This window comes from Chloroflexota bacterium, assembly GCA_020850535.1.
Lineage (GTDB): Bacteria > Chloroflexota > UBA6077 > UBA6077 > JACCZL01 > JADZEM01.
Window position 1 is genome coordinate 115,344 of the sequence record JADZEM010000187.1, and the last position, 57,671, is coordinate 173,014.

Below are 57,671 nucleotides of genomic sequence, written 5' to 3' on the forward strand. Positions count from 1 at the left end.
CGTCAGCCGGCCGCTGCCACTGCTGGCCGAGACGATCCTGGTGCTCGCGGGCGCCTCGGCGATGCCGTGGCGCACGGCGATGCTCGCCACGTTTCTCGGCTCGATCCCGCCCTCACTGTTCTACGCCTGGGCGGGAGCGGCCTCCATCGGCTTCGATGGCGGCGCGCTGGTGTCTGGTGGGGTCATCCTGCTGGCGGCGCTGACCGGGCTGACGCTCAAGCAGTTGGAGCGGTCGCGCATCAAGCCGGTCGAGGAGGCCGGACCGGCCACCACCTGAGCGTCGGCAGGCTCGGCGCGACCGCGACCCGAGCGGCGCGCGCGTTCCGCTGACGGGAGGATCAGCGCGCCGTGGCGCGCGCCAGCTAGCGGCCGGGCGCCAGGTGGACCGCGCTTCGGTCCAGGTCCGCGAGCGTTGGCCGGCCGATCAGGGCCAATGTCCGGTCGATCTCGGCCTGGAGGATGGCGATGGCGCGCTCTGCCCCCGGCTGCCCGGCCGCCGAAACGGCGTAGTTGAACGCCTTCCCCATCATGCAGGCCGTCGCGCCGAGCGCCAGAGCCTTGACCACGTCGGTCCCGCGGCGGATGCCGCCGTCCAGGATCACCTCAGCCCGGCCCTGCACGGCGTCCACGATCTCCGGCAACACCGAGATCGGCGACGGGACCGAGTCAAGCTGCCGTCCGCCGTGGTTGGACACGATCACAGCATCCAGTCCATGCTCGACGGCCAGTCGGGCATCCTCCGCGTCGAGCACGCCCTTGATCGCGAGCGGGCCAGACCACACCGAGCGGAACCATGCGAGGTCGCTCCAGGTGATCGACGGGCTGAACTGGCGGGTGGTGTAGCCGGCCAGCGAGACGGCGTCCTGCTCGACGCCGGCCGTCCCCACGAAGTTGCCGAACGTCGGGCGCGGATGGGTGAGCAGCCCCTTGAGCCAGGACAGGCGCGGCAGCGTGTCCAGCACGTTGCCCGGCGTGATGCGCGGCGGCAGCGTCAGCCCGTTGCGAACATCCTTCTCGCGATGGCCGAGCACGGGCGTGTCCACCGTGATCACCAGGGCGGAGTAGCCGGCCGCCTGCGCCCGCTCGATCAGCCCCTGCACGATGGCGCGATCCCGCCAGACATACAACTGGAACCAGCGCGGCCCCGACGAGGCCGCCGCCACTTCCTCCAGCGAGTTGATCGACATCGTGCTGAGCGTGAAGATGACGCCGGCCTTCGCAGCCGCGCGGGCCGCCGCGATCTCGGCGTTCGGCCAGAAGACGCCGGTAAACCCGGTCGGCGCGAGGATCAGCGGCGACGAGATGCGCTGGCCGAGAACGGTCGTCGCCTGGTCCCGCGCGCTCACGTCGATCAGGACGCGCGGGCGAAACGTGTACCGCGCAAAGTCGGCCTGATTCGCACGAAGGGTGCGCTCGTCGTCGGAGCCGCCGTCGATGTAGTCGAAAAGGGCGCGAGGGAGTCGCCGCCGCGCCGCCGCTCGAAAGTCGTCAATATTCACAAACATCGGCAACTACTCCTGACGGCGGCGTTGCGCGGCACGGTGACGCCGCGCGGCAGAGCGCCCCTGGATCACAAAGCGTAGCATCTCGGCCCGCCGCTGGCGCTCGTGGCCGCTCGCCCAACCGCGCCGCGGGCGCGCGCGCCGCGCCTCGCTACAATCCTGGATACATCCACGTTCCGACGGCGAGGTCACGCTATGAGCCTGCCAGCCCAGGTCACGATGCGCGAAGTCGGCACCCGTGACGGTATCCAGAGTCTTGGGGCGTTCGTCCCCACCGAGCACAAGATCGAGATGGCGAACCTGCTCGCCAGAACCGGACTGAGCCGCATCGAGGTCACCTCGTTCGTCAGCCCGAAGGCCGTTCCCCAGATGGCCGACGCCGAGCAGGTGATGGCCGGCCTGGACCGTCCGCCGGGCCTCTCCTGGGAAGTCCTGGTGCCGAACGTGCGCGGCACGGAGCGCGCCCTCCAGACCCGGCCGGACCGGCTGCTGGTGGTGCTCGCGGCCAGCGATGCGTTCAACCTCAAGAACATCCGCATGACCATCGACGACTCGCTGGCCAGCATCCACGAGATCATCCCGCTGGCGCGCGCGGCCGGCGTCCCGGTCATGGCGGCCATCTCGACGGCGTTCGGCTGCCCCTACTCAGGTGACGTGCCCGAGGAGCGCCTGCACGGGGTCGTCGAGCGGCTGCTGGCGGCCGGCGCCGAGGAGATCAGCATCGCCGACACGACCGGCATGGCGAACCCGCTGCAGGTTGAGCGGACGGTCGGGAACGTCCTGCAGCGCTGGCCCGATGCCCTGTTCGGCCTGCACTTTCACAATACCCGGGGGATGGGGCTGGCGAACGTCGTCGCGGGTCTGCGTGCGGGCGTCAGCATCTACGACGCCTCCATCGGCGGCATCGGCGGCTGCCCGTTCGCCCCGAAGGCGACGGGCAACGTCAGCACCGAGGATGTCGTCCACATGCTCCACGAGATGGGCATTCAGACTGGCATCGATCTTGATGGGCTGTTGCGATGCGCCAATCGCATGAGCGAGATCCTCGGAACCGAGCTGCCCGGGCAGGTGATGAAGGCAGGCCCACGCAGCACGCGCTACGCGGCTTGATCGCCATCCGGACGACGCTCCATCCGCCGCGCCGCTCCGTGGCGCTGGCGGCCAGACAGAACACCACGCAGACGGTCGTGCCACCGGAGTCACCTTCCGTCGTTCTGAACATGACGGGCGCAGCCTCCGCGCGGATGCATCTCCGCGCCTTGACGCGCCCTGCCGACAGGGGGTAAACCACGCCGGCCATGCGAATCCTTATCAGCCTCGTGCTCGCGGCGTTCATTCTGACGCTGCCACTGACCGTCACTGCCGCGCCGTCACAGCAGGCGACCGTCGACATCAAGACGATCGCCCTCACCAAGGCCGATCTCCAACGTGGCTTCGAGATGGTGCCCGACCGAACCGTCTCCGAAGAGCGGCCGGATGGGGTCGCTGTCTACGACGTCACCTTCTCCCGCGAGCGCACCCCGGAGAACCTGTCGAGCGGCCCGTTCGAGATTCGGAGCGGCGTCGCCCGCACGGCGCAAACCGAGGACGCCGTCCTGCAGCTTGAGAGTACCAAGGAAGCGTTCCTGGGCGAAGGCTGGGCCGAGGTCGGCGTGCCGGCCCTGGGCGACGAAGCGCTCGGTCTCTCGCAAACCACCGACGGCGAGGGCGGCAAGATCGCCCACTTCGCCTACCTGTTCCGCAAGGGCTCGTACATCATCATGATCGGCGTGCGTGGCCGGCCCGAGGCCGTGAAGCTGAACGACGCCGTCGGGCTGGCCATCGTCGTGTCAGGGCGGCTCGACAAGGCGCTCGGCGCGGCCGGCCCGGCCTCGGCCGGCGCCCCGACCACCGGAAGCACGGGCCGCCCAGGCCCTGGCGAGCGGGCAAAGGTCGTTGGCGCGGACGGCGGCTCCGTCAACATGCGATCCGAGCCATCCACCAGTGCGGCAGTTGTCACGCAGGTGGCCGAGGGCACCGTTCTCGACGTGATCGGGCCGAACCGTGACGCCGAGGGGCGCACCTGGCGCAACGTGCGCACCGGGACGCAGTCTGGCTGGATCGCCTCGAACTTCCTGGAGACGGTGGCCGCGCCGCCGCCGCCAGCAGCACCCTCGCCGACGCCGGTCCCGCCCGTATCAGCACCAGCAGGTCAGCCCGCGGGCGCCGATCCGGCGGCCACGCCGTCCAGCACCGAGCCGGCCGCTCCCGCTGAGGCCGCGCCGACCGCGTCGCCAACGGCCTCGCCGGCGGCCGCGAACCCGCAGAACGACCTGACGTTTAAGGGGTCCGGCGCGGGCCTGAGCATCGAAGCGACGATGCTCAGCAAGAACCTGTCTGGCGGCCAGCAACAGGTCAAGGTCAAGGTGACCCGCAACGGCGGGCCGGTCTCTGGCGCGTTCGTCAACGTCACGGCCCGGCTCGATGCGAGGCGCTACCGCTCGCTCAAGCTGGACCGCACCAACGACGACGGCTTCACCGAGGTCACCTGGGACATGGCCGGCCCGGCCGGCGACTACGAGCTGATCGTCGAGGCCAGCGAGACCGAGGGCGGACCAGCGGCCACCGCGAAGAGCACGTTCCGCTGGAAGTAGCCCCGTAGCGCGGGAGCGCGGCTCCCGCCCCCGACATCAGGCGGCCCTCACCCTGGCCCTCGCGCAGATGGCTGGCGTGGGGGCCGCCGCGTTGGCGCATCACCCGTCGTGCCGAGATGACTTTCCAGGCAGCCACCCGCACAGTTTGGGTTCAACACATCTGTGCGTCTCAGGGGTTGCAATCTGCCGCCCGAATGCGTACTCTACGGGAACCTCGGACCCCCGCAGCGCACGCTTCCTCGGGAGTCAGTCTTTGTCGCCTGTAGAAACGGTCATTCAGATCCTGCTGATCGGCCTCGCGAACGGCTCGATCATCGCCCTGATCGCGCTCGGGTACACCCTCGTCTACGGCATCATCGAGCTGATCAACTTCGCACACGGCGACGTCTACATGATTGGCACGATGCTCGCCCTCACGCTGCTCACCTGGGTGCCGACGATGATGGGCGTGCGGCGGGTCTCGTTGCTGCCGGTCCCAACCATCATTCTGCTGGTCATCGGCGCGCTGCTCTTGGCGATGATCGGCTGCGCGCTGCTGAACATGATCGTCGAGCGGCTGGCCTACCGGCCGTTGCGGCGCGCGCCGCGCCTCGCGCCGCTGATCTCGGCCATCGGCGTGTCGTTCATCCTGGTGAATGTCGGCCTGCTCTGGAAGGGTCCGTCGCCGGTAGACTTCCCCTCGCCGCACCCTATCCTGGAGCTTGACCTCCTGCAACTGGCCGGCCTCAACACGCTGGTCTTCTTCAAGGTCAAGGATCTCGGCGTGATGCTGCTGGCGATCCCGCTGATGGTCGGCCTGAGCCTGTTCGTGAATCGCACGCGGCTCGGCAAGGCGATGCGCGCCACGGCCCAGGACCGCGATGCCGCCGCGATGATGGGCATCAACATCAACCAGACGATTGCCCTGACGTTCCTGCTTGGCGGCGCGCTGGCGGGCGCGGCCGGTCTGATCAACGGTACGTACAACAATACCGCCGTGTATCTCCAGGGCTTTCGCGGCGGTCTGATGGCGTTCACCGCAGCGGTGCTCGGCGGGATCGGCAATCTGTACGGCGCGTTCCTCGGCGGTCTGATGATCGGGATTGTCGCAGCCACCTCAGACTTCATGTTCGACCCGCGCTGGACGCAGGCGATTGTCTTCGGGATGCTGGTGCTGACGCTGGTCTTCAAGCCGAACGGTCTGCTCGGCGAATCGTCCACCGAGCGAGCCTGACGATGGCCGAGCAGGGCACGCAGACCCCGCGCGCCACCGCGCCGGCCACGGCCGTGGCCGGCGCGGTGGCGGTTGAGACCGATGCGCCGCGGGCGCGTGGACTGTTCGGCCTGGACGAGCACATCCGTAACCGCGCGCTGTTCGGCATCTTCGTCGCCTTCATCGTGCTGTACCCGCTGATCGACCGGGGGCTGGGGATCGGGCGCATGGGCAGCATGAACCCGATCCTGATTTTCACGCTGCTGGCCCTCGGCCTCAACATCGTCGTCGGGCTGGCCGGCCTCCTTGACCTGGGCTACGTGGCGTTCTTCGCCATCGGCGGCTACACCGTCGCCTTCCTGACGGCCCCGCAGAGTCCGCTGGTTCAGGCGGGGTACGCCACCAGTTTCTGGGTGGCGTTGCCGCTGTCGTTCATCGTCTCCGCCGTATTCGGATTGATTCTCGGCGCACCGACGCTGCGCCTGCGGGGCGACTATCTCGCCATCGTGACGCTGGCCTTCGGCGAGATCGTGCCGAACGCCTTCCGGAATCTGGAAGGCCTGACCAACGGCAACAAGGGCATGAACCCCATCGGCCGCCCGACGTTCGGCAGCCTCGAGCTGCTGGCCTCGGATCAGGTGCCGTGGTACTACCTGATCCTGGCCGTCTCGGTCGTCTCGATCTTCGTGATCGTGCGGCTGCGGGACTCCCGACTCGGACGGGCCTGGGTCGCCATGCGCGAGGACGAGATCGCGGCCTCGGCCATGGGGATCGACCTCGTCCGCACCAAGCTGCTGGCGTTCGCGCTCGGTGCGTCGTTCTCGGGTTTCGGCGGGGCGCTCTACGCCTCGATGCTCCAGTTCATCGGCCCCGACCAGTTCGACTTCAGCATCTCGATCATCCTGCTGGCGATGGTGATCATGGGCGGCATCGGGAACGTCTGGGGCGTCATGTTCGGCGGCATCGTCCTGGGCATCTTCAACTTCATCCTGGTGGACAGCGTCCGGCCGGCCATGCAGACCTTGAGCCGGGCGCTGAGCATGCCGATCCTCGCGCAGATCGACATCGCCAATGCCAAGCTGATGATCTTCGGGCTGGCCCTGGTGCTGATGATGCTGCTGCGGCCCGAGGGCATCTTCCCGAGCGCCCAGCGCAAGCAGGAGATGCGGCGCGGTCGGGCCCGGCCGGGCCTCGGCACGAACGGCAACGGAGCGTAGGGGGCAGCATGGCGAACACGCTGCTGACCGCGGCGAAGGTCACCAAGCGCTTCGGCGGCCTCGTCGCCGTCAACGAGGTGGACTTCAGCATTGAGGAAGGCGCCATCGTCAGCCTGATCGGCCCGAACGGGGCCGGCAAGACGACCTTCTTCAACATGATCGCCGGCCTCTACGACGTGACCTCCGGCGAGATCCAGTTCCGGGGCAAGCGGCTCGACACCGCCAGCCCGCACCAGATCACCACGCTAGGCATCGCACGGACGTTCCAGAACATCCGCCTGTTCGCCACCATGAGCGCGCTCGACAATGTGCTGGTCGGTATGCACGCGCGCTTGAAGGCCGGCGTCATCGGGAGCGTGCTGCGCCTCCCCAGCGTGGTAGCGGAGGAACGGCACGCCCGCGAACAGGCGCATCACCTGCTCGAGTTTGTCGGTCTGGACGGCACCGCCGACACCTGGGCCAGGAACCTGCCCTACGGCGATCAGCGCCGCCTGGAGATCGCGCGGGCGCTGGCGACCCAGCCGACTTTGCTGCTGCTCGACGAGCCGTCCGCCGGCATGAACCCACAGGAGCGCAATTCGCTGACCGACCTGATCCGCCGCCTGCGCGTCGAGCTGGGCCTGACGGTCTTCCTGATCGAGCACCATATGGGGCTGGTGATGGGCATCTCTGACCGCGTCACGGTGCTGGATCACGGGACGAAAATCGCCGAAGGGACGCCGCACGAGGTTCAGCGCGACCCCCGCGTGATCGAGGCGTACCTCGGTCGTGCGGCGACGGCCTGAGCCGGTGACCTCCCAGACCATCCGCGTGGTGAGCGAGTAGATGGCAACGCTTGAGCTTCAGAACATCCACACGTTCTACGGCAACATCCACGCGCTTCAAGGGATCACCATCGACGTCAAGGATGGCGAGATCGTCACGCTGATCGGGGCGAACGGCGCGGGCAAGAGCACCACGCTCCGCACCATCTCCGGCATCCTCCAGCCCCGCGAAGGCGTGGTCAAGCTTGACGGTCAGTCGATCAATGGCCTGCCGCCGCACGAGATCGTGGAGAAGGGTGTCTGCCAGGTGCCCGAGGGTCGCCGCATCTTCTCCCGGATGACGGTCCGCGAGAACCTGGAGATGGGCGCGTTCATCCGCAAGGACAAGGCCGGCATCAAGAGTGACCTGGACCGCATCCTCCAGCTCTTCCCGCGACTTGCCGAGCGCATCGGGCAGAAGGGCGGCACGCTCTCCGGCGGCGAGCAGCAGATGCTGGCCATCGGGCGGGCCTTGATGTCGCGGCCGAAGATCCTGCTGCTGGATGAGCCGTCGATGGGCCTCGCGCCGATCCTCGTCGAGACGATCTTCGACACGGTCCAGGAGATCAATGCCCAGGGCGTCACGGTGCTGCTGGTGGAGCAGAACGCCGTGATGGCGCTGCAGATCGCGCACCGGGGCTACGTGCTGGAGACGGGGACCATCGTGCTGGCGGACAGCGCCGAGAGCCTGCGCCAGAACGAGACGGTTCAGAAGGCGTACCTCGGCATCGAGTAGCGGCCGACGGTCCTACGGCACCGCAATCGTCAACCCATCACCTACGAATCGGCGAACGTGCCGGTCATTGAACGTGAGGATCTCGGCGACTCCAGCCTGTCGTGCACACGCCACGATGGCCGCGTCGTGGACCTGTCCGCCGAGCGTTCCCTCCTCCACCGAACGGTAGAGCAGTTGCACATACCGTCCGTGACGCATCGCCACGACCACGCCATTGTTCAGGAACGTGTCCTCAATCCCGGAAAGTGCATCATGGGCGGAGAATCGGGACCGATGCACGATCAGTTCTCGGACAGCCTCGTCCTGATACTCAGGAACGATACGTCCGAGCAACGGATAGCTTCGAAGCATCTGCGTCGCATTGCCCACGCGAACTCGCAGCGCGCGGGCAGCACTCGGCGCTCCATCGAGGTATCCGAGGGCCGAGCGGACGTCGCGGTACGCTATGCGTGACCAGCGGACGCGAGCCACTCGTCGACCTCCCTCATGAGATCGCGGTCGTCGACAAGGGCGACTTTCCTGGATCGTACTATGCGTGGTGCGCGGCTCAGCCCTGGAGCCGCCTGCCCGGGCCGTCGTCGAACTCGGCCTTCGCCGCAGAGAGCAGCGACGGGTCCGACAGGATGTCGATGGCCGTCATCGCCAGCCCCTTGGCCGCCGCCAGCACCGCCCCGTGGGCCTTCTCGGACAGCGCAGCCTCGGCGAAGGCCGCCGAGTGGTGCGGCGCATCGGGATCCGAGATCGAGATCCCGGCCTCGATGGCCGGCACCTTGCGGGTCACGTTGCCGAAGTCCGTCGAGCCGAGGCCGGGCACCGGCCGCTCGGGCAGCACGTCGAGGCCCAGAGCTTCGAGGTTGCGCCGGAACGCCCGGGCCAGCGTCAGGTTCGGGACGACGTTCTCATAGGGCGGCATGTACTCGCGCACGTCCAGGCGAGCGCCAGCCATCATCGCACCGCCTTCGGCGCACTGCACCACCCGCTGAAACACCGACTCCAGCTCCTCAGCGGTGGGAGCGCGCACGCGGAACCGGCACGAGGCGATCTCCGGCACGACGTTCGGGACGCCGCCGCCCCGGGTGATGACGCCATGAATGCGGATATCCGGACGCACATGCTGGCGCAGCGCGTTGATCCCAGCGTAGGTGTGCAGGACGCCGTCCAGCGCGTTGATGCCCTCCCAGGGATACAGCGCCGCGTGCGCCGCCTTGCCGTGGTAGATGAAGTCGACCCCGCGCGCCGCCAGCGAGCCCTCGACGCTGATGTTCGTGTACTGGCTCGGGTGAAACATGATGCTGGCATCGACGGCGTCGAATTCGCCCGCGCGGACGAGATGCACCTTGCCGCCGGAGTTGTCCACCGTCGATTCCTCGGCTGGCGTGCCCAGGATGACCACACTGCCGGGCAGGTACTGTGCGACCGTCGCGAGGGCCAGCCCTGCGCCCACCGCCGACGGCCCGATCAGGTTGTGCCCGCAGCCATGCCCGATGCCCGGCAGCGCATCGAACTCGGCCAGGATGGCGACAGTCGGCCGCCGCCGCCCGCCGATCCGCGCCCGCCAGGCCGTCGGCAGATCCGCGATCCCCAGCTCAGCGTCGACGCCGCCCTCGGAGAGCAGGCCAGTCAGCGTCGCCACCGACTTGTGCTCCTGGTGCCCCAGCTCCGGGTTGCGCCCGATGCTCTGCGCCGCCTCCCAGAGACGCGGCGCCAGCCGGTCGACCTCGCCGATAACCTGTCGTTTCAGCTCGTCAATCTCGCGCATCGGTGCCCGCCCTCACTGTGCCCGCGTCAGACTTCAGATGTTCCACAGGCCGCGTCGGCGCCTCGTCCGCCGTGCGCGGCGCGAAGAGTGTAGCCGGTCGCGTCACGAGAACGGCTCCAAATGCCGGCGCCGACGCTACTGCGTCAGCGACGGGCTCGGCACGCTGTCGATTGCGACGTTGACGCAGGCTGGCCTGCCGCTCGCGAAGGCGCGTTCGAGAGCCGGCCGCAGCTCCTGGGGCTGCTCGACGAACTCACCGTGACAGCCCAGCCCTTCGGCCACCCGGTCGTAGCGGGTCAGCAGCAGATCGCCGGCGACGACCCGATCCGGCCCGTAGACGGCGCGCTGCCGATGCCGTTCGGCCGCCCAGCCGGCGTCGTTCCCGACCACGACGACCAGCGGCAGGTTGAACCGGACCGCCGTGTCCAGCTCCAGCCCGTGGAACCCGAAGGTACCGTCTCCCAGGAAGGCCACACACCGGCGAGCCGGTCGGGCGACCTTCGCCGCGATGGCGAACGGAATCGCCGGGCCGATGCCGCCGAACTTCCCGTTCAGGATCGTCATGTACTCACCGCCGCCAACGGCCCAGCGCGCCCACTGCCCCATCTCGCCGCCGTCAAGCGCGACGCTGTCGCCCGGATCGAGAAAGCCGCGGACGGCCGCTGCCAGCCGCAGCGGATGGATCGGGCTGGCATCCGATTGCTCGTGTTCCGCCAGCCGCGCCCGCCCCGCCTGTGGCGCCGCCGCAAGCTCGCCGGCCCAGCCGGACCGCTGCCACGTCCGGCCGCCGGCCGCTGCTGCCAGTTGCCCGAGGACCGTCTCGGCGTCGCCGACCAGCGCCACGTCGGCCGGTCGGCTCGCACCGATCTCGCTGGAGCTAGATGCGACCTGGATCAACCGGGCCGTGCCGAGCGCCCCCGGACCGGCGAAACCAACGGCGAAATCCTGTGGTCCCACGAGCAGCACCGCATCCGCGTCCCTGAAACGCGCCCCGACGCCGTGAAGCGCCGGGTCGGTCAGGCCGCGCGGGCTCTCGACGGTGAAGCCGGGCAGACCGCTCAGGTCGAGCAGGCCGCGCAACCGCGTGCCGGCCGCGCCGCGCCAGGCCGAGGGACTCCCGAGCACCAGCGGTCGGGATGCCGAGGCCAGCAGCGCCACCGCCTGTTCGACGGCATCCTCGTCGGCCCGCACGGGCGTCGGAAGCAGGTCAGCATCGTCGGGCATCGCCACCGATGCCTCGTCTACCGTTGCTTGCAGTACATCAAACGGCAGGGTGATGTGGACCGGTCCGGGCGTGCCTTCGAGCGCCGTGCGCCATGCGCGGGCCACCAGCGCCGGCAGCTCGTCCGCCGAACGGGCCTGCCAGGCTGCCTTGCAGAGCGGGCGCGCCGCACCGACTTGGTCCAGCTCCTGGAAGCCCCCTCGGCCCTCCTGCGAGATCAGGCTGCCACCGCTCAGCAGGAGCATCGGCGATTCGGCGAAGTGCGCCGTCGCCAGACCCGTCAGGGCATTAGTGTGGCCCGGGCCGGCCGTCACCAGGCACACGCCGGGACGCCCGGTCAGGCGGCCCCAGGCGTCAGCCATGTGCGCCACCGCCGACTCGTGGCGGCCGTCAATGAACCGCAGACCGGCGTCGAGACCCGCTTCGTACACGGGCAGAATCTGGTTTCCGGAGAGCGTGAAAACGGGACCGACGCGCGCCTGACTCAGCGTCCGAACCAGCAACCCTGCACCATTGACGCTGCCCATCGACCTCCACCTCAGCCGGAAAGAGTACCATCAAGCGTCAGGCTACCAGCCGCGACGCGAAGCTGCAACGGGGGCGCGTGCCATCTGCGTGCCACGATCATTGACCGAGGACTGCCCACCGTGGCTCCACGACGCCGGCGCTGGACCGAAGCCGACATCGCCTCCATCGAGGAGGGCGACGACATCGACGGCGCGATCTTCGACGGGCTGCCGTTTCGTGGGCACAGCCTCAAGGAGTGTACGTTCACCGAGTGCTCGTTCGAGAACGCCGATCTCCGCAACGTTCGGCTGAGTTCAGCGGCGTTCGCCGACTGCAATCTCGCCAACGCCCTGGTGGCCGGCGCGATCCTGTTCGGGGCGACCTTCGAGCGAACGAAGCTGCTCGGCGTCGATTTCCACGAGGTCGAGCGCACCGAGGCGCTGACCTTCCGAAGCTGCAACCTCGATCTCGCCAGCTTTCGCGGGCTTGACCTGTCGGGCGTGGTTTTCGACCGGTCCTCGTTGGTGGAAGCCGACCTGTCGTTCACAAACCTCAGGAGGACGTCGCTGGTCGAGGCTGACCTGTCGCGGGCGGCCCTGCAAGAGACGGCGTTTCAGCAGACCGACCTTCGCGGTTCCACGCTGACGGGCTGGAGCCTGCGGACCCTGGATCTGCGCGGCACGATTATGGACCGCCGTCAGCTCGAAGCGCTGGCCCTGGAGCTGGGCATCCAGATCGTCTAGCCCCAGTTCGCTCGTCTCGTGCCGCGCGGCCGCCAGGGTGATCGTGCAACTGCCTTGCGTTGGATAGCAACGGTCAGTGAGACGGACCGATGGGCGTGGTAGGGCTTGTCAGCCAGATGACTGGTCACTATGATGCGCCAGACATAGCGCGGTATCAGAGGGATCGACCCGAGCGTCAGCGCTGTCGACGGGCCAGGGCCTCGCGAGACGCATGGCTCGACTGATGCTCTCGTGAAGCAATGCGCCCCAGCGGCCGGCACATCGACGTGCGGATGGGGTCATTCGTCGGGGGCAGCCGTGCTGAGCTTTAGGGCGCCATCTGGGCAGCAACTTGCCCATCGTACTGATCGAGCACGGGACTCGCGTAGGACCGGCGGCGACCGCGTCTGGGCACTATCGAGGCGGCTGCCAGCATTCGGCTGGCGGCGCCTGGGTCTGGCTCGGTTGGCCATGCTGCTCGTGGCCGCACTGCTGCTGCCACTCCAGGCCCCGGCCGCCCGAGCTGGGACGCTCGGGTACGCAAAGAGCTTCGGTGGCCAGTTCACCGACGAGGGGTTCAGCATCGCCGTGACCAGCACGGGCACCGTCTACGTGGCCGGCCGCTACTTCGACACTGTGGACTTCGATCCTGGTCTGGGAACAGCCAACTCCACCGCCACGGGAGCGAACACCACGGATGGGTTCGTCTCCGGGTTCAATGTGAGCGGCGACTACGTCAGTCCGGGCCTGAACCTCAGCTCGTGGATTCATCGGTCTGGATCAGGGTGGCGGCCAAATGGTGTATTCCAGTCTTGGCGGCGACGATGTGTTCGTGGTGAAGCTCGATTCAAGCGGCGCCACGATCTGGGGCACGGCGTTCCGTGGCCCTCAGTCAGATTCGGGCAATGGCATTGCCGCAGACGGCACCGGCAATGTCTATGCGACGGGCCATTTCTCGGGAACAGACAACTTCAATGCGCTCGGGAGCCCTGTCAACCTTGTCAGCCTGGGTCAGGAGGACGTGTACCTCGTCAAGCTGAATACCAACGGTGCGCTCGTCTGGGCAAAGCGCTTTGGCGCCGGCTCGTTCGATGCTGGTTCCGGAGTCGCGGTGGATGCGGCCAGCTCAGCGTATCGGCCGCGAACGGCGTAGTCGCCAACGACAGCGGCGCCGACACGAACAAGGCCCTCTGGACGGTTACGGTCACCGCTCAGCCGGCGAAGGGAACGATGAACTTCAGCGCCGACGGCTCATTCACCTACACGCCCAACGCGAACGCAAGCGGCGGCGACGCGTTCACCTACCGGGTGACCGACCCGGACGGGCTATCTGCCACGGCCACCGCCTCTATCACCATCAATGCCATCGCCTGCGGTCCACGCCCGAGCGTCGTGACGGCCAAGAGCGTCGCCAATGGGGCGCTCCAGGTCACGGTCAGCGTCTCGGACGCCAACGGCCCAAGCCAGAATCGGCTTCAATCAGTCACGTTTGGGTCGCTCCAGAACGCCGCCGTGACCGTGAATGGCCAGCCGATCTCAAGCGAGCAGGCGGTGCAGGCGCCGGCCAATAGCGTGTCGATGAGCTTCGCGGTTCAGCGGGTCACGCCTGGGCAAGCCACGACGGTGACGTACACGGTGACCGACAGTTGCGGCTCCTGGCAGAGCTTCGTGGGAGGCGGGACAAGCGCCGGGTTCTGACCCGGCGCTCGTCCCAGGAGCGTTTCGTTCGGCGGGCGCCGTTGCGCCGCGTGCACGAGTGCGTCGCCGGCGTGCTGGCACTGGAGAGCGAGCCAATCGACCCACGCCTGTAGCGATGGCTCCGTCCGTGGGCTCGCCTCCAGCGAACCCACGGACGACCCGATCAGGTCGGCGTCAACATCCCTGACTCGCCGGCCCCGCTGGCACGATGCTTCCCGTCGCCGCTCCGTGCACCGTTGCTCGTGCCGTTCTTTTCGAGCAGGGCCGAGTTCTGGTCTTCGAACAGCTTGCGATAGAGCCCGCCGTCCGCCAGCAACTCGTCGTGGGTGCCCGACTCCACGACGCGACCGCCGTCCAGCACGTAGATCCTGTCCGAGCGCATCGCCAGCGCCAGCCGATGGGTGATGCTGATGACCGTCTTGCCGCGCGTCGCCTCGGCCAGCTCTTCGAGGATCTCGTGCTCGGTTTCGGCGTCGAGGGCGCTGGTCGCCTCGTCCAGGATCAAGATCGGGGCGTCTCGCAGCAGCGCCCGCGCGATGGCAAGCCGCTGCCGCTGACCGCCCGAGAACCGGCTGCCGCGCTCGCCGATGATCGTGTCGTACCCCGCCGGCAGCGTCATGATGAATTCGTGAATGCAGGCCGCCTTCGCCGCCGCCACGATCTCGTCGTCGGTCGCCCCGAGCCGGCCCATCACGATGTTGTCGCGCACCGTGCCGTTGAACAGCGCCGTCTCCTGGGACACCAGTGACAGGCTGCTCCGCAGGGACGGCAGCGCGATCTCCTGGATGTCCCGGCCGTCGATCTTCACCGAGCCGGCGGCCGGGTCGTAGAAGCGCGGCAGCATGTTGACGAGGGTCGTCTTGCCAGCGCCCGTCGGGCCGACGAACGCCGCGCTGGTGCCGGCGGGGATCTCCACCGACACATCGGTGAGCGTCGGCGCGAGGCCGTATGCGAAATGCACGTTCTCGTACCGGATGCCCTGCGCGACAGCCGGCGGCTGATCGGTCCCGCCGATGGGCGTTCCCAGATCCTCGGGCTGCTGCTGGAGGACGTTCTCGATGCGCCGGAGCGCCGCCGCCGCCACCGCAACGCCCGCGTACAGGTTGCCGATGCTGTGGATCGGACGGACGAAGCGACCCATCAGGTTGCTGAAAGCGATCATGGTGCCAACCGTGATCGCGCCGATGATGCCGCTGACGGCTTGATCGTTCTGCGCCAGCACCAGGATCGAGCCGACGAACAGCACCACGCGGATATCCAGCAGGTCGGCCACGTCCGATGCCTGCTCGAAGACGCTGCGAAGGAAGTCGCCGCGAATCTCGACCCGCCGGAACTCGTGCACCTCGGGGTTCATCCGCGCCCGCATGAAGCGCTGAAGGTTGAAGATCTGGATCACCGGGTGTGCGATGACCATCTCTTCCAGGTGGGTGTTGATCTGGGCCAGCCGCTCCTGCCGGCCCCGGGTCACGCGCTGCAGCGGCGGCCCGATGATCTTCGCGATCAGCACGTAGACGGGCAGGATGCTCAAGAGCGCCAGGGTCAGCTGCCAGCTCAGCACGACGAGACTGACGAACGTGATGACCAGCAGGATGACGTAGTAGATGGTGTAGGTCATCGTGCGGGCGAGCGGGTCCGCGAGGCGTGACATATCGCTCGTGAAGCGGGCCATCAGGTCGCCGGTCCGCATCCCGCTGAAGTAGCCCGTGTTCATGCCGTTCACACGGTCGATGTAGGCCAGCCGCAAGTCACGTAAGACGTTCTGGCCCAGCACGTTCACGACGTAGACCAGCCTGACGATGGCCGTGATGTTGAACAGGGCGGCGATGGACATCACCATCAGCAGCCACGCCGCCTGCGGCAGCCCGTACTCCCACGGATCGATCTTGGCGGCGTCGCTTCCGAGCATGTCGATCAGCGTGCGGAGCTGGAACGGCGTCACCTGGGTGCTGATGCTGCTGATGAACATCAGCGCCAGGCACTCCACCTGCCGCCACGGGTACGGCTTCAAGTACGGCCAGACCAGCCGCAGGAACTCCCACAACGAGATCAGCCGCCGGCCCTTGTCTCCCCGCAGCGAGGCGATCCACTCGACCTGCAGCAACTCCAACGACTTGCCGAAGATGATCTCCGCGCTGTGGTTCGGGTCGCGGTGCGCGCCCGCCACAAACCGCAAGAACTCGTGCAGACCGTCACGGTCCACCAGATAGGCGCTGAACGCCTCCTGGATGGCGGCGAACAGCTCCGGATCGTCGATGCAGTCTTCGCCGCGCACGACGGCCTGGTAGACCGGCAGCCGCCACTTGTTCCGCGACGCCGTCTCGACGCAGTGCTGCTCGGCCGCCAACAGCTCCGGCGGCGCGTGGCGTGGGCCGTGCGCCGCCTGGTGTGCGATGAATCGCGCCGCCCCCTCGATGAAGAAGCGCTGCGACTCCGACGTGCCAGACTGCGCTTCGCTGCCGCGTTCCTCATCGGGGATGGCGGCGGTCAGGCGGTGCAGCACCGCCCGCGCCAGATGCTCGCCAAGGCTCGGCGCGAGGCCGTCCGGGCCGTAGCGCGTTGTGACCGCGTCGCGAGCCAGGTCGCTGCCCGCATCGCCACCGTCAGAGGCCGTCACCGTGATGCGGTTCGGCCGCAGCATCACCTCGCTGGGCACCTTCAGGATCTTGAGGATGCGGCCGAAGATTCGCTCGACCTCGCTCCCGAACCGCGCGGCGTTGCGCGCGGCGTAGGAGCCCGGCGGGCAGACGATGGCGAGATGCGCCGTCGTGTCGGTGACCGGGGTAGCCATACCAGGGCCACCAGCATTCATGGGCGCGCATTCCTTCCTGGCGTGGGCTCATCGATCCCGGTCGGAGAGTATGCCGGAGCGCCGTCCATCACGTCCCCCGTGCTCCTGGATACGCCACACCGCGTCCCGCCACGAATGGCGTGCCCAATCCCGACGCAGCTACCCTGACGTCCCGGTCTCATAGTAGGCGATCCATACAGCTACGGGAAGAGAATGCCCACGCCAGCCCACTGACCGCACTCCAGACTGAGAATACTGACGGCCATGAACTGGCTGTGCAGGCTACCATCGGCATACTCTGCGTCCCGACCGGGACGTTACGGCCCCGTTCAGGAGGATTCCCGTGATCGATCAGGCTGACGTCGTCGTCATCGGCGCCGGATCGTTCGGCTCCAGCACGGCGTACCACCTCGCGCAGCTTGGCATGCGAAACGTCGTCCTGCTGGACCGCTTCGAACCGGGCTCCCAGACCTCGCCACGCGCCGCCGGCCTGACCAGTCAGGTCCGCTCCACCGACACCCTGACGAAGCTAGCCCGACGCTCGGTACAGAAGCTGGAGCGCTTCGAGACTGAGACCGGCCAGCCGCTCAGGTTCGCCCAGAGCGGCGCGCTCAAGATCGCCCGCAGGCCCGAGCACGTCGAACAGCTCGAGCGTGAGGTGGCTCGCGCCAGGAGCCTGGGCGTCCCGCTCGACTTCATCAGCCCGAACGCCGCGCGCGACCTCTGCCCCGTGCTGGAAGATCGCGGCATCCTGGCGATGACCTTCAACCCGACCGACTGCAACGTCGAGCCGTCGCAGCTGCCCATCGGCTACGCCCGCGCCGCGCAGGAGCTGGGCGTCACGGTCCTGGGCAACACCCCAGCGACCGGGCTGGTGCTCGGGCCGGGTGGCGTCGAGAAGGTCGTGACGCCGCGGGGCGAGATCCGCACGCCGCTGGTGGTGGACGCGGCCGGCGCCTGGGTCCGCGTCGTGGCCGACCTCCTGGGCGTCCGCCTGCCGGTGGTCCCCACGCGCCACCAGTTGTTCATCACGGAGCCGCTTGACGGCGTCACTCCAGCCATGCCCATCGCCCGGGTCATCGACGCCAACGTCTACATCCGCCACGAGCGCGGCGGCCTGATGCTCGGCGGCTACGAGCCGAACCCGAAGCAGTACGACCTCGCGGCTCTCGGACCGAATTTCCAGATCGCCGACCTCGACCTGGACATCGGCGTCTTGCGCGGGCTGGCGAAGGCCGTCGAAGAGCAGTTCCCGGTATTCCAGCGGCCGGACCTCAAGATCGCGGAGCACCGAGGCGGCCTGCCGACCATGACCGTGGACGACCGCTACATCCTCGGCCCGGTGCCCGGCGTGCGCGGGTTCTGGCTGCTGACCGGCTGCTGTGTGGGCGGCCTGAGCATCTCGCCGGGGCTGGGCGAAGCGCTGGCCCAGTGGATCGTCGGCGGCGAACCGCCGATGGACCTTTCGGAGATCGGCATCCAGCGCTTCGCCGACCGCGAGCTGCCGGAAGACGAGCTGCGGCAACTCTGCCTCGAAGCGTACGCCAACCACTACGCCGCGAACGGCGGCGGTGGCTGGACCGCTCCGAGCGGCCGACGGTAGCTGTTGCGGAGCGGGAGTCTCAGGTCAGGCGGACGCCTCCGACCGCTCCCGCTCACGCTGTGCTGACGGCCCACCGTTCATCAGCCGCCGCACGACGAACCAGCCGATCCCCAGCGCCATCAAACCCACGAACACCTTCGAGAACAGGCCCTGGTACTGCTCCACCAGCTGCCAGTTCGCGCCGAGCGCCCAGCCGCCCACGATCAACGCCGCGTTCCAGAGGCCGCTGCCCAGCGTCGTGTACAGAACAAACGACCACAACGGCATCTTGGCGACGCCGGCCGGAATCGAGATCACGCTGCGGACCAGCGGCGCCAGCCGCGCGAGGAACACCGCCTCACGCCCGTGGTTGTCGAACCAGCTCTTGGCCCGGTCGAGGTCGTCCTCGCTCAGCATCGCCCAGCGTCCGTACCGTCTGACGAGCGCGCGGGTTCGGTCCTCCCCCAGCACGTACCCGATCCAGTACAGCACCAGCGCCCCGACCAGCGATCCCACCGTCGAGGCGACGATCGCGCCGACAAACGTCATCTGCCCCTGGCCCACCAGGAAGCCGGCCAGCGGCAGGATCACCTCGGATGGGATCGGCGGGAAGACGTTCTCCAGGGCGACGACGATCGCCAGCCCTGCGTACCCCATCGTATCGACCAGTCCGACGATCCACCCCAGCACGTCACCAACTATGGTCGGCATGCTCGGCCATCCTTCCCTCACGCGAGCGCGTCTGCCAGCAGCGGCAGCGGTCACCTCGCCACGAAGCAGGATTGATGCCCGCTGAAGCCCGTCCTGACAACCATTTCACGGTGGCTTCATGTGCGGCGTCTACGGCGTGGCTGTCGCCGGCCTGATGGTCAGCACACCCCTGGCTTCTCGCAACTCGTACACGTCACGCCCTGGGAACGCCGCGCGCAAGCGCTGGCGGGCCGCCTCGTCCGGCGCGAACGCGAAGATGGCCGGGCAGTCCAGGCGCGGACAGCTCATCCGGGCGAAGAAGGCCGTGTAGTACCACCACTCGTCGGTGACCACGAGCGCTCGCTCCAGGTTCACGGTCGGGCCGGCCAGCGTCAGCCGCATCGAGTCGTCAAGGGTCGCGTTGCCGGGCGGCAGGACGGTGTAGCCCGCGTACAGCTCGGCCTGCCGGGGCAGGAAGTAGAGGGTGTTGCAGGCCAGCAGCGCCGCGAACCAGAGGCCAGCCGCCTGCCGCCCGCGCCACCACGGCTCGCGGTACCCGAACGCGTCGAGCCAGGACGCGGCCCGCTCCGCCAGCGCGTCGAAGCCGCGCACGGTCAGGATGATGAGCGACGGCACGGCCTCAAAGTAGTAGCGCGGTCCGAACGCGATGCCGTGGTAGTAGTACGCGGCGTACGCGACGACGTACAGCCCGACCAGGCCGATGTGGGCAACATCCCAGCCACGCACCCGACGGAGCACGATGGGCAGCAGCACCATCGCCAGCGAGAACCCATACGGCCAGCCGTTGAGATAGAAGCCGAGCGAGACGAGCTGCTCCTCGGTGTTGACGAGGCCGGCGGCCACGCTGTGCTCGTTGTAGAAGCCGACGCCCTGCCCGAAGCCCCAACGGTCCCGCCCATCCACCAGCAGGCGAGGCAGCAGGAGCGGCTCGCCGGTCACGGCGGCGTTGTAGCCGAAGTACGCCACCACGCAGAGCAGGAAGATCAGCCCGAGCGTGGCCGCGTCCACCAGCAGCCCGCGCCAGGGACGCAGAGACGCGGCCCGGGCCGCGCCCGCCGATACGATGCTCGCACCGAACAGGAGCGGCGCGATCTCACGGGTCAGGAACGCCAGCCCGAGGCCGAGGCCCGTGAGCGCTGCCCAACTCACGCGGGGCCGCTCGGCGTAGCGGGTCACCGCGTACAGCGCCACGCTGGTGAAGAAGAGGGCCGGCACGTGGCTCAGGAACGATCCGGCCGTCAGCAGGACGAACGGCGACGACGCCAGCAGCACCAGGACGAGCAGGGCCGTGCCCTCGCCGTACTGGCGCCGGACGGCGAGCGTGACCAGCACCAGGGCGGCCGCCGCCAGCACCGGTTGGGCCAGCCAGGGCACGCCAGCCAGCACCCCGAGCAGCAACACCAGGGCCGTACCCGGCGGATATTGCACGAACCAGCGGTCCTCATAGATCACCGAGAACGGCATCGGGAACGCCTCTGGGACCGGCGGGGGAGCGGCCCACAGCGCCCCGGATGCAAAGGTCCGGGCCTGAAACAGGTAGGCCAGCGCGTCGAGGATGTGCGGCGAGCGCGCGAACAGGGCCGTGCCGACGTACCAACTCGCCGCCAGGAAGAAGGCCACGCCGGCCGCCATCGCTGCCAACACGGCCCGTCGGCCGGGCTGCCAGCGGACCGGCGCGGGCAGCCCAGCCGCTGCGATGCTGGCGACAACCGTCAGCCCCAGCCCCAGCGCGACCGCCCGGCTCACAAGGTCCAGCAAGGTTGCCAGGGGCGGCAGCGGATCGCGCGGGAAGTACCAGAACAGCAGGTCCGATCGGTCCGGCACCTGATTCCGCCCAAGCCGCACGTACTTGTCGTTGCGATTCAGTTCGAGCAGCAGCAGGCGCTCGTCGGCGTCGATCAGCTCCAGGATGCGCGGGATCTCCGGCCGTTCCAGGTGGATCATCAGCCGAAAGGTCGGCGGCACCGGGATGTTGACCTCGTCGGGCGGCTCGTCCTGGCGGAGCAGCGTTCGGCCACTGGCGTCACGCACCTCCAGGGCCGCCCACCGGCTGTATCGCCACTCTTCGCGCAGCCACGCCTGTACCTGGTAGTACGGCGACGACGAAAACTCTGCAAAGTAGCGCGGCGAGAAGGTGAACATGTTGGTCGAGTCGGACCCGTCGATCTGGTGCTCGCGACGGTGGGCCACGGGGGCGGCCGGCCGCACCGCCACCAGGGGCGCGGCCAGCTCCACACGGCGGGTGACGCCATCCACCGTCACGTCGAGGAACCGGCCATCGCCGATCAGCTCGACGGGGACGGTCCACTGCGTCACCAGCACTCGACCAACCGCCAGGACGACGACGAGGCCGACGAGGCAGCCCGCAACCTGCAGCGCGGCAGCACGGCGCGAGCGTCGTCGCGGCGACACCCCACTCACAGACGGCGGATCGGACGCGATGACGAGGCCCCCTGCGCCGGTTTGGGATGGGTCATCTTGGCATACCTGTGCAATGCTGTGACACTTGAGACGCCTGAGAGCGTTGACAGGTAGTGGGGCGAGCGCCACAATTCCCCTGGCCTCGACGCGCAGATCGCAGGTCGAGTCCCGCGCGGAGCCATCAATGAGCTTTATTCCAGGCGCAAATGTCGGCCCCTATCGCATCGTCGAGCAAGCTGAGCGGAACGGTGTCGCCACGACCTACACTGCCTACCAGCCCACGAAGGGACGGTACGTCTCAGTCATCGTCGTATCGACCATCGACCAGGACGATGTACCGCTGCAGCGGCAGTATCAGCGCCAGATCGAGCTCGTCCTCAGCCTTCGCCACCCGAACATCCTGACTGTCATCGACCGTGGCGAGCACATGGGTGTGTCGTTCATCGTCACGGAGCTGGTCGAGTCCGAGCCGCTCGCGGATCGGCTCGGAGCGCCCTGGCCGCTCGCCGAGGTCGTGCGCATCCTGAAGCCTATCGCCACGGCGCTCGACTTCGCACACGGCTACGGCGTCGTGCACGGCGATCTGCAGCCGGCGATGGTCATGCTCACGCCAGACGGTACGCCCATCCTCTCGGGCTTTGGCCTCTCAACCCGCCGCTTCTCGGAGGCCGACGGCGAGCCGACCGCGCTGCAACCCGGGCAACGCACGCCCTCGATCTCGGCCGAGACCGTCCGGGCGCAGGCAGCCGACCGGCGCGGGTTGGCGCTGATCGCCTTCGAGATGTTGACGGGCCGCGCCATGCAGGTTGAGAGCGCTGATTTCGGGCGACCACTGCCGCCAGCTCAGTTGGGGAGTCCGCTCCTGACGCCGCCCGTCGAACGCGTCCTCCTCCGCGAGCTGACCCGCGAGCGCGCCGAGCGCTACCCCGACTCGACCTCCTTCATCGACGATCTCGCCGCGGCGGCAAGCTCGGTCCCCGCCGTGCCGATGCCGGCCCCGGTTCCGGAGCCGCCGCTCGCCGCCGTGGCCGGCGGCGCAACTGGCGGCTCGCGCCGCCGCTTGCTGACCGTCGCAGCCATCTTTCTGGTGCTGGGGGTGCTCGGCGCGCTGGCCTTGCTGCTGCGTGGCGGCGACACATCCGGCCCGGTGGCCGCGACTCGCCCGGGCGAGGGCGGCGCGACAGCCGTCGTGCCGTCGGCGGCATCCACCAGCGCTGCCGGCGTTCAGCCAGGAGCCGGCGCAACGGGCAGCGCCGGGGCAACCGGGGCCAGCGGCGGGGCCAGCGCGCCTTCGGCCGGCCCGAACGGCAAGCCGGCCGCCTCGGCAGTCGGCTCGGGTGCATCCGGTGGCCCCGCCGGCGGAGCGACGGCCGGCACGGCCCCAGGAGCGACCGGCTCGTCGCCAGGCGCCGGCGGCTCGGAGCCGGTGGCGACGCGGCCCTCGCAGATGCAGGTCGTGGTGCCGACCCCTGACGTGGTCCCGACCCCTCCGCCGCTCTCGTCGACACGGCCCGGTCAGCCCGGTGCGTCGTCAGCACTGCCCGGCCCGGGGGCGGGAACGCCGGTCCCAGGTGCACCCTCGGGCGGCGCGGCTGCCGCTGGCCCCGCCAGCAAGCCGGCCGCCGCCACCCCGGCGCCCACCCGCATCCCCGCCAACTGGAGAATCCTCGGCGACGCCTCTGGCCGCTGGGCCTTTGACGACCAGGGACGCATCGTCGGGCGCACCGACGAGGGCGCGAGCCTGTTGCTCTTCCCGGAGACGGTTGAGGACGTCAGCTTCTCGGCGCAGGTCAACACGACCAGCTGTCAGGCGACGCTCGTCTTCCGCGTCCAGGACGACGAAAACCTGCTGATGGCGATCTACATCCCGGACGGCATCCCTGCGCCGGGCAGCACCGGCGGCGGCATCTGGCTCTACCAGCGCGTCGAAGGACTGGACGTGCCCATCCGGGCCGTTCGCCCCTCCACCATGAAGCAGGCCGGCGAGTCGGTCCGCCTCAAGGTCGCGACCAACGGCCCGCAGATCACGGTCTCGCTTGACGACGAGCCGGCCGTCCAGGCGATGGACACGGCCGCCCGCCCCGGCAAACTCGGCCTGATGATCTACTCGGCCTCCGGTCGGCAGTGTGACGCGACCTTTGGCGATATCCGGCGCTGAGCGCCACGTCAGCGTCGGCGCGCGTTCCGACGCTCCGCACCGATCTGCGTGATCGCCTCGGCGACCCGTGCGCCGGCCTGCCCGTCAACGCGGTGGCAGAGCGTTCGCAGGAGGTTCGCTCGCTCGGCCCGCTCGTGGGACGGATCGGCCAGGTAGCGGCGAACCTCGTCGACGAGTTGCTCGGGCGAGTCGGCCAGCCGCACCGCGCCCGTCTTGAGCACCTGCTTGTAGTGGTCGGTGTCGTACTGCCGACGGACCGACTTCAGGTACGGTCTGCCCGGCTCGGCGTCGAAGCGCAGATTCACAATCGGCGTGTCGAAGATCGCCGCGTCGATGCTGATCGACGAGGCCACGTTGATGGTGACCGCCGAGGCATCCAGTAGCTGCGCGATATGCGCGATGCCGTCTGGCGTGTAGTCGGCGGCGAGGCCGGTCTGGCCGTGCGGCATATCCAGGTACACGCGGCCGCGAAAGCGCTCCCAGGCGCCCAGGTCGTCGGCATCCTGGCCCTGGATCACCTGGGGATGCAGGCGAATCACCAGCTGCACATCGGGGCCGAAGCGGCCGGCCTCGTTGGCCTGGATCAGCATGTCGGTCACGGCGATGCTGTCTGTGAAGTACCGTTGCGGGCTGGTTGCGTACAGCACGATCCGCTTGGTCGGGTCCAGGCCCAGGCGACGCAAGAACGCCTCACGGTCGGTCCAGCCGGTCCGGCGAAAGTAGGGATCGAAGTGCGGCGGGCCGGTCACGGCGATCTGGTCGCGCTGAAAGCCGTGCAGCTCGACGGCCTCTTCGCGCATCGCGTCGTTCCAGACGATCAGCCGATCTGGCCGCGCCCCGATGATCGTCTTCGAGGTCAGGTTATCCCAGCCCTGGGTGAATGTGACGGACGGCACGCCCGCCGCCCGCGCCCGGCGGATCAGACGGATGTCGCTGACCACCACCCCGGCCGTCGCCGTGACGACCACGTCCGGATCGAGGCGGCGGAACGCCAGCTCGTGGAACGGGTCGGGGACGAGCCGGTTCTCGGCCGCGTACCAGCCGCGCCGCAGCAGCGCTGACCGTCCGACCACCTTGTGGGCCGGCCAGAGCGCCCGCCGGACGCGATTCTTCGCCCACTCCTCGCGCTCGCGGATGCGGCGGGTCGGGGTCAGGGCCCAGTCCGCGAAGAACAGTCGGAGGAAGCCGGCCGCCGTGTCGAGCGTGCGCTCGCGGTCGTGCAGAGGATGGAAGGAGAAGCGCTCGCCGCTCAAGTCCTGCTGAAACTGCGGGATCGCGGCCGGCGGCGCGAAGACGCCGACGTGCCGACAGCGGGACAGCAGCTCCGGCAGCAGCGTCGAGCGCAGGAACATGCGGGCGGTGAAGCCGTGGGGGACCACCAGCGCCGGCGTGATGTCGCGCGGGTCGCTGTCCGGCGTCGGTTGCGTCTGGGTCATCGGGGGGCTGCGCTCCTCGGGGCGCCCGTCGATGCGCTGACCGCGGCGGGCCGCCCGAAGGATACATCCTGGCTGCCCGAGCGGCTGGCGTGTCGGCGGCGTCGCTTGAGGGCGTCCCAGATGAGCCGGGCCAGCACCGCCACGCCGAACAGGGCCGGCCGCGCCAGTCTGGCCCAGAGCGGCGTGCGGTCGGGAGCGGTCTTCATCCGCCCGAGCCCTTCGAGCGCATCCGCCAGAATCGGTGTGGACGGTCGATCCAGCCCCCGCGGACGCACGAATGCCGCCAGGAACGCCCGCGCCCGCTCCGCGTGCCCCCTGTCAGACAACGCGGCGGCAAGCTGCTCGACGTGCGCGGGCAGCCCGTCCGCCACCTGCAACAGCCCGCCGCTCTCCTCGACCAGGTAGCGGAAGTGCAGGGTGCCCTCCTGCGAGTTGCGATGCTCTGGATCGAGGATGCTGAAGACCGGACGGCCGACGATGCCTGCCTCGATCATCGCGCTCGTGTTGATGCCGACGATGGCGACGCTGTGAAAGAGCGAGTCGTAGAAGCCGGCCTTCGTCTCCGAGTCCACCCGCGCGGACGGGTCGCGCGGCCAGACCGTCGCTGGCCCGAACGCCGAGAGGTCGGCGTGCTGCCACTGGGCGGCGTTCTGCGGGTGGGGCCGCACCAGGACGGCCGCCGAGGCCAGCGGCTCCGGCCCGGAACGGATCGCCCGGAGCCACCGTTCGACGAAGGGGGCCTCGTGCGGCGCGATCCACTGCGAGGAGCAGGCGTAGAGCAGCAGCGGTCGATCAGCCGGCAGCCCAAGCTGCTCGCAGAACTCGATGCGGGAGGTCGTGGGCTGGCGCACAAACCACTCGTCGAAGATCTGCGCGCCGGTCACGGCGACGCGCTCGGCGGGGATGTCGTGCAGCTCGACGGCCTCGCGGCGCTGGCGCTCGTTCCAGACCGTCAGCAGGTCGGGCCGCACCTGGATCAGCCCTTTGTTTGTCAGGTTGTCCCAACTGGCGACGCACACCCCGGTTGGCAGCCCCAGTGCGCGCGCACTCTTGAGCTGGTCCGTCTGCGGCGTGTTGAAGTCCACCACCGGCGTCAGGAGCACGGCGTCGGGCGCGTGCTCGCGGATAAACCGCTCGATCTCGCGGCTGCTCGGCACGATCCGCTCGACGCCGCGCAGCGCCAGGTCGAGCAGGTGGATCGCGACCTGCCCGCCGACCGGCAACGCCGCCACCGCTGCCAGGACCGGCCCGAGCGGCCAGACGACGGCCCGTTCGCGGAGGCGCGTCGCCGCCCGGTAGCGAGGATGCAGGTAGCGCAGGGCGTTTCGGAGCGCGCGCGAGGCCCCCACCAACGGCGACCAGACATCGTCGCGGTCGGGCGCGGCGCCGTGCGTGACGGAGGGGAAGCGCGCCTCCAACCCGTCGACGGCGCTCGGCTTGCCGACCTGGGGCGGGCCGTCAAATGCGAGGTGGATGCGGTGCCCACGCTCGGCCAGTAGCGCCAGCGTCGACTCGTAGTTGCGGGTGAAGCCCGGGTGGGTCATGAAGAACAGGATCTTCAGGGCCGGGCTCCTCGGTAGAGTGTCCTCCAGGCCAGACCGCTGACCCGTGGCAGCCAAGAGTATCAGGCCCGGAAGCGACCCGCCTCAAGCCGCCCGCACCGCCACATCGGGCCGCTGCCCTTCGCGCTGGCGGCGGCGTCCAATCGGGGATAGGCCCCACGGCTTGTAGATCGAAAGGACCGTGGCCGCCGTCAGCATCACGACGTGCGCCCCGACCAGCCACACGAGCAGGCTCGGCGCGGAGAGCCAGCCGCCCACGGCCTGCAGGTCCACGGACGCCCCGCCGACCTGTGTCTGGGCGCCGACCAGGAGACGGTCGGCCAGGCGGACGGCGGTCACCGGCACGGCCACCGTCAGCCCCAGCTTCGCCAGCACCCAGGAATACTGGACGATGCCCCACTTCGTGACCAGTCCAAGCGTCACGCCGGTCAGCAGCGTGAGGATGGCAGCGGGCGGAAACGCCCGGTCGATGACGCCTGTGGCCAGCAGCAGCGCCTGCGCCTGGGCAGCGTCCGCCGCTCGCGCCGCCACCACGCCAAGTACGATCTTCGCCACGGCGATCCCCAGCCAGCCAACCGACGCCACAATATGCGCCGTGAGCAGCAGCTTGTGGGCCGGCGGGGTCAGCCGCCAGCCGCCGCGCGCTGTCTGTACCAGCATCATCTGTCTGCCTCCGGAGCGGATTCCGCGGGCGCACCAGCGCCTGTCTCTGGAGCGTACTGCTGACCTTCCACCGATCCATGTCGATCCGGTCACGATCCGGTGAACACACCCTGCCCGTCGACCGGAGTTTCTGGCCGGCCACCCCGGATACGACGGTACAATCCGTCCTGGCACAGCGCAGGGCCAGGGCGTTGCCCGTCTCTCGCGGAAAGGATGCGACCGATGCCCCTCGATCTCTCGACACGACGTGTGATGGTGACCGGAGGGTCGGGATTCGTCGGTCAACGGCTTGTCGCCAGACTCAAGCAGCGTGGCGTGGGCGAGATCTTCGTGCCGCGCTCGGCTCAGTACGATCTGGTGGATCGCGCGGCCTGCCGGCAGGCGGTCGCCGACGGCCGACCGGATGTCATCATCCATCTCGCGGCTTCAGCCGGCGGCATCGGGATCAACATGAAGGTCCCCGGCCGCTTCTTCTTCGACAACCTGATGATGGGCACCCAGCTGATGGAAGAGGCCCGGCTGGCAGGCGTCGAGAAGTTCGTGGCGGTCGGCACGATCTGCGAGTATCCGAAGACCCCGCCGATGCCGTTCAACGAGACGAACCTCTGGGACGGCTACCCCGAGGAGACGAACGCCGGCTACGGCCTCGCCAAGAAGATGCTGCTGGTGCAGGCCCAGGCCTACCGTCAGCAGTACGGCTTCAACGCCATCCACCCGATGCCCACGAACCTGTACGGCCCCGGCGACAACTTCGATCCGCGCTCATCCCACGTGATCCCGGCGCTGATCAAGAAGTTCATCGACGCCCGCGAGAACGGTGATCCAGCCGTCCCCGTCTGGGGAGACGGCACCCAGAGCCGCGAATTCCTGTACGTCGACGACGCCGCCGAGGGGCTGATCCTCGCCGCCGAGCGCTACGACAGCTCCGAACCGGTCAACCTCGGCTCCGGCCAGGAGATCATGATCCGCGATCTCGCGTACCTGATCGCCGAGTTGACCGGCTACGAGGGCCGCGTCGAGCTGGACCCGTCCAAGCCGAACGGCCAGCCTCGCCGCTGCCTCGACGTCACCCGCGCCGAGCAGGAGTTCGGCTTCCGCGCGCAGACGGACTTCCGTACCGGCCTGACCGAGACCATCGCCTGGTATCGGGAGCAGCGGCGGCTGGGGATGGCAGTCGGGGCGGCCGAGGGTTCGCGCCGGGGCTAAGTGGTCTGTCAGTCGTGAACGACCGGGTTGGACCTCTGGCGATGCTTCACCGTCATCCCGAGCGACGTGAGCTTGCGAACGCAGTCGAGGGATCTTCCCCTTCGTGGCTATGCAAGGAAGATCCCTTCACTCCGCTCGTTCCTCGCCGCGGTCGGGGACTGAAGTCCCCGCCTACAGTCATTCAGTCGCTGCGCGACGGCCGTCGGGAACGGCCGGCACTGGTGCGACTGGCGCGTCGCGCAGCGACTGCAGGATCGTAGGCGGGGCTTTCAAGCCCCGACGCCGCCGCACGACGACATCAACATGCAATCGCCCTGGGGTCAGGATGACGAGAGGGTGTGTTCGTGCCTCGCGTAGCTTGCCCTGAACTTGCCGAATCGGGTCGGGATGACGACCGGTACTGAGCGACCCTGTGATTGACGCCTGACGAGCCACCAGGCCAGGATCAGGACCGCGGCGGGGGCGCGGCGGCTACGGGTTCAACTGGTAGACGCTGAGCCAGTTCGGCGCAGTTGGCCGCGCGATCCGCAAGACCTCGCGCGCATCGGGCAGATCCTGCTCGATGCGCCGCTCCAGTTGCCGGGTGTAGCTGGGGATCTCGTCGGGCATGCCGGGCGCTGGCGTGTGGCTGCCGTTGACGACCAGGAAGGTTTGGCCGTCCCGCGTCAGGCGGCGCAACTCGCGGAGATCCTGTGCCCGGAAGATCGGCGGCGCATCCACGACCCGAATGTGTGGGTCGCGGCGGAGGTAGAAGCGCAGGGCGCTGTGCGGCAGCAACACCCGGTTCTCACGGGACGCGGGGGCTGCCAGCACGACGACCGGGCCACTCGCCGCCCGCGCCCGCAGATCGGCCACGACCTGGCCCAGTCCGTACCCTGCAAACCACTGCTCGACGTACCGAAAGTGCTCGGTATCCGGCAGCGCCGCGCGAGCCGGATCGTAGACAAGGTCGCGGGCCAGCCCGGCCCGGGGGGCCAGCACCAGCACGACCCCGACGCCCATCACGACCACCATCGTGAGGTCTGGCAGCAGCCGCGCGACCCAGTCAATCGGCCGAAGTCGCGGCATGAACCTGTCGATCGTCCACCCAGCCAACCACGCCAGGCGCTCGACGGCGAACCCGGCCAGCAGATAGGCCGGGAACATCCCGAACAGCAGGTACCGACTGAACAGCGGCGACGTGATCGCCAGGATGGTCCCCAGCAACACGACGCCCACTACCAGCACGGCGACCAGCGCCCAACGGCGGAGGAGCAGCGCCGCCAGCATCCCCAGGCCGGCCAGTGCCAGGAACGGCCACCCGAGTATCAGGTCGAGCCAGTGCAGGCTCAGATCGAGATTCGCGGCGAACAGCCCCGCCTCCGACCCCTTCGAGCCGCCGGTATGGAGCGCGGCCTGCTGGATCATCGGGGCGAGCCCCAGGAGCAGCGGCCCGCTCGTCACGAGTCCGGCCACGAAGGCCGCCAGGAGCGGACGCAGGTAGCGCCGCCAGCAGCGCGGTGTCCCGAGCAGCAGCAATGCGACCGGCGGCGCGATGGCCAGCAGGACGCCGGTCGTCTTGGCAAGCACCGTCAGCGCGAGCAGCACACCGCACCACACGCCCGCGCCCACCGTTGGTCGCCGCGCCAGTCGGATGCTGGCCCAGGTCGCCAGGATCGCCAGGCAGGTCAGCAGCGCATCGTCGGCGGCGATCCGGGCGAACAGGAAGCTGAACGGACTGAGCGCCCACAACAGTGCGGCCGCGATGCCTGTGCGGCGTGACGCCGTCTCCCGACCCAGCCCGTAGAGCGCGACGGTCGAGACGGTGCCCGCCAGCGCCGATACGAGCCGCCCGGCCAGGAAACCGTTGTCCACCAGGACGGCCATCGGCGCGGTCAGCCAGACGAAGAGCGGCGGCCGGCCGTCCGTCAGCAGGGGGATCAGCCAGGAGCGTGGCGCGGACCACTCAAACTGGCGGACCGCCCAGTCCACCCAGGCGACCTCGTCGATGAACGGATCGAGGCCCAGCAGATTCACGGTCCGAGGGAGCGCCGCCAGTGCCGCCAGCACGACTGCGATGGCCACGTCGAAACGGTTCCAGCCACACGCGACATCGGCGTGCGCCACGGGCGTTCGCCCGTGTTCGACGCGCTGCGATGAGGCCGGCTGACTCACGACTGAACGGCGACGGCGGCCACCGGCGATTCGTCGGCGGCCGCCCCTTCCCAGCGCGCCGCCCACCGCGCGACGGCAACGCCGCTGTAGACGGCGAGGAGAGTGGCCGGCCCGGCCATGAAGCGCGGCGCAAGGTAGAAGTAGAATAGATGCAGACCCAGCGTGATGCCGGTCAGCCAGAGGACGTAGCTGGCCGCCGGCTCGCGTCGCCGACGCCAGACCTCCACCAGCCCCGGGATGGTCGTCAGGGGCGGCGTAAAGATCCAGAACAGCCCGAGCAGCACCAGCGGGTACATCGTGACCGGCCGGAACGCGATCAGTGGATCGTCCTCCGGGCAGGGACAGGTCCACCGCAGCAGTGCGCCGTCCAGCGAGTCGGCCACGACCCCGGAGCCGTCCCGCTGCGAGGCGAGCGCCAGCGGAAAGTCGAGGCCGAACGTGCGTAGATCTGGCAGCCAGTAGGCGTAGCCCGTCATCAGCGGGCTGCCGAACGAGTTCCACTGCTGAAATCCGAGCGCCGCCACACCCAGCGCTGCACCTGTGCCGGCCACCACCAGGCCTCGCCACCGGCGCCGCGTGAAAAGCGTCGCCACGATCGCGGCCAGCGTCACGACACCGCTCAGGCGCACCAGGATCAGGCTGCCGGCCAGCAGGCCCGCGCCGCCCAGGCGAGCGGTGGTCGGCCGGTGAAGCAGGGGCAGCACCAGCACTGTCAGCCCGGCGGCGAACGCGTCGGACATCACCAGCGAGGCGTAGCGCACGGCGAACGGCGATGCACCAACCAGCGCCACTGCGACGGCGGCCGCCAGTGGCCCGCCCACCGCCCAGGCCACTCCCAGCGTCGCTACCAGGTACAGGACGGCGTAGACTCTGGACCCAAGCTGGACGTTGGCCGGGTAGCGGCCGGCCAGCCCGAACGGCGCGAGCGCCAGTGAGAACCCGGGCGGATACCGTGGCGGCCGGACCTCGTTGCGATAGATTGTGGTGACGTAGCCCTCGCCTGCGGCGAGGTGACGCGCGGCGTCGGCATACTCCTGGGCGTCGGGCGACGGCTGGCGGTTGAGCGGTCGCGGTCCGATGGAGACCAGCGGCCAGATGGCCAGCGCCAGCGCCAGCAGCGGCGCGCCGAAGCGGATGCCGCTCGCCAGCGGGTACAGTTGGAGCCGCCGAGCTATGATGACGCCGACGATTCCCGCAAGCGCTGCCGCCGGCGGCAGGAACCGCTCTACCCGAACGTCCTCGTCGCGGTCTCGCTGCGCGACGGTCTCGCCAGGCGCGGCCTGGGCCACCTGGGTCAGCGAGAGCGCACCGACCACTGCGCCGCACAGGGCGAGGATGCCGACGAGCAGCAGCGACAGCCAGCGGCGGCGAACTGCCGAGCCGGCCGCGCTCACCGTCCGTTGCCGATGCCAGACCGTCACGATGCCTGATGGTGACAGAACCGGATCGGCCGGGCAAGCGTCTCCGCGCGGCGCGGCACGTGCCGCGCTCGGAGCGACTTCCTCGCTGTCCCGCTCGGCGCGGCTGGTTCGGGCGCTCGTATCCTGGATCGGCGTACTGTGACCGCGCCACGGTCCCACTCTCGTAGTCGCCCGACGCTCCTCGAAGCGGTTCTCGTGGTGCTGCTGTTCCTGGTGCTGCTGGCGCAGCTCCTGAGCTACCCCCCGACCGACGACCCAGACCCAGACGGCTACGTGACCTACGCCGAGCACCTCCGCACGACGCGCACCCTGCCAGAATCCCGCCGGCTGCCCGGCTACCCGGCGTTTCTGGCCGTGGTCTCGACGCTGAGTCCACGTCCCATCGCGCGGAACGTCTACTGGGTGCAGCTTGCGCTGATGATGCTCTGCTCCGGCGTCGCCTGGGCGCTGCTGCGACGCTGGGCCGGACCGCTCGTCGCCGCCACCGCCCTGGGGATCGTCGCGGCCCCGAGCTACCTCACCCGCATGTCGGTGGTGATGCTGCCAGACGCCGTCTACACGTTCATCTTTCTGCCGGTCTTCTCGGCGATTGGCTGGTGGGTGCTGAGTCGCCAACCGCGCGGGGGCTGGCTCTGGCTGCTGCCGTTCGCCATCGGCCTGTTCGTGCTGCAGGCGCTCAGACCGACGACTGCTGCGCTGACCCTGCTGCTGATACCCGCCCTGTTGGTGGGCGCCTGGGCGCAGCGCCGCGATACCCTCTCTCCGCTCCCCTGGAAGGTGGCCTTCCCACGGCTGGGCGCGCTCCTGGCCGTGGCGCTCACGATGTTCATCCTGGTGGATCACTTCCTCGATACGGGCGCACGGGCATACAACGCCGACGTGCCACTCTACCGCGTGGTGATCTACCTGCCACCGGCCAGCGACGCGCCGGCCGAGCAGCGCATCGAGGCAGCCAAGGCCCGCTTCCGCGAGCAGGAAGGTCAGCCCATCGAGCGGGCCAGGTTCCTGACCTACCTCGTCTTCCAGTTTTCTGTCGAGCTGCCCCTCGAGGACGTTCGTGCGGTCTGGCTGGCGCGGCTGATGGCGCACCCAACAGCGTATCTCGGGTCGGTCGTCGAGGATCTGCGCCTCGGCCACTATCAGTTGACCCGGACGATGGTCCCGTTCTTCATCGATCTGGACCGCATCCCGCTGTTCCGCATCCTCTACCCACGCGACGACGGCAGCCCGGCCGCCCGCGTCTTCTACCAGAGCGGCCTCGAAATCCTTGAGCGCGAGCCATACCCTGCCACGTTCCCGGTCGAGACCGCCGTGCTGCAGGCCGTCTTACGCGTGATCGCCTTCTGGGGACTGCTTGTCCTCGGCGCGTGGCAGCTTGCGAAGCCTGCGCCCGGTCAGGTGGCCCTGTGGCTCACGCTGGCAGCCCTGTTCACCCTGATGACTGCCGCGACAAACACGGTCGACGCGCGGTACCTGCTGCCGTTCATGCCGCCGGTCGTGCTGGCGCAGGCCGTCGGGCTGGTCTGGATCGCGCGGACGCTGGCCGGATGGACGGGTACTGGCCCGCAACGCTTCTGACCGGCGAGTCGGTCCCCGCCCGACTCAACCTGGCCGGATCCGTTTTAGCCTGCCGACGCCTGCGCTCGTTCGGCTTCCACAACGAGCGCCTTCAGTTGCTTCTTCAGCACGCAGAACTCAACGTCAAGCCGATTCATCACCGGGTCCAACCCCTCAAGGTGGTTCGCCCGGGCATGCTGCTCCAGCGCGGCGCAGAGGGCGCGCAGCCGTGCCGCGCCGAAGTTGCCGCTGCTCCCCTTCAGGCTGTGCGCCGCCCGCATCACCGAGGGCGCATCGCCAATCGGGAACGCGGCCCGGAGCATGCCCACATGCTCGGGAGCATCCTCGAGGAACGCCTCGACCACCTCTGCCAGGAAGGCAGCATCACCCCCGAGTTCCGGATCCCGCAGCGCCGCGATAGCATCGGTGTCGTAGACGCCCAGAGCATCGAGGCTTTCCAGCAGATCGTCATATGAAGACATCAGTCTTCAGCCTCCCGACTCATCCGCGCCACCCTCCCTTGCGAGCGAAGCGAACTCCTGCCCTTGCGAGCGAAGCAAGCTCCTGATTGATCATTGTCGAGCGACGCGATTCCCCGGGCGCGCCGCATGTGTATGTACAGAGATTACGAGAGGGTTGTCCAGCCCATCTGAGTCGCACAATCGTACCGGCCAGTTGGCTGGAGGGCCGCCGGATGTTTCCCTGCGATGTGACTCCACGCTGGAGACACGCTCGGAGCATACACGTCCTTCATGTACGTCGTTGAGGGAACGCCGGCCGCTCGCGGCCGGGGACGGCTCGCCTTCCGAACGTGGTACCCTGTCGATCGAGGACGGCGTGACGGGTCGCGGACTCGCGTACGACGTCAGCACCGGTCGGGAATGGCGAACGGCAAGACATCCCTGGGAGCGTTCCCGCGCCTGTCCCGTGAGGCAGCACTGACATGCAGTTGGGCATCAGGCGGTGACCGTGGGCGCCGCCAGGGGAGACTCGGCGACAGAGCAGGAGCATCTGCCGTCGCTGCGGCAGGCTGTCGAGGGCATCCGTCGGGCCGCCCTCGCGCTCGACCGCTACCACGCCCGCTGGGGCGCGCACGGATCGATTGACGGGGCCGTGCTGCGCGAGGCCACAGCCACAGCACCGGAACCGTTCGAGCTACGCCGCCCCGCGCACCCTCAGCGGTCCGCTCCGACTGCTGCCAGCACCCACTGGTCGCCTCAGCGCCGCGCCGGCGAGCCGCTGAGCCGATCCGACGATCTCTACGCGCTGGGCGTCGCGGTCGTCAACCTCGTGAATACGACGCTGCCGAGCACGAACCCCGCGAACGCCGTCTCGACCGAGGTCACCCGCCACCTCGCCGAGCTGTGGGATGCGGCGACCGCCTGGTCGCCGTCCCGAAGGCCGACGTCTGGCACTGAGTTGCTGGCACTGGTCGAGCGCGTTGCAGCGGCGGTTCGCGAGTCCAGCTACGCCGAGGGTGGGCCGCACGCGAGCGCAGCCGCCTCAAGCGCCGACGCCGCGCGTCGGGTGGCCCAGGCCCGACGGGCACATCGCCTTGCCCAGACGCTGCCGCCACACGTGCACTTGCGCCGCCCACGCGACCCGATGCGGGTTCGGGCGCCGCTGGGAAAGGGCCACTACCCGGACATGCCGCTGCCCACGTTGTGGGTCGCCGTCCTCGTCACCATGCTGTGCAGCGTCTACCTGCTGCCGCTCTATTTCATGCTGTTCCCGGCCAGTTGACGGCCCCGCCTGCCCTGCGACGCCTACGAGGAGAAGGACCGATGCGCATCGTTGATAGCCACTGCCACGCGGCCCTGGGCTGGTACGAGCCGATTGAGGTGCTCCTGGCGCAAATGGACCGCTACGGCGTGGAGCAGGCCGCGCTGATCCAGATCAACGGTCAGTCAGACAACAGCTACCAGGCCGCCTGCGTCCAACGATATCCCGACCGGCTGCGGTCGGTCGTCATCGTGGACGTGACGCAGGATGATGCGCCGCGGGAGCTTGAGCGGCTGGTAGCCGAAGGCGCGACCGGCGTGCGCCTCCCGCCCGGCGCACGCTCGCCGGGGGACGATCCGCTCACGATCTGGCGCAAGGCCGCCGAGCTTGGCATCACGGTCAGCTGTGGCGGCAGCCGTGAGGCGTTCGCCGACACCGCCTTTGCCGACGTGTTCGCGGCCTGTCCAACCCTCCCCATCGTGATCGAGCATCTCGGGTCGCTCAAGTGGACGGATCTGCCAGCAGACGGCTCGCGGCCCCCGATGTTTGACCTTGCGCGGTTCCCCAACGCCTACGTCAAAATTCACGGTCTGGGGGAGTTTTCGCAGCGCGCCATGCCGGTGCGCGAGCCGTTCGCGTTTGTCGAGCCGCTCGCGCCATTCCTGGAGATGGCCTACGACGCCTTCGGGCCTGCTCGCATCATGTGGGGAAGCGATTATCCGCCGGTCAGCTCACGCGAGGGGTACGGCAACGCGCTGCGGCTGACGATGGCGCGATTCGTGGACAGGCCCGAGGCGGAACGCGCGCAGATGTTCGGAGGGGTGGCCGGGCGGTTGTTCGGGTTCGACCGGTAGCGGCCGGCGGCGCGGCGACAGCGGGGCGGGGCGCATGGCGGTGCGCGGCCTGCGCCCAGGGGGAGCAGGAGGTCGAGAGGCATGGACGACGTCGAAGGAATGACCCGGTGCATCGAGCTGGCGCGCGAGGCGCTCGAACGCGGCGACCATCCGTTCGGCTCAATCCTCGTGCGCGAGGGCGCGATCTTCGCCGAGGGGCGCAATCAGGTCAATACCAAGCTCGACCCGACGGCACACGCCGAGTCTGAGGCCATCCGTGAGGCGTGCAAGGCACTGGAGACGCTGGACCTGACCGGGGCGACCCTCTACGCCAGCGGCGAGCCCTGCTGGATGTGTGCGACGGTCATCCGACAGACGCGGATCTCACGGGTGGTGATCGGCAGCCTCTCGCGCTGGCCGACCGGCGGCTACTCGTCGCAGCACCCACTGCTGCTGATCGAGGTGCCCGGCCGGTATGCGCCGCCGCCGGACGTTGTCGCCGGGATTCTCGACGACGAATGCTCGCGGCTGCTCGACGAGGCCGGCTGGAGCATCGCTCCGTCAGACCACTGAGGCCTGCTGCCCGCCGGCAGGCCTCACCCCTACGCCTCCGGAGGCTCCCAGAGATCGGACACGGCCAGGCCGAACTCCGGCAGAAGCGGTGACGTGAGCATGTCGCCGTCCCAGAGTGTCGCGACGAGGGCCAGAGCCAGACTCGCACGACGGTAGACCTGGACCATTCGCTGCTGCCAGTCGACGATCCAGTACTCGCGAACGCCCTGACGCGAGTACAGCTTCAGCTTGAACTCGCGATCTCGGCGTTCGTTGGCCGCGCCCGGCGACACGACCTCGACGGCCAGCTCCGGCCCGACGCGCAGGTGCCCAGCCGCGTCCCGCCCAGTCCGAAGTCGCTGGTGGCTGATCCACACGACGTCTGGCGCTACATCGTCATCGCCATCGAACACCAGCCCGGGGGCCGTATAGGGACGACCCTGGCCGGTGGCCCGGCTCCAGGTGAAGAGGGCGGTACCGATCACGAGACAGACGTACTGATGTTCGAGACTTGGTTGTTTTGACACGAAGAGATCCCCATCGATGATCTCGTAGCGCGTGCCCTCGACATCGGGCAGCAGTTCGAGATCGCGTGAGGTGTAGCGGGGATAGGTGGTCATGCTGGCCTCACCGACGCGTCGCGCCTCTCGCTCCAGTATACGCGCGGATGTGCAGCCCAGGAACGCCTTACGCCGACTCGGCGAGGCGCGCCAGGGCGCTCAGTGGGATCTCGACCCAGTCCGGCCGGTTGCTCAGCTCGTAGCCCAGCTCGTAGATCGCCTTTTCGGCCTCCAGCGCCAGGAGCGCCGCCGCCAGCTCATCGGGGTGAGACGGCAGGATCGGCGGCCTGGACCCCCGCACGGCGGCGACGTAGCTCGCCAGGAACCGCGCGCGAAGGCGGTCCATCAGCGACGGATCGGGCAGTACGACTCCCTCGCGGACGACGGTGGCCTCGGCATAGTCCAGCGAACGCAGCAGGCCTGCTACATCACGGAGGGGTGTCTGCTTCGCGCGGCGCTCGTCCAGCGAGCGGGCCGGCTCCCCCTCGAAGTCGATGATGTACCAGCCGTCTTCGCCGACCAGCGTCTGTCCCAGGTGAAAGTCGCCGTGGTGGCGGGTCTTGGCCACCCGTCCATCGGCCAGCACGCCGACGCCATCGACGGCAGCACGCAGCCGCCGCTCACCATACAGGGTCGCCGTGCCCAGGTTCCGCGCCGTCGCCGTCCAGCCTGCTGTCGGGTCGTCGCGCGCCAGCTCGCGTCGAATCGCCGTCAATGCCCCGTCGAGGCTGGCATGGGTGCGTGCGCGCCACCGGTCGAGGTCGGCCGCCGAGATGACCTCCGGCGCGAACGCGGGGTCGTCGGAGGCCGACGCGAGCGCGAGATGCAGTCCGCCCAGTGTCGCACCCAGCGCGTCGAGGCTGGCCACGAGCGGCGCCTCGCCGTCCGGCGCGTCCGCCAGCGCCCGGAGCCGAGCCAGCACATTGCTCCAGCCGTCTCCCTGGTTCGGCACGAAGCGCTGGAGCACGGCCACCGGCGCAATCGAGCCATCTGGCGCATGGTAGTCAGCCCAGCCGAGCATCGCGGGCGTCCGGTCAAACGTGGTGCGCTCGCTCAGGAAGCGCGTGATCTCGACCTCGGGATGGACCCCGACGACAAGCCGCCGCAGCGCTTTCAGGATCAGCGCGTCCCCGAAGATCACCGAGCTGTTGCTCTGCTCGACGTTGACGTTCCGCACCGCCAGCTGCGCCGGATCGGCCAGCGCGCGAAACGCCGCGTCGGCTTGCTGCCCGCCCGCCCGCTCGAACACGAGCCGGCCGCCGTTCGCGGTCGGCAGCGAGCGCCCCTCCAGGATACCCGCCAGCAATGCGCGGCAGGTGTCTGGATCGTAGATGGCATCGCGGACGGCCAGGTCGCCCACCGAGACGATCATTTCGCCAGGGGCGTCGGCCTCGTCGGCCGGCCACTGCCCGAGCGGCAGAAAGTAGCTCGCCGGCTGCTCGCCGTCGCCGTACACGTCGATCACCGTGAGCAGAGCGCGGGGATCATCGCCCAAGTCGGCAACGTCCCGGATCGCCACGCGCGAGATGCGACGCCCCTTTGCGCCGTACCAGCGCTGGGCCGGCAAGAACCGTGGCAGCGCCGCGCAGACGGCCGCCAGGACCGACGCGCGTGCTGACCCGGCCCGCGCGTCGCGCCCGGCGGCCTCACTCACGCCCGGCCGCCCTGCTCTTCAACGCCTGGCGGCGCGAGCCGAAACCACATGAAGCCGTGCGGCCCGAACGACAGCATGTACGGCAGCTCGCCAACCTTCGGGAACGGCGTCTCCCCGAACAGCTCGACCGGCGTCCAACCGTCGAACTCGCGCAGGTCGAGCTCGACTGGCTGCACGAACCGCGAAAGGTTGTTGACGCACAGCAGCGTCTCGCCGTTGTACTCACGCAAATACGCGAGGATCTTCTGGTTCGCCGGCGTCAGGAATCGGATGGTCCCCCGTCCGAACGCATGGAACCGCCTGCGAATGTGGATGATGCGGCGCATCCACTGCAGCAGCGAGGTGGGCGTCCGAAGCTGGGCCTCGACGTTCACCGACTGGTAGCCGAAGACGGGGTCGACGATCACCGGGCTGTACAGGCGAGCGGCGTCGGCCCGCGAGAACCCAGCGTTGCGGTCGATGCTCCACTGCATCGGCGTTCGGACGCCGTTGCGGTCGCCGAGATAGACGTTGTCGCCCATCCCGATCTCGTCGCCGTAGTAGATGACCGGTGTGCCGGGCATCGACAGCAGCAGCGCATTCAGCAGCTCCAACTGGCGACGCCCTCCCTCCATGAGCGGCGCGAGCCGCCGCCGAATCCCGATGTTGACCCGCATCAGCGGATCGCGGGCGTACTCGCGGTACATGTAGTCCCGCTCGTCGTCGGTCACCATCTCCAGCGTCAGCTCGTCGTGGTTCCGCAGGAAGATGGCCCACTGGCTGAGAGGCGGCAGGTCCGGCGTCTGCCCCATGATCTCGACGATGGGCCTGCTCTCCTCCCGGCGGATCGCCATGAAGATGCGCGGCATCAGCGGGAAGTGAAACGCCATGTGGCACTCGTCGTCGTTGCCGAAGTACGGGCGGACGTCGGCCGGCCACTGGTTCGCCTCAGCCAGCACGATGCGGCCCTGATAGTTGGCGTCGATGGCCCCACGCACCTCGCGCAGGTAGGCGTGCGTCTCGGGCAGATTCTCGCAGATGGTGCCTTCGCGCTCGTACAGGTACGGCACGGCATCCAGGCGGATCCCGTCCACGCCCCGATCCAGCCAGAACCGCAGGCTGTCGATCATCGCGCGGCGGACCTCTGGATTGTCAAAGTTCAGATCTGGCTGCTGGCTGAAGAAGCGGTGCCAGAAGTACTGCCCGGCCTCGGCATCCCAGGTCCAGTTCGAGCGTTCGGTGTCCGTGAAGATGATGCGCGCGTCCGGATAGTCCTGGTCCGTGTCGGACCACACGTAGTAGTCGCGGTACGGCGAATCCACCGAGGCGCGCGCCGACTGGAACCAGGCGTGCTGATCCGAGGTGTGGTTCATCACCATCTCGGTCATCACGCGCAGACCACGCCGATGCGCCTCGACCACGAACGTCTCGAAGTCCACCAGCGTGCCCAGGGACGGGTGAACATCGTGATAGTCCGCGATATCGTAGCCGTCATCCTTGAGCGGCGACGGGAAGAACGGCAGCAGCCAGATACAGGTGATGCCGAGCGCTTTCAGGTAGTCGAGCTTCTCGATCAGCCCCCGGAAGTCGCCGATGCCGTCGCCATCGCTGTCATAAAACGTCCGGACGTGCAGCTCGTAGATGATCGCGTCCTTGTACCAGAGCGGATCGTCGTCGAGTGGCCGGTCATCCGGTGCCCTTCCTGATTCGTTGATCGCCACGCTCGCCTCACAGCAGATCGGAACTGAAGCTCGTACAGCCACGAGAGCGCCCGACACGTCCACACGGCGCGGCTGGCCGCGCTCCGACCGCCGGCCGCGTTGGTCTTACGGGGCGGCGGCAGAGGAGGAGGCAGCTTCTGACTGTCCCAGCCGCCGCACTCGCAAGATGTGCGCCGGCTGGACCCGTGGGTCGAGGCGCACCCAGTTGTGGCGGCCGTACCAGCTGTACGTCGCGCCGTTCAACAGGTCGTCGACCTCGTACACCTCGTCGTCGCGGATGCCGAACTCACCCGGTGGCAGGAAGACCCCGCCGTAGTGGGTCTCGAACGGATCGAGGTTGAGCGCCACCAGGATGATGTTCGACCGGTCCGGCATGGCCTTGCCGTAAAAGATGATGTTCGGGTCTTCGGAGCCGTAGAAGCGCAGGTTCGAGTATATCTGCAAGGCCGGGTTCGCGTGGCGAATCCGGTTGATCGCCGTCACGATGTCGATGATGTTCCCCGGCCGGTCCCAATCCCAGACTTTGTGCTCGTACATCTCGGAGTCGAGATAGTACTCGCTGCCGGGGTAGCGCGGGGTGTTCTCACACAGCTCGTATCCGTTGTAGATGCCGTAGGTCGACCCGACCGTCGCGCCAAGCACCAGCCGCATGATGAACGCCGGCCGCCCGCCATGCTGAAGGATGTCTGGCAGGATGTCCGGCGTGTTGATGAAGAGGTTGCCCCGGAAATACTCCGCGACGGGCGGCTGGGTGATCTCGGTCAGGTACTCCTCGATCTCGGTGCGCTCGTTGCGCCACGTGAAGTAGGTGTACGACTGCGTGAACCCAGCCTTCGCCAACGCCCGCATCACCTTCGGGCGCGTGAACGCCTCGGCCAGGAAGATCGTGTCCGGGTACTCCCGCTGCACCTCGCGGATCATCCACAGCCAGAAGTCGAGCGGCTTGGTGTGGGGGTTGTCCACCCGGAAAATCCGCACGCCGCGCTGCGCCCAGAACAGGATGATGTCTCGCAGCGCCGCCCACAACTCCCGCCACGCCTCGCAGTTGAAGTTGATCGGATAGATGTCCTCGTACTTCTTGGGCGGGTTCTCGGCGAACTTGATGGTGCCGTCCGGGCGGTGATAGAACCACTCCGGATGCTCCGTGACCCACGGATGGTCCGGCGAGACCTGGATGGCGAAGTCCATCGCCAGCTCCATACCGTGGGCCTTCGCCGTCTGCTCGAAGTGCGCGAAGTCGTCGAGCGTGCCCAGCTCCGGCGCGATGGCCGTGTGGCCGCCGTCCGCCGAACCGATAGCGTACGGGCTGCCCGGGTCGCCCGGCTCCGCGACGAGCGTATTGTTCTGGCCCTTGCGATTCGTCGTCCCGATGGGGTGGATCGGCGTCATGTACAGCACGTCGAAGCCCATCGCAGCGATGGCCGGGATGCGGGCCTCGGCCTCGCGGAACGTCGCGCCGCGGGTCGGGTCCGTCCCCTGTGACCGTGGGAAGATCTCGTACCACGTCCCGAAGCGCGCGCGCACGCGGTCAACCTTGACCTGGAGCTCGCGGTCGTAGCGGGTCACAATGGCCGGGTCGACATGGCTGCTGACGAGCGCCACCAGGTTGGGGCTGAGGGCGACGTTCAGGGCGGCTGCCGTGGCGCGCGTATCGCCGATCTTCTCGGCGGCCGCCAGCATCGTGGCGCGGTCGGCCTTGCTCCCGAGCGCCGCCAGACGCGTCAGCAGGCGCGCGCCCTCGAGGAGGTCACTGCTGACATCCTGGCCGGCGTCGGCCTTCTTGCGCGTATCCGAGGCCCACGAGCGGTACAGGTCAGGGTACGCCTCGACGGTGTACGTGTACAGCCCGAGGTCTGTCAGCTCGAACGAGGCGCGCCAGCGGTCATTGTCCACGAAGGTCAACGGGGCGGACTGCCAGGCGTCCCCGGTGGGCGGCCGGAACAGGATGCGCCCGGTGATGATGTCGTGCCCCTCCCTGAAGAGGTCGGCCTCAACGACAAAGGTCGCGCCGACTTCTCGCTTGACGGGATAGCGCCCCCCGTCAAGCTCAGGGCTGACCTGCTCGATGACGACCGTTCGGAACGTGTGCGGGAAGGTGTTGCCGGCCGTGGACTCTGCAGGCATCCTGACGGCACTGCTCCCGTTCTCTGGCGTTCGTGACGAAGACGAGGGTGCCGTGGCTCGCGGATTCTTTCGTGTCGAAGAGGATGCGGGCTGCGGTGCTGGAGTGGTCATGCCATTCAGGCTACCACCACCGCATCCTTTCTGTCCGAATTGCCGGGATGCGGCTCACACCGGTGCCGGTACAACTGACCACGGGAGAATGTACCACCCGGCGCGTGCGCAATCGCCTCGGCCAGCAGATCGACCCCCGTTCGGCCGCTCTCGGTGCTGCGCGCCGCCCGCAGGTCGGCGGCGTAGGCGGTCAGCAGATCGAGCTTGTGGACGCGCTCGGCGTCGCGGAGGGCGCGCAGGCCGTAGCGAATGGCATTGCGCGGCTCGATCCGGTCGAGATCCTCGAAGAACCAGGCGCAGCTTGCGAACATGATGTGACGGTAGTACTGAGCGTCCAGGAGCCGTAGCGCCCGCTGCTGACCCACCTTCGGGTTGCGCGCGTGCTGCATCCAGAACGCGTCAGCCGTCGTCGCGCCCAGCCGTACCCCGATGTACGCCGCCTCGGCAGCCCACGGGTCGCGGAAAAGGCGGCTGGCCGCTGGCTCGTAGAGGGTGTCGATCTTCACCGCCAGACGCGTCAGCGCCTGCCGCAGATACCACTTCCACTCGCCATCCTCGACGATACAATCGCAGTCACCGCGCCAGCGGTCCACGCCGTGGTGGCAACTCCAGGAGGTCGCCTCGGCCAGCGTCACTTCCTCCAGCGGCGGGTGGAACTCCAGGTACCGGCCCAGGCTGGTCACCTCGAACCCGCGCGAGACGGCGCTCACGCCCAGCAGGTGCGCCAGGAACTTGTCGCGGTACGGCAGGTGGTGGCCATACAGCTCACCATCGGTGGCGATCAGCACCAGTTGGGGATCGCCGTCCGCCACGCGGGTCCGCTCGATGTGGCGCGGCAAGTCCTGCAGTCCGAACACATCGGCGTTCGTCGTCAGCGTGGAGTCGAACGAGACACGGCCAGACAGGTCGCCGTTGTAGAAGAAGGCGGCGATCTTGCGGCCATCGGCAAGGCGCACCCAGTACGGCTGCGACGTGTCGACAGGTGCACCAGCCTGCCAGGGCGCCAGGATGGTGTAGGTGATGCCCTGATCCAGCAGCGCCCCCAGGCTGGCCGAGTCGGCGGCCGTCTCCGCCAGCCACATCCCCTCCGGCGCGTACCCGAACCGGTGCTGGTAGTCGGCGATGCCCCAGGCCACCTGGATCCGACGCTCGTGCTCGCTCGCCAGCGGCATGATCGCGTGGCTGTACACCTGGGCCAGCGCGTTCGGATGGCCGTACGCGAGGAAGTGCGTCCGGGCCTGTGCGATGATGGCGTCGTAGGTGGGACGGTCGTGCGCCTCGAGCCAGGATGCCAGCGTCGGGCCGAGATCGAAGCTGATCCGCGAGAAGTTGCCAAGCTCGGCGTTCGGCCGGTAGCACTCGGCGGCGATCTTCTCGTTGAAGTTGCGGAACGGGTCAGCGCCCTTTTCGCGCGGCAGCACGCCGGTGAATGGATCTTCCCGGGGCGGCTGGTAAAAGTGCCCGTGTATTGTCAGATGGGGCTTCATCCCGCCGGCCATGCCAGATCCCTCACTCCGTCGCGTGCATCGCGCTCAGCTGGGTCTGGGCCGGCGCAACGCCGATGGACGGGCAACGCTGCCTCCATCAACATTATCGGCACGTCTTCCAAAAAGCTGAGGCTGAACATCCCTGTCCTCGGCGCTTCGGGGCCGTCCTGGGAGTGTGCATCCACTCCACGGGGCCGCGCATGCCAGCGCCTGCTGTTCGTCTGGCGTAGGCTAACACGGCCGGGGTGCGAACACAACGCGGTTGGCACACACCCCGAGCGTACGCGTGGCAACAGTATCCGGCGCATCGCAATGACACACTGATATGCAGTCGTCACGGTCTCTTTACATTCTGTTCACAAGAAACGCGGATACTCCCCACAGGCCTGCGGCCCCGGCCAGGGTTGGTCCGGTGGACATGCCTGCGTAGGACGGTAGATGCGTTCAGCCCGATGGATTGTCGCGGCATCCTCGGTGGCCCTCAGCCTGGTACTCGCGGAGCTGCTGGTGCGAGTGGTCGCGCCGGTCAGCGAATCGCGGTTGCTCCCCTTTACATATAACGACGAGCGGGTACACCAGATCATCCGTGGTGACACGTACCTGACCTACGATGCTGACCTCGGCTGGAACCTGACGCCGAGCCGCACCCGCCGCTCGGAAGGCAACGTCTACCGCATCAACAGCCAGAGCATCCGCGCCGACCACGACTACCAGCTTGACGAAGCGCCGGGCGTCCAGCGGATCACCGCCTTCGGCGACTCGTTCACCCACTGCAGCGAGTCCACCCAGCAAGACTGCTGGACCGTGCTGCTGGAAGACGCCCTGCCACGGGCCGAGGTGCTCAACTTCGGCGTACCGGGCTACGGCCCCGACCAGGCGCTGCTGCGCTACGGCCGCGACGGACAGAAGTTCGGCGGCTGCGCCGTGATCATCGGGTACTTCGTGGGCGACATCGAGCGCGTCGTCAATCGCTTCAGGCCGTTCATTCACCCTGACGACAGCGTCGTCTTGAGCAAGCCGCGCTACGTGCTGAACGGTTCTGATCTGGTGCTGATGCCCAACCCGGTGACCGACCTCGATCAGCTCCTGGATGTCCACTGGGTCGAATCGACACTCGGACAGCACGACTCCTGGTACTTCCCGAACACCTTCACGGCCGGCCCGTTGGACTCCTCCCACCTGGTACGACTGGGGCGGACGGCCGCCTACACCTGGCATCGACAGCCGCTCCTGCGGACCGAGCGCGGATTCCCGCTCTACGACCAGCAGGGGGAGGCCTATCAGCTGACGCAGCGCATCCTCCTGAAATTCGTGGACGATGTCCGCGCGAACGGCGCGACCCCGGTGGTCGTCGTGATGCCGGGCATGCTCGACCTGGCGCAGAACGCCACAGGCGTGAAGACGTATGCTCCGCTCCTGGAACTGCTCAGCGAGGCCGGCGCGCCGGTCGTCGACGTGACCTCCGAGCTGCTGGTCGAGGTCGAGCGCCACGGCCTCGACGATGTCTTCGAGGATACGCACTATTCCCGGCTGGGGAACGCTGCCGTCGCGCAGAAACTCGCGGAGACGTTGCCGCGTCTCACACAGCCGACCTGTGGCCCGGCACGGTAGCCACCAACGCCCTCTGGTCCCTGCTGCCGCCCCCTGCTGTGACTCAGGTTGATCTTCGAGGCCCGGCGGTTGATACTCCCGACGCGCGCCATGACGGCGCCACCAGGGAGGAACCCGATGCCGGCTCGAACCTTTGACTGGCGCGACGATCCGACCGGAACCGTGATCGCCGTGCCAGACGTGCGCGCACGCTTCCTCAAGCGCAACCCGGACGACGCACTCGGCGGCTTCCACAGCCACGAGGAGTCGAATGGCATCGAGACGTGGGTGGTCCTCGAAGGCAAGGTTCGCTTCGAGTTCGACGACGGCGAGGTCATCGCCACGCCGGGCCAGTCTGTGGTGGCCTACCCACACGAGAAGCACCGTGTCTCCTGCGCCGGCGATGAGCCCTGCGTCTACTTCCTGACGCTGACGCCGCACCGCGAGCCGACGCACACCTTCTACGACGACAACGGCAACCGTCTCCCGTCACGCGTCGGGACGGTCAACACGACGTGGTGCGGCGAGCCGTCGCTGGGCGAGCTGCCCACGAAGGTCTAGTGCTCGGCCATGCTGGGCATGATGGGTGCACAGCAACCTTGTCATCCCGACCGCGGCGAGGAACGGGCGCAGTGGAGAGATCTTCTTCGCATAACCACGAAGGGGAAGATCCCTCGACTGCGTTCGCAAGGCTTGCCCTGAGCTTGCCGAATGGGTCACGTCGCTCGGGATGACAGGGGGTGTTGACAGCCATCGCTTTCAGCGTGGTGATGTACCAGCCCCAGCGCGCATTCGCTCGGCGCAGTCGGCGGGCCGCCTCCGGGCGGCCCCGAGGAGAGGTATGGCGAAGATCAAGATCGGCGTACAGATCCGTCCGCAGCACACCACCTGGGAGGCGTACCGCGATGCCTGGCTCTGGGCGGACCAGGCAGGCGTGGACGTCATCTACAACTGGGACCACTTCTTCCCGCTCTTCGGCACCTGGGATGGCAACCCTCACCAGGGCGACCATCTGGAGCCGTGGACGCTGCTCGCGGCGCTCGGAGCGCAGACGAAGCAGGCCGCCGTCAGCTGCCTCGTGCTCTGCATGGGCTACCGCAACCCGGCCCTGCTGTCGAACATGGCCAAGACCATGGATCTCATCACGGACGGACGGTTCGTGCTGGGCATCGGCGCCGGCTGGGCACAACGGGACTACGACGAGTTCGGCTTCGAGTTCGGGACGCCCGGCAGCCGGCTCAAGCACCTCGAAGAGGGGCTCGCCATCATCAAGGATCGGTGGAGCAAGGACGAGCCGAAACCCGTCAACGGCAGTATTCCGATCCTGATCGGTGGGGCCGGCGAGAAGGTGACGCTGCGAATCACCGCCCAGTACGCCGACCAGTGGCACACCCACGGCACGCCTGAGGTGTTCGCCGCCAAGAGCGCCGTCCTCGACGAGTGGTGCGCCAAACTCGGGCGAGACCCGTCGACGATCGAGCGGGTCTGCGCGGCGCGCCCCGAGCAGTTCGACATCCTCGACCAGTACGTGAAGGTCGGCGCGACCCAGCTCATCTACGGCTGGGACGACCCGTGGAAGACGGACCAGATCGAGTGGCTGCTCAAGTGGCGCGACGAGGCCAACGCCTGAACGTGGGTTCTGGGTTCTGGGTTCTGGGTTCTGGGCACACTCTCCCAGAACCCAGAAAGTCCTAGCGCACGACCTTGTGCGCCGTCAGGTCCAGCCCGGAGATGCTGACTGACCACGCCGCGAACGTCGCCACGCCGGCGCTCGCCACGGCCTCGTAGGCTGCCGCCGTCAGCAGGATCTCGCCACGCTCCGCCAGGTCCTCCCCCAGCTTGCACGCGATGTTCATCTCGTCGCCCCACGCGTCATCCTCGCCAACCAGCAGCATCCGCCCGTAGCCGATGCCGATGGCCACGTAGATCTCGCTGGCGGCCGGCAGTGGCTCGTTCGCGATCTCGACGTGCTGCTGGATCTCCAGTGCGCAGCGCGTCGCATCCTCCGGCCCCGTGAACAGCGCGAAGATGTTGTCCGCCTCGACGCGCAGCACGCGCCCATGATGAGCTTCGATGATCGGCCGGACCATCCGCCCGAGTCGCTCCAGCCGAGCCAGGTAGTTGACGATGCCGTGCTGGCGCACCGACCGCGAGAAGCCGCAGCTGTCCAGCACCATGATCGAGACCGGCTTGCAGAACTCGGCGTGGATCTGCGTGTCGATCTGCTCCTGCCGCTCCGGATACTCGTTGTACTGCCTCAAGAGCTCCTGCAGCCGCGACCGGCCCGGTCCAAACAGTGCGTCCATCAGGTCCCCCCCGCATCACCGCTTGCGTCTCCGCGTCTGGTATCCAGGCCTGAGGCGCCTCGGCGCCTTCCTCACCTATCGCCGTGACGTTCTCACCTCGGACAGGTCGTGGCTGGCCACGAACCAGTTGACGACGGTGACCGTCATCAGCACGTAGCCCAGGTACTACAGGATACGGCTGACGCGCGGCAGGGCCGTCGAGCCTGAGCTGGCCCGCCTACCGATGGTCAGCGCGTCCCAGACGATGCCGAACGCCAGGAGCCCCGTGCCACCACCGGTGCCCAGCGGGCCAGCCGCTCTTCCGCGATCCCCGTGACCCAGTAACCCGCCTGCGACCGTCGGCGGCCAGTCCATGCTATCGCCCGCATGGTAGACCACGGCTGGCGAAGGCCGGCAGCCAGCTGCGTTACACGATCCTGTCGAATCGGAAACAGGTCAGACGTGTCGGTCACGCTGGCGCGAACGCCGCTCCGTGACGCAGCCGCGCGCCGGCGGCCACGTCGAGACCGCCCCCTATGCCGGCGAATCACCCCGGGCACCCAGGATATCGGCGGCCTGCAGCGCGGCTCGGTAGACATCTGCCAGCGGGACACCGTGCTGGCGGGCCAGCGCCGAGCAATCCTCGTACTCGGGCGAGGCGGTGGCTCGCTCGTCGAGCAGCTTGAGCTTGACGCGCACCTCACCGTACGGTGTGAGGACGGTCTCGACGCGCCGCCGAACGATGAGCCGCTCGGCGCGCGTCATGCGGACCCCGAACGTCGAGGTCTCGCGGAGGATCAGGCCGGCCAGCTCTCGGGCCTGCTCGGGCCGCGCGATCGCCGCCAGCAGCACGCCCGGGCGGTGCTTCTTCATCTGGAGGGCCGTGAAGGAGACGTCGAGCGCCCCGGCCGCGAGCAGCAACTCCATGGCGTAGCCGAGCTGTTCAGGCGTGCTGTCGTCCAGGTTGGCCTCGATGACGGTGACCTCGTCGGCGACCAGGGAGTCACCTCCCACCCCCCGACCCCCTCCCCCGCACGCGGGAGAGGGGGGGTCCGCGCACGACATCTGGCCCTCCCAACTCTCCGCGCCAGATAGCCGAGCTGGGGGGGTGAGGTTACGCGATGGTCCTGAGGCGGCGAGGTTCCCCTGCGAAGTTGGCGGGGCCACCTCCTCCGGGTGGGCGAGGGCTGTGCGTTCGGCCGCCCGAACTGGCGGCGAGAGGCGCGGCGGTCCCGGCGTCCAACGCTCGCCCAGCCAGATCCGCACACAGTTCGGCCACGGCAATTCCTTCGTGCCGTAGCCGTACCCGACCCGTCGCACCCGCATCATTGGCTGCTCGAAGGTCGCAAGCTCGGCCAGCAGCGCCGCGCCGGTCGGCGTGACCAGTTCTCCCAGGACGGGCGCCGGGCGCGTCGGCGCGGCCACCCCGGCCAGGATCTCCAACGTGGCTGGCGGCGGGGCTGGCAACAGCCCGTGCTCCATCCGGACCGTCCCGCCGGGCAGCGGCAGGCTCGACGCGTAGACCTCGCGGATACCCAGCGTGTGCAGCCCGATCAGGTTGCCGACGATGTCCACGAGAGAATCGACCGCCCCGACCTCGTGAAAGTGGATCTGCTCGGGCGTGGTGTTGTGGATCCTGGCCTCGGCGCGGGCCAGCCGCCAGAACACGGCCACCGCCTTTGTGCGGACCCACGCCGGCAGGGCGCTCCGTTCGAGCATCGCCAGGATATCGCCGAGGCCGCGCGAGGGCTGCACCCGCTCGTCGATGAGCACATCGAACTTGGTGCCGGAGACGCCGAACGACTGCTTCGTCGCTACGCTCAGCTCGTAGCCGGACAGGTCGAGCGCCGCCAATCCCTCTCGCAGCACGTCGAGCGACAGTCCGGCATCGAGCTGCGCGCCCAGCAGCATGTCGCCGGCCACGCCGCTGAAGCAGTCCACGTACAGAAGCGGGGTCCGGAGCTCACTCGGGGCGCGCGGCGTCCAGGACGAAAGGATCGAGCGACCCGCACTGGCCGGCGCAGACGGCGCAGCGTCTGCTGGTGGCTGCTGCTCGTGCGGGTGCGGCTCTGCATGCCCGGGCACCTGCGGCGCCTGATTCTCGCGCGGGTGCGGATGGTCGTGCGGCTGCCGCCGCGGCTCCGGGTGCGGATGACCGTGGCCGTGCTCGTCCATCTCGCTCATGCTCCCCCCTCCACCACCTCGGTTGCCGCCTCGGTCGTAGGCGACCCGCGTACCGGCGCCCGGCCGCGTTCGTCCTCCTCCAGCGCCTCCCCCACGACGAACAGCGAGCCGGTCACCAGCACGAGGTCGCGCGGGCCGGCCTCGGCCAGCGTCTCGCCGATGGCGTCGCGGACCTCAGGGATGATGCGCGCCTCGACGCCGCGCGCCGCCACGATCCGCGCCAGCTCGTCCAGCGGCACCGAGCGCTCGTGGTGCGAGCGGGTCAGCGTCACGCCGTCCATGATGGGCAGCAGCGCGTCGAGCATCCGTGTCACGTCCTTCCCGACCGACGTGCCAAAGACCAGCCGCCGGCGCTCGCTGGGGAAGCACTCGGACACGGCCTCCGCCAGCCGCCGCGCCGAGTCGCCGTTGTGCGCGCCGTCCAGCACGAGCCAGGGCGACGACCGCAGCACCTGGAGTCGGCCCGGCCAGCGGACCGACGCCAGCCCGCTCCGGACGGCGCTCGCCAGGGCCGGCAACCCGGGCGATGCCGCCCGCGGCCCGGCGCTCGCCCCTGCGCCGAGGGGACGGGGAGCATCGGGCTGCCGCGGGATGTCGGTCACCAGGGCCACAGCCAGGGCGGCGTTCTCGCGCTGGTGCCGCCCGAGCAGCGGCGTCTGCAAGCGCCGAAACGTCCCGCGCGGCCCCGCCACCACAAACGTCCCGCAGCCGGCCCCACCGTCCTCGGGATGCCACTGCCACTCCTGCCCGACCATCTCCAGGCGCGCGCCGCTCGCCTCGGCGGCCCGGTCGATCACTGCCTGGGCCTCAGCGGGCTGCCGCGCCGAGGCGGCGAGGCGGCCCGCTCGAAACACGCCCGTCTTCTCCCTCGTGATGTGGGTGAGGGTCGGCCCAAGGGTCGCCATGTGGTCGTAGCTGACGGGCGTAAGCGCCACGGCGAGCGGATCGAGCACATTCGTGGCGTCATGGAGGCCGCCCACCCCCGCCTCGACCACGGCGATCTGCACGCCGGCCGCGACGAATGCCAGCAGCGCGAAGGCGAAGCCGGCCTCGAACGTGGTGGCCTGCCCGAGGTCTGGCCGCTCGTGCCCGAGCCGATCCACCGCCTCGCGGATCGCCGGCATCAGCCGCGCCACGGTGGACGGCTCGACATCCTGCCCGTCGATGCGGGTCCGCTCGCACCAGCTGGTCAGGTGCGGCGACGAGACCATCCCGACCGCGTAGCCGGCCGCGCGCAGCATCGACTCGGTATACGCCGCCACCGAGCCCTTCCCCTTGGTCCCGGCGACCAGGACGCTGGCAAGCTGCCGGTCGGGGCCGCCCAGCAGGTCGAGCAGCGCGCGCGTCCTGGCGAGCTTGCGCGGATGGTCGGCCACGATCTGCGCGGCGGTGCGGATGTTCGGCGAGAGGCCGTACAGCCAGTGCAGCGCATCCTGGTAGGCTGGGTCAGGGATCGCGGAGTCGGCTCGCATCTACCGTGCGAGTATACCGGGGCATCGCGGTGGCCGCGCCGGACTCGCAGCGGGGCGGGGGGTGAGGGGCCATCCCGGCGGTGAGGGGTTTCCGAACGGCCAACCGGCTACCATAGCCCCACCGGCGCGCCGCCGCGCCCGACCGTCTGCCGCAGGAGGCTCCATGAGCGCCACCGTCGTCCTCGATCCCAGGCTCGCAGACCTGGTTGACCCATCGGCCACACCCGAGCAGATCGCCAGCGGCTGTGTCTTCACCGAGGGACCGCTCTGGAGCCACCGCGACCAGTGGCTGACCTTCAGCGACGTACGCGGCAACACGATGTACCGCTGGACCGAGTCGGGCGGCCAACAGGTCTTCCGGAAGCCGAGTCAGGTCGCGAACGGGAACACCTACGATCTCGGGCACAACATCGTCACCTGCGAGCACCAGGGCCGGCGCGTGTCGCGGACGTCCCCCGATGGCCGCATCGAGACGGTCGTGGACCGCTACGACGGCAAGCGGCTGAACAGCCCCAACGACGTGATCTGCCTCGCGAACGGCGACCTGATCTTCACCGATCCGCCGTACGGCCTGCGTCAGCCGGACGGGACGTTCGCACCCGGCGAGACGCCATTCAACGGCGTCTATCGGGTGTCGGCGTCGGACGGCAGCATCCGGCTGCTGGTGGACGACTTCGAGCGCCCGAACGGCCTCGTCCTCAGGGACGACGGCCGCACGCTGTTGATCGACGACACGGACCGCCACCACGTCCGCGCGTTCGACGTGAACGACGACGGCAGCCTGAGCAACGATCGGGTCTTCGCGGAAGTCACCTACGGCAGCACGGTCGGCCGGCCGGACGGCATGAAGCTGGACGTGCTCGGCAACCTCTACGTGACGGCGAACACGGAGGACGGCCTGTGGGTCTACGCGCCAGACGGCGCTCCGCTCGGGTTCATCGGCACGCCCGAGCCGCCGGCTAACTGCGCCTGGGGCGGCCCTGGGAATCGGATGCTGTTCATCACGGCGAACACCGGCGTCTACCGTCTGACCATGAAGGTGTCAGGTCAGGCGATCCACGCCAACCAGCCGGCGTAGACGGTCCTCACGGCTTCCCAGTCCGCCACACAGAGCAGAACTTCGCCACGCTCCCCCGTACTCTGCTCGTCATTTCGGCCGCGACGCGCAATGAACATCCCCGCCCTGACAACCGCAGTGCAGCGCGAAACAACCATCCCAAGGTTGTCCCGACCGAAACGAGGGATGAACTTCCCTCCGTCATCCCGACCGTAGCGAGGAACGAGCGAAGCGGAGGGATCTTCTCCCTCTGTCCGGCACATTTCAGGCAGGGAAGATCCCTCGACTTCGTTCGCAGGCTCACTTCGCTCGGGCTGACCCGGTTCAGCGCACGTGCGTGTCGACGCCTCGCTACGACACGCCGTATCGTGAACGCATGGACTCGCTGCCCTCGCGCATCACCATCGATTCGAACATCTGCCACGGCAAGCCGGTGATTCGCGGTCTGCGCTATCCCGTGCAGTCGATGCTGGAGTGCCTAGCTGGCGGCGACTCCATCGAGGACATTGTGGCCGCGTTCCCTGACCTGAAGCGCGGCGATCTCCTCACCTGCCTGGAGTTCGCGGCGCGCTCGCTTGAGGTCAAGCGCTCGCACCTGACGGCGGCGTGAAGTTCATGATCGATGCCCGGCATCCCCAAGAAGGAAATACCCAGAGCGATTTCGGATTGACGGCCCGCCGCCACGCCCGTATACTCCCCCACTAGACACAACCGCATACTCAAAGACTGCGAACGGGACGAGTACCCGTCAGCGAGCGCCTCAGAGAGCCGGGGTTGGTGTGAACCGGTGGCGCAGACGGCGGCGAATGGACCCGGGAGTCGCGATCCGAACGCGCAGGACGGTCACCCGCTGACCGACAGGCACCAAGTAGGCATCGCCGGAGTTGCCACCGTTATCAGGGTGTAGGGCATCGCCGTGAGGCCGGCAGCAGCACGCTGCAAGGTTCAGGGCCGCGCCCGCGAAGGGCTTGTCACGCAGTCCCCTGCACGACGGCCGAAACAGGGTGGCACCACGAGACGCCCCTCGTCCCTGGCTGGACGAGGGGCGTTTGCCGTTCACACAGGATCTCGCTCTGCCTCCCTCTCCGCCCCGGAGATCGGAACACGGCGAGGTCAGCGGAGGGGTGCTACCAGATGACCGCAGGTTCTCAGGCCAAGAAGGGCCGCATTCTCACTGGCGACCGGCCCACCGGCAAGCTCCACCTGGGGCACTACGTCGGCTCGCTCGCCAACCGCGTCAAGCTCCAGGACACCTACGACTGCTACTTCATCGTCGCCGACTACCACGCGCTGACCACCCGCTTCGACAACCCCCGCGACATCGGCGAGAACGTCCATGAGCTGGTGCTCGACTACCTGAGCGTCGGCATGGACCCCGACAAGAGCGTCATCTACCTGCAGTCGCTCGTCCCCGAGACCTGCGAGCTCCACTTGCTGTTCAGCATGCTCGTCTCGGTGCCGAGGCTGGAGCGCCTTCCCACGCTCAAGGACGTCGTGCGCGATCTCAAGCTGGAGACGGCCTCGTACGGGCTGCTCGGCTACCCGGTGCTCCAAAGTGCTGACATCCTGATCGTGCGGGGCAACCTCGTGCCGGTCGGCAAGGACCAGTCGTCGCACATCGAGATCACCCGCGAGATCGGTCGCCGCTTCAACGACCTCTACGGCGAAGTCTTCCCCATCGCCGAGGCGCTCATCGGCGACGTGCCCACCCTCGTCGGGATCGATGGCAAGGCCAAGATGAGCAAGAGCCTCAACAATGCCATCATGCTGGCCGACTCGCCCGAGGAGGTCAAGCGCAAGGTCATGGGGATGTACACCGACCCGACCCGCCTGCGCGCCACCGATCCGGGGACGGTCGAGGGCAACCCCGTCTTCCAGTACCACGACGCCTTCAACCCGAACCTGGACGAGGTCAACGACCTGAAGGACCGCTACCGCGTCGGGAAGGTCGGCGACGTCGAGGTCAAGCGCAAGCTGATCGCCGCCCTGGAGAACTTCCTCGAGCCGATCCGCGAGCGCCGCGCCAAGGTCGAGAGCCAGCCCGGCCTGGTGGACGACGTCATCGCCGAGGGCAGCCGCAAGGCTCGCCGCGAGGCCGAGGAGACGATCCGCATGGCCCGAGACGCCATGGGCATCAACTACTTCGCCAGCGAGCGGCCGGACATGGCCGGATCACGGAGGGGCTGATGTTCACGCCGAGTCTGACCCAGGCCAAGGCGCTGGTGGGCAAGGCCCGCTTCGTGCCGATCTATCGCGAGATCCTGGCCGACCTGGAGACGCCCGTCTCGGCCTACCTCAAGTACGCGGCCGGCCGCGACTCGTTCCTGCTGGAGAGCGTCGAGGGCGGCGAGAACGTCGGGCGCTACTCGTTCATCGGGGCGCGCCCTCGCGAGATCCTGGAGATCCGCGAGGACGGCGCCGCCCTGGAGACGCCGGACGGCAGCCGCGCGCTTGAGTACGACGATCCGCTGGCCCTGATCGACAGCCTGCTCGGCATGGACACGATGGCGACGCTGCCGGGCCTGCCGCGCTTCATCGGTGGGGCCGTCGGGTTCCTCAGCTACGAGATCGCACGCTGCTTCGAGAAGCTGCCGGCGGCGGCCAACGATCCGCACGGGCTGCCGCTGGCCCGCCTGATGTTCGTGGACTCGCTGCTGGTCTTCGACCACACCCGACGGACCATCAAGGCCGTCACCCGGCTGCCGCTCGACGGCGACCTTGAAGCCAACTACGCCGAGGCCGTCCAGCGCATCTCGGCCATGCTCGACCGGCTCGATCAGCCGGCCCAGGTGCCACGGCTGGAGTCGATCCCCACGTTCAACGAGGGCATCGGCCTGCACGACCGCGTCCAGTCGAACGTCACGCCCTCCGAGTTCATGGGCATGGTCCGCAAGGCCAAGGAGTACATCCGGGCCGGCGACATCATCCAGGTCGTGCCGTCGCAGCGGCTCTCGCTGAAGACGACCGCCGATCCGTTCTCGATCTACCGCGCCCTGCGGGTGGTCAACCCGTCGCCGTACATGTTCTTCCTCGACTTCGGGGACTACCACCTCGTCGGGGCCTCACCCGAGATGCTGGTGATGGTCGAGAAGGGCCTGATCCACAATCGGCCCATCGCCGGCACGCGCTGGCGCGGGGCTACGCCCGAGGAGGACGACCGCCTCGCCCGCGAGCTGCTGGCCGACGAGAAGGAGCGGGCCGAGCACGTCATGCTGGTCGACCTTGGCCGCAACGACGTCGGCAAGGTCAGCAAGGCTGGCACCGTCTCGGTGGACGAGCTGATGGTGATCGAGAAGTACTCGCACGTCATGCACATCGTCTCGAAGGTCACCGGGCAGCTCCGCGACGACCTCCGCCCCGTCGATGCGTTGCGGTCGGTCTTCCCGGCTGGGACCGTCTCCGGCGCGCCCAAGATCCGCGCGATGGAGATCATCGCCGAGCTGGAGAAGGACCGTCGCGGAACCTACGCCGGCTCGGTCGGCCTGTTCAACTGGGATGGCGAGATCGAGACGGCCATCGCGCTGCGGACAGCCCTGGTCAAGGACGGCACGGTCCACGTCCAGGCTGGCGGCGGCATCGTCGCCGACTCCGATCCCGCCTTCGAGTACGAGGAGACGCTGAACAAGGCCGCCGCGCTGCTGCGTGGCGTGCTGGCCGCCGAGCGGGCCGGTCGGCCGGCCTCCGCGCCGGTCCCGAGCGCCATCGGGGACGCCCTGGCCGAGCCGGTCTCTGAGGGGGTGCCTGCGACATGAGCCGCCTGCTCCTGATCGACAACTACGACTCGTTCACCTACAACCTGTACCAGTACCTCTGCGAGCTTGGCGCGGATGTGGACGTGCGCCGCAACGACTCGCTGACCGTCGAGGAGATCGAGGGGATGCAGGTCGACGGCATCATCCTCTCGCCGGGGCCGGGCCGCCCCGAGGACGCTGGCGTCTGCATCCCGGTCGTCAAGCAGTTTGTCGGCAAGCTGCCGATCCTCGGCGTCTGCCTCGGGCACCAGGCCATCGCGGCGGCCTACGGCGCGGAGATCGTCTCCGCGCCCGAGCTGCTGCACGGCAAGACCTCGGAGATCGTCCACGGCGGCGACGGCCTCTATCAGGGGCTGAAGCCAAACTTCCGAGCCGTGCGCTACCACTCGCTGGTGGCCGACCGTCAGACGCTGCCAGCCACGCTCCAGGTGGATTCGGAGACGGCGGACGGCACGATCATGGGCCTGCGGCACCGCGATGAGGCATTGTACGGAGTCCAGTTTCACCCAGAATCGATCCTGACCGACGGCGGCAAGACGCTGCTCAAGAACTTCCTGGATATCGTCGCGGCGGCGGCCAGTACGGCCCGGCCCCTCGCGACCTCGATTCCGGCGGGGAGGTAAGGCGATGGCGATCAAGGAGATGATCGTCAAGGTGGTGGAAGGCCGGTCCCTCCGCGAGACCGAGGCCGCTGCCGCCATGCTCGACATCGTGGAGGGGCTGGCGACGCCCTCGCAGATCGCGGCGTTCGTGACGGCGCTCCGCATGAAGGGGGAGACCGCCGAGGAGATCGCCGGGCTCGCGCGGATCATGCGCCGCTACGCCAACCGCGTCGAGGCCGACTCAGACGCCATCGACATCGTCGGGACCGGCGGCGACGGCGGCAACACGTTCAACATCTCGACCCTCTCGGCCATCGTGGTGGCGGCGGCCGGCGG

The 57,671-nt window shown here is 68.5% G+C and carries 48 protein-coding genes (2 of these 48 cut by a window edge); 26 read left to right on the forward strand and 22 right to left on the reverse strand.

All coding sequences use genetic code 11. The annotated features are described in order from the left end of the window. Window positions 1–277, forward strand: the 3' portion of a protein-coding gene (locus tag IT306_26735) for a TVP38/TMEM64 family protein (GenBank protein MCC7372041.1). It extends 386 nt beyond the left edge of the window; only the last 277 of its 663 coding nucleotides appear in the window; its start codon lies off the left edge, out of view; it ends in the stop codon at window positions 275–277. An 85-nt stretch (window positions 278–362) separates the two neighbouring features. On the opposite strand, the gene IT306_26740 is transcribed toward IT306_26735, so the two are convergent. Next, a complete protein-coding gene (locus tag IT306_26740) occupies window positions 363–1,505 on the reverse strand; it encodes an alpha-hydroxy-acid oxidizing protein (protein ID MCC7372042.1) in 1,143 nt (380 codons plus the stop codon). Window positions 1,506–1,703: 198 nt separating this feature from the next. On the opposite strand from IT306_26740, the gene IT306_26745 reads away from it, so the two are divergent. The 6 genes from IT306_26745 to IT306_26770 all read left to right on the forward strand — a co-directional run bounded on the left by IT306_26745 (window position 1,704) and on the right by IT306_26770 (window position 8,083). After that, window positions 1,704–2,612 (forward strand): hydroxymethylglutaryl-CoA lyase, encoded by a 909-nt coding sequence (locus IT306_26745; protein ID MCC7372043.1) that lies wholly within the window; start codon window positions 1,704–1,706, stop codon window positions 2,610–2,612. 188 nt (window positions 2,613–2,800) lie between these two features. Continuing rightward, window positions 2,801–4,135 carry an SH3 domain-containing protein gene (locus tag IT306_26750; GenBank protein ID MCC7372044.1) on the forward strand — a complete coding sequence of 445 codons (1,335 nt, stop codon included), beginning with the start codon at window positions 2,801–2,803 and terminating at the stop codon, window positions 4,133–4,135. Window positions 4,136–4,202: 67 nt separating this feature from the next. Continuing rightward, entirely contained in the window at window positions 4,203–5,348 is a 1,146-nt protein-coding gene (locus tag IT306_26755) for a branched-chain amino acid ABC transporter permease (protein ID MCC7372045.1), read from the forward strand. Window positions 5,349–5,350: 2 nt separating this feature from the next. After that, on the forward strand, window positions 5,351–6,544 hold the full coding sequence (locus IT306_26760; GenBank protein ID MCC7372046.1) for a branched-chain amino acid ABC transporter permease: 1,194 nt from the start codon (window positions 5,351–5,353) through the stop codon (window positions 6,542–6,544). Between the two features lie 8 nt (window positions 6,545–6,552). Beyond that, window positions 6,553–7,329 (forward strand): ABC transporter ATP-binding protein, encoded by a 777-nt coding sequence (locus IT306_26765; protein MCC7372047.1) that lies wholly within the window; start codon window positions 6,553–6,555, stop codon window positions 7,327–7,329. A gap of 40 nt (window positions 7,330–7,369) precedes the next feature. Next, complete coding sequence (locus IT306_26770) at window positions 7,370–8,083, forward strand: ABC transporter ATP-binding protein (GenBank protein MCC7372048.1); 714 nt, start codon at window positions 7,370–7,372, stop codon at window positions 8,081–8,083. Between the two features lie 12 nt (window positions 8,084–8,095). Here the strand turns inward: IT306_26770 and IT306_26775 are convergent, their stop codons facing one another. From IT306_26775 to IT306_26785, 3 genes are all read right to left on the reverse strand, one after another. Further along, entirely contained in the window at window positions 8,096–8,452 is a 357-nt protein-coding gene (locus IT306_26775; protein MCC7372049.1) for a hypothetical protein, read from the reverse strand. A 178-nt stretch (window positions 8,453–8,630) separates the two neighbouring features. After that, window positions 8,631–9,842 carry a M20 family metallopeptidase gene (locus IT306_26780; protein ID MCC7372050.1) on the reverse strand — a complete coding sequence of 404 codons (1,212 nt, stop codon included), beginning with the start codon at window positions 9,840–9,842 and terminating at the stop codon, window positions 8,631–8,633. Window positions 9,843–9,977: 135 nt separating this feature from the next. Beyond that, window positions 9,978–11,591 carry a thiamine pyrophosphate-binding protein gene (locus IT306_26785; GenBank protein ID MCC7372051.1) on the reverse strand — a complete coding sequence of 538 codons (1,614 nt, stop codon included), beginning with the start codon at window positions 11,589–11,591 and terminating at the stop codon, window positions 9,978–9,980. A 120-nt stretch (window positions 11,592–11,711) separates the two neighbouring features. Here IT306_26785 and IT306_26790 point away from each other — a divergent pair, with 120 nt between their 5' ends. The 3 genes from IT306_26790 to IT306_26800 all read left to right on the forward strand — a co-directional run bounded on the left by IT306_26790 (window position 11,712) and on the right by IT306_26800 (window position 14,104). Continuing rightward, window positions 11,712–12,314, forward strand: a complete 603-nt coding sequence (locus IT306_26790; GenBank protein MCC7372052.1) for a pentapeptide repeat-containing protein — start codon at window positions 11,712–11,714, stop codon at window positions 12,312–12,314. A gap of 450 nt (window positions 12,315–12,764) precedes the next feature. After that, window positions 12,765–13,991 carry a cadherin-like domain-containing protein gene (locus IT306_26795; protein ID MCC7372053.1) on the forward strand — a complete coding sequence of 409 codons (1,227 nt, stop codon included), beginning with the start codon at window positions 12,765–12,767 and terminating at the stop codon, window positions 13,989–13,991. Further along, window positions 13,940–14,104 carry a hypothetical protein gene (locus tag IT306_26800; GenBank protein MCC7372054.1) on the forward strand — a complete coding sequence of 55 codons (165 nt, stop codon included), beginning with the start codon at window positions 13,940–13,942 and terminating at the stop codon, window positions 14,102–14,104. Before IT306_26795 ends, IT306_26800 begins: the two co-directional genes overlap by 52 nt. 50 nt (window positions 14,105–14,154) lie before the next feature. Here IT306_26800 and IT306_26805 read toward each other — a convergent pair whose 3' ends face one another. Continuing rightward, window positions 14,155–16,779: an ABC transporter ATP-binding protein gene (locus IT306_26805; protein ID MCC7372055.1), complete on the reverse strand. Its 2,625-nt coding sequence runs from the start codon at window positions 16,777–16,779 to the stop codon at window positions 14,155–14,157. 343 nt (window positions 16,780–17,122) lie between these two features. Between IT306_26805 and IT306_26810 the strand changes: the two genes are divergently transcribed. Beyond that, complete coding sequence (locus tag IT306_26810; GenBank protein ID MCC7372056.1) at window positions 17,123–18,382, forward strand: FAD-binding oxidoreductase; 1,260 nt, start codon at window positions 17,123–17,125, stop codon at window positions 18,380–18,382. A gap of 24 nt (window positions 18,383–18,406) precedes the next feature. Here the strand turns inward: IT306_26810 and IT306_26815 are convergent, their stop codons facing one another. Further along, complete coding sequence (locus IT306_26815; GenBank protein MCC7372057.1) at window positions 18,407–19,072, reverse strand: DedA family protein; 666 nt, start codon at window positions 19,070–19,072, stop codon at window positions 18,407–18,409. A gap of 129 nt (window positions 19,073–19,201) precedes the next feature. Then, window positions 19,202–21,484, reverse strand: coding sequence for a glycosyltransferase family 39 protein (locus IT306_26820; protein MCC7372058.1), 2,283 nt, complete (start codon window positions 21,482–21,484; stop codon window positions 19,202–19,204). 193 nt (window positions 21,485–21,677) lie between these two features. Here IT306_26820 and IT306_26825 point away from each other — a divergent pair, with 193 nt between their 5' ends. After that, window positions 21,678–23,651, forward strand: a complete 1,974-nt coding sequence (locus IT306_26825) for a serine/threonine protein kinase (protein ID MCC7372059.1) — start codon at window positions 21,678–21,680, stop codon at window positions 23,649–23,651. 8 nt (window positions 23,652–23,659) lie between these two features. Here the strand turns inward: IT306_26825 and IT306_26830 are convergent, their stop codons facing one another. From IT306_26830 to IT306_26840, 3 genes are all read right to left on the reverse strand, one after another. Next, window positions 23,660–25,087 (reverse strand): CDP-glycerol glycerophosphotransferase family protein, encoded by a 1,428-nt coding sequence (locus tag IT306_26830; protein MCC7372060.1) that lies wholly within the window; start codon window positions 25,085–25,087, stop codon window positions 23,660–23,662. Further along, window positions 25,084–26,631 (reverse strand): hypothetical protein, encoded by a 1,548-nt coding sequence (locus IT306_26835; protein ID MCC7372061.1) that lies wholly within the window; start codon window positions 26,629–26,631, stop codon window positions 25,084–25,086. Before IT306_26835 ends, IT306_26830 begins: the two co-directional genes overlap by 4 nt. A gap of 102 nt (window positions 26,632–26,733) precedes the next feature. Continuing rightward, entirely contained in the window at window positions 26,734–27,312 is a 579-nt protein-coding gene (locus IT306_26840) for a hypothetical protein (protein MCC7372062.1), read from the reverse strand. A 222-nt stretch (window positions 27,313–27,534) separates the two neighbouring features. Between IT306_26840 and IT306_26845 the strand changes: the two genes are divergently transcribed. Beyond that, a complete protein-coding gene (locus tag IT306_26845) occupies window positions 27,535–28,518 on the forward strand; it encodes a GDP-L-fucose synthase (GenBank protein ID MCC7372063.1) in 984 nt (327 codons plus the stop codon). A gap of 471 nt (window positions 28,519–28,989) precedes the next feature. Here the strand turns inward: IT306_26845 and IT306_26850 are convergent, their stop codons facing one another. Together IT306_26850 and IT306_26855 are read right to left on the reverse strand one after the other, a co-directional pair. Beyond that, complete coding sequence (locus tag IT306_26850; GenBank protein MCC7372064.1) at window positions 28,990–30,624, reverse strand: glycosyltransferase family 39 protein; 1,635 nt, start codon at window positions 30,622–30,624, stop codon at window positions 28,990–28,992. Window positions 30,625–30,668: 44 nt separating this feature from the next. Beyond that, the gene (locus IT306_26855) at window positions 30,669–32,093 is read right to left on the reverse strand and encodes a hypothetical protein (GenBank protein ID MCC7372065.1); all 1,425 of its coding nucleotides are present in this window, start codon (window positions 32,091–32,093) and stop codon (window positions 30,669–30,671) included. Window positions 32,094–32,231: 138 nt separating this feature from the next. Here IT306_26855 and IT306_26860 point away from each other — a divergent pair, with 138 nt between their 5' ends. Then, window positions 32,232–33,671, forward strand: a complete 1,440-nt coding sequence (locus IT306_26860) for a hypothetical protein (protein MCC7372066.1) — start codon at window positions 32,232–32,234, stop codon at window positions 33,669–33,671. A 44-nt stretch (window positions 33,672–33,715) separates the two neighbouring features. Here the strand turns inward: IT306_26860 and IT306_26865 are convergent, their stop codons facing one another. Further along, window positions 33,716–34,132: an Hpt domain-containing protein gene (locus IT306_26865; protein ID MCC7372067.1), complete on the reverse strand. Its 417-nt coding sequence runs from the start codon at window positions 34,130–34,132 to the stop codon at window positions 33,716–33,718. A gap of 487 nt (window positions 34,133–34,619) precedes the next feature. On the opposite strand from IT306_26865, the gene IT306_26870 reads away from it, so the two are divergent. From IT306_26870 to IT306_26880, 3 genes are all read left to right on the forward strand, one after another. Next, entirely contained in the window at window positions 34,620–35,393 is a 774-nt protein-coding gene (locus IT306_26870) for a hypothetical protein (protein ID MCC7372068.1), read from the forward strand. Between the two features lie 41 nt (window positions 35,394–35,434). Next, complete coding sequence (locus IT306_26875) at window positions 35,435–36,226, forward strand: amidohydrolase family protein (GenBank protein MCC7372069.1); 792 nt, start codon at window positions 35,435–35,437, stop codon at window positions 36,224–36,226. 81 nt (window positions 36,227–36,307) lie between these two features. Continuing rightward, complete coding sequence (locus tag IT306_26880) at window positions 36,308–36,778, forward strand: nucleoside deaminase (protein MCC7372070.1); 471 nt, start codon at window positions 36,308–36,310, stop codon at window positions 36,776–36,778. A 29-nt stretch (window positions 36,779–36,807) separates the two neighbouring features. Here IT306_26880 and IT306_26885 read toward each other — a convergent pair whose 3' ends face one another. The 5 genes from IT306_26885 to IT306_26905 all read right to left on the reverse strand — a co-directional run bounded on the left by IT306_26885 (window position 36,808) and on the right by IT306_26905 (window position 44,405). Next, window positions 36,808–37,377 carry a Uma2 family endonuclease gene (locus tag IT306_26885; protein MCC7372071.1) on the reverse strand — a complete coding sequence of 190 codons (570 nt, stop codon included), beginning with the start codon at window positions 37,375–37,377 and terminating at the stop codon, window positions 36,808–36,810. A gap of 67 nt (window positions 37,378–37,444) precedes the next feature. Next, a complete protein-coding gene (locus IT306_26890) occupies window positions 37,445–38,971 on the reverse strand; it encodes a sugar phosphotransferase (GenBank protein ID MCC7372072.1) in 1,527 nt (508 codons plus the stop codon). Continuing rightward, a complete protein-coding gene (gene treS / locus IT306_26895; GenBank protein ID MCC7372073.1) occupies window positions 38,968–40,665 on the reverse strand; it encodes a maltose alpha-D-glucosyltransferase in 1,698 nt (565 codons plus the stop codon). Before treS ends, IT306_26890 begins: the two co-directional genes overlap by 4 nt. A 111-nt stretch (window positions 40,666–40,776) precedes the next feature. Continuing rightward, window positions 40,777–42,795: an alpha-1,4-glucan--maltose-1-phosphate maltosyltransferase gene (locus tag IT306_26900; GenBank protein MCC7372074.1), complete on the reverse strand. Its 2,019-nt coding sequence runs from the start codon at window positions 42,793–42,795 to the stop codon at window positions 40,777–40,779. A gap of 116 nt (window positions 42,796–42,911) precedes the next feature. After that, window positions 42,912–44,405 (reverse strand): DUF3536 domain-containing protein, encoded by a 1,494-nt coding sequence (locus IT306_26905; protein ID MCC7372075.1) that lies wholly within the window; start codon window positions 44,403–44,405, stop codon window positions 42,912–42,914. A 426-nt stretch (window positions 44,406–44,831) separates the two neighbouring features. Between IT306_26905 and IT306_26910 the strand changes: the two genes are divergently transcribed. The 3 genes from IT306_26910 to IT306_26920 all read left to right on the forward strand — a co-directional run bounded on the left by IT306_26910 (window position 44,832) and on the right by IT306_26920 (window position 47,613). Further along, entirely contained in the window at window positions 44,832–46,004 is a 1,173-nt protein-coding gene (locus IT306_26910; GenBank protein MCC7372076.1) for a hypothetical protein, read from the forward strand. 117 nt (window positions 46,005–46,121) lie between these two features. Then, the gene (locus IT306_26915; GenBank protein MCC7372077.1) at window positions 46,122–46,544 is read left to right on the forward strand and encodes a cupin domain-containing protein; all 423 of its coding nucleotides are present in this window, start codon (window positions 46,122–46,124) and stop codon (window positions 46,542–46,544) included. Window positions 46,545–46,824: 280 nt separating this feature from the next. Then, window positions 46,825–47,613 (forward strand): LLM class F420-dependent oxidoreductase, encoded by a 789-nt coding sequence (locus IT306_26920; GenBank protein MCC7372078.1) that lies wholly within the window; start codon window positions 46,825–46,827, stop codon window positions 47,611–47,613. Window positions 47,614–47,674: 61 nt separating this feature from the next. Here IT306_26920 and IT306_26925 read toward each other — a convergent pair whose 3' ends face one another. The 4 genes from IT306_26925 to IT306_26940 form a co-directional block, all read right to left on the reverse strand. Then, on the reverse strand, window positions 47,675–48,289 hold the full coding sequence (locus IT306_26925) for an adenylate/guanylate cyclase domain-containing protein (GenBank protein MCC7372079.1): 615 nt from the start codon (window positions 48,287–48,289) through the stop codon (window positions 47,675–47,677). A gap of 165 nt (window positions 48,290–48,454) precedes the next feature. Further along, window positions 48,455–48,643: a hypothetical protein gene (locus IT306_26930; protein MCC7372080.1), complete on the reverse strand. Its 189-nt coding sequence runs from the start codon at window positions 48,641–48,643 to the stop codon at window positions 48,455–48,457. Between the two features lie 159 nt (window positions 48,644–48,802). After that, window positions 48,803–50,452, reverse strand: coding sequence for a nickel pincer cofactor biosynthesis protein LarC (larC, locus tag IT306_26935; GenBank protein ID MCC7372081.1), 1,650 nt, complete (start codon window positions 50,450–50,452; stop codon window positions 48,803–48,805). Beyond that, window positions 50,449–51,924, reverse strand: coding sequence for a bifunctional folylpolyglutamate synthase/dihydrofolate synthase (locus IT306_26940; protein ID MCC7372082.1), 1,476 nt, complete (start codon window positions 51,922–51,924; stop codon window positions 50,449–50,451). The genes larC and IT306_26940 overlap by 4 nt, the downstream gene beginning before the upstream one ends. A 163-nt stretch (window positions 51,925–52,087) precedes the next feature. Here IT306_26940 and IT306_26945 point away from each other — a divergent pair, with 163 nt between their 5' ends. The 6 genes from IT306_26945 to trpD form a co-directional block, all read left to right on the forward strand. Next, window positions 52,088–53,002 carry an SMP-30/gluconolactonase/LRE family protein gene (locus IT306_26945; protein MCC7372083.1) on the forward strand — a complete coding sequence of 305 codons (915 nt, stop codon included), beginning with the start codon at window positions 52,088–52,090 and terminating at the stop codon, window positions 53,000–53,002. A 355-nt stretch (window positions 53,003–53,357) separates the two neighbouring features. Continuing rightward, complete coding sequence (locus IT306_26950) at window positions 53,358–53,591, forward strand: DUF433 domain-containing protein (protein MCC7372084.1); 234 nt, start codon at window positions 53,358–53,360, stop codon at window positions 53,589–53,591. A 524-nt stretch (window positions 53,592–54,115) separates the two neighbouring features. Next, entirely contained in the window at window positions 54,116–55,168 is a 1,053-nt protein-coding gene (gene trpS / locus IT306_26955; protein ID MCC7372085.1) for a tryptophan--tRNA ligase, read from the forward strand. Next, window positions 55,168–56,733, forward strand: coding sequence for an anthranilate synthase component I (trpE, locus tag IT306_26960; GenBank protein MCC7372086.1), 1,566 nt, complete (start codon window positions 55,168–55,170; stop codon window positions 56,731–56,733). Before trpS ends, trpE begins: the two co-directional genes overlap by 1 nt. Next, the gene (locus tag IT306_26965; GenBank protein MCC7372087.1) at window positions 56,730–57,356 is read left to right on the forward strand and encodes an aminodeoxychorismate/anthranilate synthase component II; all 627 of its coding nucleotides are present in this window, start codon (window positions 56,730–56,732) and stop codon (window positions 57,354–57,356) included. Before trpE ends, IT306_26965 begins: the two co-directional genes overlap by 4 nt. Before the next feature lie 4 nt (window positions 57,357–57,360). Then, window positions 57,361–57,671, forward strand: the 5' end (the start) of a protein-coding gene (gene trpD, locus IT306_26970) for an anthranilate phosphoribosyltransferase (protein ID MCC7372088.1). 721 nt of this gene lie beyond the right edge of the window; only the first 311 of its 1,032 coding nucleotides appear in the window; the start codon lies at window positions 57,361–57,363; the stop codon falls past the right edge of the window.

Excerpts from the sequence above, each read along its gene's own strand:
- larC (MCC7372081.1), bottom strand. The coding sequence starts at position 50,452 with ATGAGCGAGATGGACGAGCACGGCCACGGTCATCCGCACCCGGAGCCG.
- IT306_26765 (MCC7372047.1), top strand. The coding sequence starts at position 6,553 with ATGGCGAACACGCTGCTGACCGCGGCGAAGGTCACCAAGCGCTTCGGC.
- IT306_26805 (MCC7372055.1), bottom strand. The coding sequence starts at position 16,779 with ATGGCTACCCCGGTCACCGACACGACGGCGCATCTCGCCATCGTCTGC.
- IT306_26945 (MCC7372083.1), top strand. The coding sequence starts at position 52,088 with ATGAGCGCCACCGTCGTCCTCGATCCCAGGCTCGCAGACCTGGTTGAC.
- IT306_26880 (MCC7372070.1), top strand. The coding sequence starts at position 36,308 with ATGGACGACGTCGAAGGAATGACCCGGTGCATCGAGCTGGCGCGCGAG.
- IT306_26900 (MCC7372074.1), bottom strand. The coding sequence starts at position 42,795 with ATGCCTGCAGAGTCCACGGCCGGCAACACCTTCCCGCACACGTTCCGA.
- IT306_26920 (MCC7372078.1), top strand. The coding sequence starts at position 46,825 with ATGGCGAAGATCAAGATCGGCGTACAGATCCGTCCGCAGCACACCACC.
- IT306_26755 (MCC7372045.1), top strand. The coding sequence starts at position 4,203 with ATGGCTGGCGTGGGGGCCGCCGCGTTGGCGCATCACCCGTCGTGCCGA.
- IT306_26750 (MCC7372044.1), top strand. The coding sequence starts at position 2,801 with ATGCGAATCCTTATCAGCCTCGTGCTCGCGGCGTTCATTCTGACGCTG.
- IT306_26835 (MCC7372061.1), bottom strand. The coding sequence starts at position 26,631 with ATGACCCACCCGGGCTTCACCCGCAACTACGAGTCGACGCTGGCGCTA.
- IT306_26785 (MCC7372051.1), bottom strand. The coding sequence starts at position 11,591 with ATGGGCAGCGTCAATGGTGCAGGGTTGCTGGTTCGGACGCTGAGTCAG.
- IT306_26815 (MCC7372057.1), bottom strand. The coding sequence starts at position 19,072 with ATGCCGACCATAGTTGGTGACGTGCTGGGGTGGATCGTCGGACTGGTC.
- IT306_26795 (MCC7372053.1), top strand. The coding sequence starts at position 12,765 with ATGCTGCTCGTGGCCGCACTGCTGCTGCCACTCCAGGCCCCGGCCGCC.
- IT306_26780 (MCC7372050.1), bottom strand. The coding sequence starts at position 9,842 with ATGCGCGAGATTGACGAGCTGAAACGACAGGTTATCGGCGAGGTCGAC.
- IT306_26840 (MCC7372062.1), bottom strand. The coding sequence starts at position 27,312 with ATGATGCTGGTACAGACAGCGCGCGGCGGCTGGCGGCTGACCCCGCCG.
- IT306_26940 (MCC7372082.1), bottom strand. The coding sequence starts at position 51,924 with ATGCGAGCCGACTCCGCGATCCCTGACCCAGCCTACCAGGATGCGCTG.
- trpE (MCC7372086.1), top strand. The coding sequence starts at position 55,168 with ATGTTCACGCCGAGTCTGACCCAGGCCAAGGCGCTGGTGGGCAAGGCC.
- IT306_26950 (MCC7372084.1), top strand. The coding sequence starts at position 53,358 with ATGGACTCGCTGCCCTCGCGCATCACCATCGATTCGAACATCTGCCAC.
- IT306_26770 (MCC7372048.1), top strand. The coding sequence starts at position 7,370 with ATGGCAACGCTTGAGCTTCAGAACATCCACACGTTCTACGGCAACATC.
- IT306_26875 (MCC7372069.1), top strand. The coding sequence starts at position 35,435 with ATGCGCATCGTTGATAGCCACTGCCACGCGGCCCTGGGCTGGTACGAG.
- IT306_26830 (MCC7372060.1), bottom strand. The coding sequence starts at position 25,087 with ATGACCCAGACGCAACCGACGCCGGACAGCGACCCGCGCGACATCACG.
- IT306_26865 (MCC7372067.1), bottom strand. The coding sequence starts at position 34,132 with ATGTCTTCATATGACGATCTGCTGGAAAGCCTCGATGCTCTGGGCGTC.
- IT306_26825 (MCC7372059.1), top strand. The coding sequence starts at position 21,678 with ATGAGCTTTATTCCAGGCGCAAATGTCGGCCCCTATCGCATCGTCGAG.
- IT306_26740 (MCC7372042.1), bottom strand. The coding sequence starts at position 1,505 with ATGTTTGTGAATATTGACGACTTTCGAGCGGCGGCGCGGCGGCGACTC.
- IT306_26925 (MCC7372079.1), bottom strand. The coding sequence starts at position 48,289 with ATGGACGCACTGTTTGGACCGGGCCGGTCGCGGCTGCAGGAGCTCTTG.
- IT306_26915 (MCC7372077.1), top strand. The coding sequence starts at position 46,122 with ATGCCGGCTCGAACCTTTGACTGGCGCGACGATCCGACCGGAACCGTG.
- IT306_26885 (MCC7372071.1), bottom strand. The coding sequence starts at position 37,377 with ATGACCACCTATCCCCGCTACACCTCACGCGATCTCGAACTGCTGCCC.
- IT306_26930 (MCC7372080.1), bottom strand. The coding sequence starts at position 48,643 with ATGGACTGGCCGCCGACGGTCGCAGGCGGGTTACTGGGTCACGGGGAT.
- IT306_26845 (MCC7372063.1), top strand. The coding sequence starts at position 27,535 with ATGCCCCTCGATCTCTCGACACGACGTGTGATGGTGACCGGAGGGTCG.
- IT306_26965 (MCC7372087.1), top strand. The coding sequence starts at position 56,730 with ATGAGCCGCCTGCTCCTGATCGACAACTACGACTCGTTCACCTACAAC.
- trpS (MCC7372085.1), top strand. The coding sequence starts at position 54,116 with ATGACCGCAGGTTCTCAGGCCAAGAAGGGCCGCATTCTCACTGGCGAC.
- IT306_26905 (MCC7372075.1), bottom strand. The coding sequence starts at position 44,405 with ATGGCCGGCGGGATGAAGCCCCATCTGACAATACACGGGCACTTTTAC.
- IT306_26910 (MCC7372076.1), top strand. The coding sequence starts at position 44,832 with ATGCGTTCAGCCCGATGGATTGTCGCGGCATCCTCGGTGGCCCTCAGC.
- IT306_26760 (MCC7372046.1), top strand. The coding sequence starts at position 5,351 with ATGGCCGAGCAGGGCACGCAGACCCCGCGCGCCACCGCGCCGGCCACG.